The sequence below is a fragment of the Leptolyngbya sp. CCY15150 genome (genome assembly GCF_016888135.1).
Lineage (GTDB): Bacteria > Cyanobacteriota > Cyanobacteriia > RECH01 > RECH01 > RECH01.
On sequence record NZ_JACSWB010000147.1, the window covers coordinates 115343 to 172779 of the forward strand.

The window sequence follows — 57437 nt, forward strand, 5'->3', positions numbered from 1 at the left end:
CGGGCTGGCAGAATGTGCCTCTGGCGGATTGGCTAGAAGCGCGCACCGGACGACCGACAGTCTTGGCCAATGATGCCAACTGTGCCGGGCTGGGGGAAGCCTGGCTAGGGGCCGGGCAGGGTATTGCCAACTTGATTGTGCTCACCTTGGGCACGGGGGTGGGTGGCGCGGTGATTCTCAATGGTCAGCTTTTTGTCGGTCACCAAGGGGCGGCTGGGGAACTGGGATTGATTACCCTCAACCCCGATGGGCCGCCCTGCAACAGCGGTAATCGCGGCTCCTTGGAGCAATATGCTTCCGTCCAGGCCATTCGCCGCCGCACGGGGCTAGAACCCGATGAACTGGGCCGACGGGCGGCCGAGGGTGATGGGGAAGCGATCGCCTTTTGGCAAGCCTACGGGCGAGATCTGGGGGCAGGGTTAGCCAGTTTGCTCTATGTGCTGACGCCAGAAGCGGTGATTCTTGGCGGCGGCGTCAGTGCTAGCGCCCCTTTCTTTTTTCCCAGTATGCAGGCGGAGCTAGAGCAGCGGGTGTTGCCAAGTTCACGGCAGGGGCTACAGGTGTTGACGGCCCAGTTGGGTAATCAGGCGGGGATGGTGGGCGCGGCCCAGCTCGCCTGGCAATCACTACGATCAGCGTGAGGGATACCTGAAACCTTCTGGGCTGTTCGTCAGTCTCCTCTGTATCAGTTGCTGTATCAGGTGCTGGATCAGTGGGCTCATGGTTCATTCAGGGTTGCTGTCGAATAGGACGAGCCCGATCCACGTATGCGATTCCCCAAGCTGATCCCTCACGTTGATCCCCAACTGGATTCACCCATTCGATCCACCCATTCGATCCACTCGATCCACCGCCAGGGTGGTGTTAGTCTGGATGCGAGACCATAGGGGCGATCGCCCAACATGAGACTTCCATGGAGGATAGGTCTGCTCTCGATCACGCTGACCCATCTTACGGGGAGGCAAGACGGCGAGACAACTAGCTGCGTTTTATCCATGCTGAGGTACTGTTGAAAACAGCATGTGTCATGTTGAGGGGGGCCGTAGCTATGTCAAGACAGGTTCCCATTTGCTGAAATCATCACCTAAATCTCCGCTACCTTACCGTTGTCGTACTAACATCTGTTCGTCGATGATCAGTCATAGCATCTCCATACTGCCAAGTCGCTGCAGGATCCCAAGATTCTCCATAGAGCTGATGGTCTATCGCGACTGGGTTGGGTCAGGCTAAGATCGAGTCGCCTCGATCGCCTTACCTGTGTGTATCTACATCACATGTCTCTGTCCTACCGCTCCTGTTCACGTACCTTGTCAGATTTTTAACTTGGCTATGGGCTTCACTTCTTGGGTATTTCTGATGGTTGGCATTGGTGTCGGGCTGATCACACGCCCCCAGCTTTCGCGGTTGCTCGAACGTTCCCAATCTGACCAGCCTGAACAAGTGGAGATACACCGCTCGGATGTAGAGGCTAGTCATCCTGATGTGGTCATCCATCAAGCGGTGCAGGAGGCGCTGCTGGCCTACTATCTCGCTGCGGAGATGAACCAGTTCCGAGCTGGCTTTTTGGCGCGCACGTCCCATGAGCTGCGATCGCCCCTCAGTTCGATCATCAGTCTGCATCAACTCATTTTGACGGATTTGTGTGAAGACCACGACGAGGAACGCGACTGTGTCAATCAAGCCTATGGGGCAACTCAAAAGCTTTTGGCGTTGCTAGATAGCCTAATTTTGGTCTCAAAAACAGAGTACGGCACGGTTCAGCAGTCGCTGCAAAGTGTTCAGCTTGCAACCGTGCTGGATGAAGCCTATGCCTTAACCAACCTGCTGGCCAAGAACCGAAATTTGCGCCTCTCAGTGGATGCTGTGGATCCAGAGATCTGGGTACAGGCAGATCCTCGGCGACTACAGCAGGTTTTGGTGATGCTGATTGATATGCCCATCATGCTGATGGAGGAGGGAACCATCCATGTTTCCATTCACCCCCAACCGGATCAGCAGCAGGTGGAGATCTGGATTGACGACTATCGTCCGCCCAGTGCTTGGCGAGAACCCTTGGATTTTATGAATGCCAGCCCTCCGCCAGAACGCCTAATGCATCAGATTCTTCAGGGCATTCGCCACCAAACGCCGCTGCCCCTAAGCCCATCCCGATTCCAGCCTGGTAGCCCGCGTCTGCCCGTGTCGGTGGGCATGGCGCTGATGATGTGTCAAATTTTGCTCGACAGGATGAACGGACGGCTGGAGCTACTCGAAACACCGCTGGCGGATGCAGACCCAACGTCAACCCTTGAGTCTGCTGGGCGATCGCGCTTGGCCTGTTATCTGCCTATGGCCCTAGATACTCCCTAGCCATGGCAGGCACGACTAGCTTAACGTTCTGCTAGTCGGGGAAAAGGATGCTCGTTGGCGATCGGACGATGGTTAAACAGGGGGCGATCGCTGGTGCCGTTGGTGGTGCCATGGCTAGCTGCGGTGATCGATGTCGGGCGATCGTGGGACAGCACATCCACATTAAACCGATAGCCTACATTCCGTACGGTTTGAATGAGATTGGGCTGACGGGGATCAACCTCGATTTTCTTACGCAGGGAAAGGACATGGGTATCCACCGTGCGATGGTTATCGATGGCATCGGGCCAGGCCCGCCGCAGCAGTTCTGTCCGGCTCAGGGGCAGCCCCCCAGCTTGGGCCAAAACATAGAGTAAACTAAACTCTTGAGGGGTAAGCTCAATCGATTCTTCATTCAACCGCACGCGGCGATGAATTAAATCAATCTTTAGCTCTCCGTAGTTGAGGGAGTCAGGAGCAGAAACCATCCGGCTACGACGCGATAAGGCGTCTACCCGGGCCAAAAATTCCTGCATCCCAAAGGGCTTGGTTAGATAGTCATCTGCCCCTGCCCGTAACCCCGTCACAATATCTGATTCAGTCGTGCGGGCTGATAACATCAGGACGAATGCCTGCTGCTGACTCTGTAGCCATCGGCAAAATTCGAGCCCGTCACCGCCAGGCAGTTCAGAGTCCAGCACCACAAGGTTGGGTTGCCTAGTCTGAAATGTCTCGCGGGCTTGATGGAGATCCGCCGACTGGTAAACCCAGTACCCCGTTTGTTGCAGATGCCAACCGAGTAGCGATCGCAAATGGGGGTTTCCTTCAACAATCTGGATGCAAACAGCGCCCACGGTAAATACTTGTTTGAAGTTGCGTTCACAAGCGTAACAGAGCAGTTGTCATGGTTTTGTAACCGCTGTTACCCTCACCCTGCGGGGATCATATGCTAGGGCGATCGCTCCTTGGGTGAACCGGTTGAGTTGACGCGCTGGTGCAATCACGGCATACTCTGAAAGCCAGTGCGCTGTACTGGACTTGGATGCTGTGTCTTTTCTAGATCCCCGAGCCAGAATGGTTATCGATTGGTTTTATCCTTACCCGCCGCTGTTGTCTGGGCGGTTAATCAACCGTTACAAACGCTTCTTTGCCGACATCGAGCTGGATAGTGGTGAGGTGGTGACGGCCCATTGCCCCAATACGGGCCCGATGACCGGGGTTTATTTGCCGGGGAACCGGGTGCAGGTATCGAAAAGCGATAATCCTAAGCGCAAGCTGGCCTACACCTGGGAGTTGATTGAGGTGGAGGATACGGTGCCCACCTGGGTGGGAGTGAATACGGGGTTGCCCAATCGGGTGGTGCGATCGCTGTTGGACTATCGCGGCCTACCGGAACTAGGCGACTACACAGACATTCGCCCCGAGGTGCCCTACGGTATAGACGGCAAAAGCCGCATTGATTTTGTCCTGCAGCCGACGGAGGGCGATCGCCCCCTCTACATTGAGGTGAAAAACACCACCTGGGTGCAGGGGAGCCTGGCCCTGTTTCCCGACACGGTGACCACCCGCGGGCAAAAACATTTGCGGGAACTCATCCATATCGCCGAAACGGCTCGCCCCGTCATGCTCTATTTCATCAACCGAGGCGACTGCGATCGCTTTTCCCCCGGTGATGTGGCCGATCCCACCTACGGTCAGCTTCTACGAGAGGCGATCGCTGCCGGGGTAGAGGTTCTGCCCTGCCGCTTTGATGTGACACCAGCCGGGATCAGGTATCTGGGTCTAGCGACCCTGGAACTTTAGCGTACCAACGCACATCGTCTCAGACGCAGAACACTGCCTTGCCGGGAGGCTAGGGTTGGGAGATGCTACCGATAATTCACAAACTGGAGTTCAACCGGCAAGTCTTCCTGGCGGAGCCGCTGCATAACCAGTTGTAGGTCATCCTTGGATTTGGCCGAGACCCGGACTAAGTCGCCTTGCAGGGCGGCCTGCACTTTTTTGAACTCGTCGCGAATGATCTTCGACAGTTTTTTGCCCAGTTCTTTATCAATGCCTCGCTGCAGCTTGATCTCTTGCCGCACGCGATTACCGCTGGAGGATTCAACTGAGCCGTAGTCAAAAATTTTCAGCGATAGCCCCCGCTTCACGGCCTTAGTTTGCAGCACCATGTGAATCGACTGCAGGGTGAAGTCGCTGTCGGTGGTAATCGTGAGCAGATCTTCTCCTAGATCCATCTCGGTCTTCGTATCCTTGAGGTCATACCGGGTGCGAATTTCTCGCATGGCTTGGTCTACTGCATTGACCATTTCCTGGTGGTCAAAGTCGCTGACAATGTCAAAGGATAGATTGGAAGCCATAATCTCGCTGAGCTGTTCTCAATGCAACAAAGCCCCTGATGGTTCATCAGCAGGCCACAGGTTTATAGTACCGGAGAGGTTGTCCTCTGGCACCGAATGGTTATTAGACCGGATGATCTAGGTTCCTAGGCTGAGCAAGATAGAAGAACGAAGACAGAAGAACGAAAAGGAATTTCAGGACAAAAGGTTTCCTGCCTTAGCAACTAGACGGTTTACTCTTGCTTCAGAGTACTAGGCTGCGCAAGCTGATCACAAATAGGGTGATGATCCCCAAGTTGCCCACGCCAAACATCATCGATCGCGCCCAGGGTACATCCAAAATGTAAAAAATTGGATAGAGCGATCGCGCTGCCAGATAGGCGAGGGCGGCGATCGCTGCCAGGGAACTGGTCTGCTGCGTCACGTAGGCCATCAGGGCAGCAGCGGCGAAGATCATGAAGGACTCGAAGGCGTTTTGATGGGCCCAGGTTGCCCGCTGAGCGTAGGGAGGCAGTTGATCAAACTGGGCGCGGGGAGCCGATGAGTTGTAGCCAGCTTTCAAGCGCCCATAGCCCACCACAAAAAAGGGTAGATAGATCAACAAAGCAGCGATCGCTACGCTGTACAGCAAAATTGTGGGGGTTGAGACTGTCTCAACGAACGAAAGTGCCATGCTCTGATAGGTATAGGTCATGTTGCCCAAACTGTTGGGACTCTAGGGAATGGGTGGATAGTCCCCTAGAGTTCCTAGTCTAGGTAAAACAAGGTGACGAGCCGCCGCTGATCCTCTGCATCCTGGCAGGTTTTGAGCAGGGTGCGGCTATCGTGGAAGGCAAAACAAATGAGCTGCTGGCACCGAGAGATGATCTCCTCGTTGCAGATCGCGCTAGCCTCTGCTAGGGGCAAGTCATCATGGGCTGGGTTGGTGACGAGGTGCAGCACTTTTTCAAGCTGCTTGCGCGATTCCTTGGGCTGGCGATCGAGGCTTTGGGGCAAAATCACCGTCAACAAATTGGGATCGGCACGCATGGCCCCCCGGATGGCGGCAGAATTTGTCCCGGTTGCGCCGGAGGTGAGAAGTTGGTTGCCGCCCAACACCAGCGCGTAGCTCATGAGTTCAATGAGATACTGATGGGTCATGGGCACATGCCGCGAACCCAGTATCGCGATCCGCTTAGCTCCGGTCTGTTGGATCGTCGCAAGTTCTTGTAAAAACTCGTCTACCTTCGGCAGGTCTTGCGGTAGGTCTACTGATTGACTCAAAGACGTTAAACACGCTGAAACAACGCAGCTATTTTAGCAGGTGTTGCGGCCCGAAAGCAGGAAATGATCGGGGCGATCGCTCGAATCATCAGGCGATCGCATGCTTGAAGTACAGCCTGGCTATGGGCTATGGGCAGGACATGATCGGGGCGATCGCTCCCATCGTCAGGGTTCATGGGACGGGTGCGTCTCAGTATCGGCAGGCGGCGGTACCGGATCGTAGCCACCAGGATGGAGGGGATGACAGCGGGAGACGCGCCGCAGGGCCATCCAGCTCCCTCGTAGAGGCCCAAAGCGAGCGATCGCTTCCATGGCGTATTGGGAGCAGGTGGGCTGAAAGCGACAGACGGGAGGAAAGAGGGGAGAAATAATCAGGCGATAGAGGCGAACGAGCCCAATCAACAGGGACGTAGCGAGGGATTTCAGCATGAAGGATGGGAGGCGCACTATGACCAGTGTAGCTGTGCAGCAGGTGTTTATTTGGGCCGTTTATTGGGGCTGACGTTCTAAAATGTCGTGGATATATAGCTCCTGCACCAAAATCATGCCCACCAGGGCCAGGGGGGTAGCAACTAGCACCCCCAGCGGGCCAAACAGCAACCCCATGGCGACCACTGCGGTCAGCGTCAGTACCGGCGGCAAGTCGGCGGTCTTCATCTGCACGATTGGGGTGAGCACATTGCCCTCTACCTGCTGCACGATCAGGTAAAACACCGCCACGTACAGGGCCATCATGGGCCCTACGGTAAACCCCATGAGAATGGCGGGCACCGCCGACAGCAGTGCCCCTACCACCGGAATAAACTCAAATAGCCCAGTCAGCACCCCTAAGGCCAGGGCCAGGGGCACGCCCAGTAGGTGCAGGCCGACGCCGATGACTAGGGCGACCAGCACCATTGACACCAGTCGCCCCAGCAGCCACATTTTGAGACCGTTGATTACCTGGTCGATCACCTGGCGGGCACGGGGACGTCCCTGGAGAGGCACCAACTGCACCAGGCTAGACCGGTAGAGATGGGCATCGACGGACAAAAACAGGGCGGTGAAGAAAATAAAAAACAGGTTAGCCAAAATACCAAAACCTTCAGCAAAGGCTCCGGTCAATCTATTCAGAGTGTTTTGTATGCTGGGCAGGTTGCTGGTGTCGTTCAGGTCGTCGATTACTTCGGGGGGCATGTGATCGCTCCAAGGCCCCGAGGTGATAAAGTCTTGCAGCGAAACGAGGGCCGTCTCGACCTGCTCGACTAGATCGCCAAATTGCCCGATCACCGCCGGTACTAGCAGCACTAGGCTTAGCCCTAGCAGCACCAGTGCGATCGCCAGCACCACCCCCAGCGACCAGGGATGGGGGATGGGAGTCAAGCGTTGTACTTGTCCCGCTGCGAACCGCAGGGTGATCGCCAGCAGCACCCCTAAAAACAGCATGAGCAACACGTCGATTAAGACCCACAGCAGCAGTCCTAAGACTCCCAGTAGGGCCAGGGCCATGGTGATTAGTACTATTCGTTGCAGATCGGCACCGCTATTTTTGGCCATAGTGCCCCTAGGATTGCCCCTGAAGATTGGTTGTTGGTTGTTCCAATGCGCGGTTCATGTCCGCTTACTTCATAGAAAACTGTTGCGATCGCTCTGCCACCCCCCCTAGGAGAGAGGTGAGGCTAAATGCTTGCCAATCGTTACGTTCTCCTACGTACTAACCGATCATCTCCGTCGAACTTAGGTCAACCGGGGGAGCATGTTACTCAGATTCAGAGAACGGCTCGGTGACGCCTGTCCAATTAAAGTCATTGATTTGAAGCCCGAAGGAGCCCGTCTCACGGGTAGGGCTGTAGCGCAAAAAGATGGAATAGGTGCGTCGCTGATATTGCAGGAGAAGATCGGTATTGATTTCTTCTTGCTCGGTTAGGTTGTAGGAGGTTTGGAAGCCGATTAAGACCGGCCCAAAGAGCTGCATGACTAGTCCACCGGATAGCACTTGGCGATCGCGCAATTCGTCAAAGATAAAGGGCGACTTGGGGCCCTCCGGCGTGATGGAGTAGGTGAGGTTAAAGGCTAGATAGTCGAAGGCATCATCGGAGAGATGGCCTAGCTGCCCGCGCACGCCGATCGCGGCGGTGATCCCTGCCTGGGTATCTCCACTGCTGTAAAAGCCCGTAAAACCTTGGAGACGGGTGATGAGATCAAGCGAAGGAACGAGAGGTGTGGGTGTAAACCGCAGTCCTTCCTCTCGGGTCGCGGGTAGGGCCTCCCCTGTCCATAGGCGAAAGCTACGGGAGAGGGTGAAGCCAGCTTCATAGCGGGTGAGGGTGGCGCGGTTATTGGTGCGTGGGCGAGGAGGCAGAAGATCCTCTCGACGCTCTTCACGAATGTTGGCGTTAATGCGGTTGATGCTGGCTTGATAGGTGAGGTTGATCCCCGTATTGCCGAGTTGATAGGTCGGGGACGTGAGCAGTAGCCCGTAGCTCCACTGTACGTTTTGGGAGCCTAGACTACCGTTGAAGACGCGATCGCGGTAGGCAGACTGGAACGAGAGGGTATGGCGGTTAATAGACTGACTAATGCGAAGCTGAGCCCGGATGCGTTCGTCGTAGTCCTCTTCTTCAAAGTTGAGGCTGGTAAGTTCGACTTGCCCCGCTAGGCGAGTGGTGGGGCTAAGCTGCATGTCGAGCCGCCCCGTCACGCCGTAGAGCGATGAGTCTGATAGATCAAACCCTTGATCAAAAGCGCGCTGAATATAAAACTGCGGCGTAATCTGGACGCGAATCAGGGGCTCGTTGAGCACTTCGAAGGTGCGCTCGATAAAGACTCCGTCGCGATCGCGTTCATCAATACCGATGGAAATGGGCAGGGGGCTACTGCGCTCTTGGTCGTCAATAATGACGCGATCGCGGAGGAGCGGTAGGGAAAATCCTTGGTCGAAGACCATGCGCGGATTGCGGGCCCGAATTTCGCTGCGTGTGGGCGATAGGCGGGTAAAGGTCACCAGGTTGGAGCGAATCTCTAGTTCTGGAGGAGAGAAAGGATCGTTGGTGAGCCGCACGTTGGTGGCTGTCCAACCGCCGGGGTAAAACTCGATCTGCTCGGCTTCAAAGCGAACACGTTCAACGCCTCCACCCGTTTGTTGTCCTACTATGCTGCTGCCTTCACCGATCGACAAGCTGCTGGTGGAGTTGACGGTGAGGGGTAAGAAGTCTTCAGTGGTTTCTGATTCGGGATCCTCGGCGAGTAGGTCGCCATCAGCCGGTCGAGGGGTTGCCGGGGGATCGTCGGTGGGAGATGTTTGACCGCTGGCATTGAAGACGGTGCCTTCTCGGCGCACGAAGTTATACTCCATGCGATCGCCCTGGAGCAGTTGACCGGGTTCGATGTAGACTACGTTGCCATCGGCGACGGCTAGCCGATTGACCAAATTAACCCGCAGGCGATCGGCCTGCAGAATCGAATCTTGGTAACGCATTTCCACGTTGCCTTCGGCCACAAAAACCTGCTGGGTTTCATCAAAGTCTTGGCGGTCGGCGGTGAGTTCTACGATGTCTTGAGCTGGTTCAACCGGGATGGGAGCATCGCTGGGGATGGGGGGCTCGGTTGCTGGAGGCGGGGTGGACGGGTCGGGGATCACCAAGGTGGGGCGATCGCTGTCTTCGGGTGGAAGAACCTCGTCAAGCTCGTCGGTTACCTCCGGGTCTAGCCCAGGAGGCAATGTGGGTAGGGTGGGGCGATCGCTGTCTTCAAGCTCGGGAAGATCCTCCCGTTCAAACTCAAGATCTGGCGGCAGGCTTGGCAAGGGTGGACGATCATCGTCCGGTATCTCCGGTAGGTCTTCGTTGGGCAAGTCCTCAATCGCGTCGGGGATCGCGTTGGGGATCGCGTCGGGTTCGTGGGATGGCGTGGAAGGAAAGGGAGCAAAAATTGGATCGGGACGAGTCAGATCGGTTTCAGAGGCAGGCGCATCATCGTCCTCTGCTGTCTCTTGCTCTTCAGAAGAGGGCTGAGCTGTAGGTAATTGCGTAAGCTGTCGCTCTAGTTGCTCCAGCAATGCACTGGGCATGGGTAGAGTGCTGAGCCCATGGACGGGGCTATCCGGCGGCAGTTGATGAGAGGTCAACCCATCGAGTTCTGGCAGAGACGTTGGGGATGTAACCCTGTCTGGTTCAGGGGTGGCGGACGAGGGCATCGTCGCTAGATCGGAGGTTGATGTGCCGGATGGAGACGCTGTCCCTTGATCTATCCCTTGGCTTGGACTGACCGTGGCTGGTTGAGGCGTGAACGGCGCATCTGCATGGGGATAGTCCCATGTGCTTATGGATGGAGTTCCTAGCTCCTCCAAGGGCGTTAGGCTGACGGTCAGACCAGGATCCGCCTGCCAGGCTGACGGCTGTAGCTCTAACGGTGGCCCTAAAACCGATGGCGGCGCGGTTGGGGCGTTGGCGATCGCAGGTAGGTCAGGCGTTGTGCTGGCAGGAAGCCGCTCAGCCGTAACGATCAGCTCGGGTGGCGAAGGAGCAGGGATAATCGCTGGATCGATGGCATGGAGATAGGCATTGGCAACAGTCGCTGTCGGCGTTTGGCCCGAAGCCGAGTCTGATTCATTGGACTCTGGGGATTCTAAAACCCTGACAATGGGAGGCGGGGGAGGTGGCTCAACCAGATATGGCATAGACATCTTAAGGGCAAACTAAAGGGCAGCTCAACAAATCATCACAAGCTGCCCTTCTTCAACATCATCTCGTTCAATCAATTCATGAATTGACTAACGCTCTTATTCAAAATCCCGACGGTTAGGGTTCCGAGCCGGGTCATTTGAAAGAAACCCAAAGACAAACAGGGCGATGAAAAATCCGACTACGACGTAAACAGCGATTTTAAGGGTCAGCATGGGAATATCTCCAAACAGTTGCCGTCATCAAGCTTTATTATCATACGAAATGACGTGGCCTTTTGCCGAGAGTTTCCTGGGTAGCCCAAGTTGCCTCAGGGGCGCGATCGCTGCACATGTGTCTGAACCCAGTGCCAAAGGGATGTGGCCCGTTCTTCTAGCCACACCATACTTAGATCTAGCCATTCCAAGACTTGTTCGAGGGGATGCTTCACATAGCCCATGACCAGAGCATCGGTTTCGATCCAGTCGGGTTCTCCAGGATCAACGCCGCTAGGCTGGGAATAGATCAAGCTCTCGGCGGGGCTGTCGGGGCTAGCAGGCGCATCGGTGTGCAGCGACGCGGGTTGCTGGGTTTGCAGGGGGGCGGGAGAGGGCTGGGTTGGCTGAAGTGCTTGATAGGGCGTGATCCAGCCGGGGGCTATCCGGGCGGTCGGCGCTGTTGGCCCATGGGTTTCCCAGTCTTCATAGCGCAGACCCCACGATGCGGCTGGATCCGGGGTGGGGTTGGTGGGCACGAGGGCAGAGGTCTCGGGATTCCAGAAGGTGCGCAGGGTCTGCCAGGGCGATCGCTGGGGCCTAGGGATCCGGCGTTCTGGCAGGGCCTGGGCTTCTTGGAATAGATTGGCGGCGATCGCCACTGGCCCAGTCTGCATCCAGGCGATCGCTTGGTTCATCCAGCGCATGGGCGGCAGGACGCGATCGTCGGTCATGGGTAGAGCTAGACCCTGAGTCGGTGGGGCATAGATGCGCTGCTGGTGATAATAGTCGGCTAGGGCTAAGACCATGCGGTGCTGGAGGCGAGTCTGTTGCTCCGGCGTCAGGCAGTCCACCACGCTGTTTTCACTGCCAACGAGGACAAGGGCTTGGCTCGTCACCTGGCAGGCCAGACCTTGGATGACTTGGGTGGTCTCGCCCTGCTGCAGGTAGAGGCGACCGGCAGGTAGAGCCAGGGGCGCAGCGGGTTTGAATCGGGATATGAGCGATCGCAGCCAGTTTTGTAGGCGGGGCGGATGGGGTTCAGGAACGGCTGCAGGATCGGGGATCGCTTGGGCAGGGTCTGACGGCAGCTCTAGGTCATCCTCCCAGATGGCGGGCAGATCTAGCGACGGCAGCGATCGCAGGGTGGCTTGCAGGGGTGTGTCAGCGGTGGGCGGTGGGGACGAAGTTCCCAGTTGGGGTAAGACCCGCCGCACGGTTTGCCGCAGTTGTCGTCCTAAAACGCGGGTCGTTTGGGTAGCTACATAGAAGGGATAGAGCAGCACCTGCACCCCCCAAACCATGGCGACCGCACTTTTGCGCCAGTTTAGCTGCAGGTCGTCCCGCAGACGGCGGTAGTTTTGAGTTAATTGATTTAAAATGCGGCTTTGATAGGGCCCTGTGGTCATGGTGCGATCGTCCTATCGATGGAGGTGTGGTGCTCGAACCCATACACTGAAACAGAAGGCTGCGCGGCAAAGTTGCTAATCAGAAGTGGTGAAGAACCGTCCGCTAGCTGTAGCTCAATCCTATCTCGAATCTTGCCCAGACCCATGATTGATTCTGTTGCCGATGCGGTCACCTGTATGACCCAAGCGAGCGATCGCCTGCGCGGCCTCACCCAGGCTGTCATCCAATCCACCTGGCAGGCGGTCTACGTGCCCGACCTGACCCCACCCACCCAGTCGGCTCCCTGGGCGATCGCTCCTGTGAATGAGCGGGGGCATGTGGCCTGGGCGAAGGGGCAGCAGGTGCTGTGGCTACGGCAGGTGATCCGAGTGTCAACCGCTCTCGATGGCTATCCCCTGGCGGGATTGACGCTGCGGCTGTCGCTGCTGTGGTGGGCCGAGGTTGCCCAGATTTTTGTGGATGGTCGCTTGGTGCAGGAAGGGGACTTGTTTGACTGTGCCGTGCGGCTGATGCTCAGCGAGGCGGTGCAGCCAGGGCAGGACTTTGAGGTGGCGCTGCGGTTGGTGAGTCCGGGGCATGATGACGGAGCCTTGGTGACCTCCATTTGTCTGTACGAAAATCCCCAGGGTGGTCTGGAGCCGGTGCCGGAGCCGGGCTTTGTGGCGGATGAACTCACGGTAATGCTGCAGTACTATCAATATTTGGCTCCTGAGAAACTAGAGGCGATCGCCCATGTTGTCTATGACATACCTTGGGATGCCCGTACTCACCGAGCTGCCTTTGATCAAGCCTTGGCGGGATTGCGCGATCGCCTGCGCCCCTTGGGTGACCTGCTCAAGCAGCGGACAATCTCGGCCCTAGGCCATGCCCATTTGGATCTAGCCTGGCTCTGGCCAATTCCGGAAACCTGGGAAGTGGCAGAACGCACCTTCCAATCGGTGTTGGATCTGCAGGCAGCGTTCCCTGAACTGCTGTTTGGTCATTCCACCCCGGCTCTCTACGCCTGGCTGGAGGAGCATCGTCCCGAGATGTTCGCCCACATCCAGCAGCAGATTCAGCAGCAGCGCTGGGAGGTGATTGCTGGCCTGTGGGTGGAGCCGGAGCTGATGATTGTTCAAGGAGAATCAATCGTCCGGCAAGTGCTCTATGGTCAGCGCTACTGCCGCGATCGCTTTGGTGACTACAGTGCCGTGGCCTGGCTGCCCGACAGCTTTGGCTTTTGTGCCCAACTGCCGCAGATTTTTAGCCAAGGCGGCATTCGCTACTTTGCCACCCTGAAGCTGGACTGGAACGACACCACCCAATTTCCCCATCGTTTGTTCCAATGGCGATCGCCCGATGGTAGCCAGATGTTGAGTATGATGCTGCCGCCGATTGGTGTGGGTATTGATCCCATCAAAATGAGCCAGGTGGCTGGACATTGGGAACAGCAAACCCAGGTGCAGGAATCGCTGTGGCTGCCCGGCGTGGGCGACCATGGCGGTGGCCCCAGCCGCGACATGCTAGAGGTGGCACGGCGCTGGCAGCGATCGCCCTTTTTCCCAACCCTGACCTTTGATCGGGTGCATTCGGTGATGGATCGCCTGGCCGCATCCTCAACGTCTCTCCCCGTTTGGCAAGACGAGCTGTATTTAGAACTCCATCGCGGTTGCTACACCACCCACGCCGATCAGAAGTGGTACAATCGCCGCTGTGAAGAGGCTCTTTACCAAGCGGAACTGTGGTCGAGTCTGGCTACCCTAGTGACCGCCTGCGACTATCCGGCAGCGGACTTGGAAACGGCTTGGAAACAGGTCTTATTTAACCAATTCCACGATATCTTACCCGGCACTTCCATTCCTGAGGTGTTTGTTGATGTCAATCAGACCTGGCAAGCGGCCCTCGAAACCGGACAGGATCTTCGCGATCGCGCCCTAGAAGCGATCGCCCGCCGGATTGATGCAACGCCTCCTAGATCAGATGCTCGTCCGGTGCTGTTGGTGAATTCCTTATCTAAAGAGCAATCGGCGGTGGTGGCGTTATCCTTACCCGATGCGAATTGGATGGCCATAGATCACCAAGGTCAACCCCTACCGGCCCAGCGCAGCGGCACGATAGACGCTCCTAACCTTTTGGTTTCAGTCACGGTGCCCAGTGTGGGCTATTGCCTGGTGTGGCTGGTGCCGGAAACCTCGATGGCAGTACCAGGAACTAGCGATCGCCCAGACCACTGGTGTTTAGAGAATGACCATCTCCGGGTGCAGATTGATCCCGAAACCGGCAATATTGCTAGCCTCTATGATTGCCAGAGCGATCGCTCCGTGCTCAAGGCTCCCGGCAATCAGCTTCAAGCCTTTCGCGATCGCGGTCAATATTGGGATGCCTGGAACATCGCCCCCGACTATGCCGACCATCCCCTACCGCCCCCAACTCTAGTCTCCATCCAGTGGCAGGAGTGGGGCCCTCTGCGCCAACGGCTGCGGGTGGTGCGCCATCTGGGGCAGTCTACGATCACCCAGGACTATGTGCTAGATGCGCGATCGCCCCTTCTGCTTATTGAAACCCAGGTGGACTGGCAAGAAGAGCAGGTGGTCTTGAAAGCTGCCTTTCCTTTAGCGATCGCTGCTGATGTGGCGACCTATGATGCTCCCTTTGCAGCGATTGAGCGATCGACCCGACCCACAACGCCAGCGGAGCAGGCCAAGTGGGAAGTGCCGGCGCTGCATTGGGCAGATGTGACCCAGGCGCATGGGGACTACGGCGTCAGTCTGCTCAGCGATACGAAGCATGGCTACGATAGCCAGCCCAGCCAACTGCGCCTAACGTTGCTGAAGGCTCCCCTCTGGCCAGACCCTCAAGCCGATCGCGGTCATCACCAGTTTACCTACGCTATTTATCCTCATTGTGGCAGTTGGCAAGCTGCCCACACGGTTCACCATGGTAAGTATCTGAATCAACCCATCCAAGCGATCGCTCTCCCTGGAGTTGGAGATACGCCGACTCTGCCACCGGTGGGCAGCTTTTTGGAACTGCCCGATAATTTGATTCTGGCGTCCTTGAAGCGATCGGAGGACTCGCCGAACCATTGGATTATCCGTACCTATGAATGCCATGGACAACCTGCGCCGAGGGTTGATTGGGCAAATCTTGGTCTGCTCTCGGCCTATGTCGATCCTCAGTCGGTGCGGCCGGTTAATCTATTGGAGGAAGAGCAAGCCCTGGAGGTTCCCTCAGATCGTCCGTGGGCGATCGCGTCTGTAAACCTCCGCGCAATCTAAAAGATAGGCTAGACTTGATATGCCTAGCAGGCGATCGATCAACCTACGGATTCTGCATCTCATCCAATTTGATATACAGGACAACCCATGTCTACTAATGATTTTTTGTTGTTCATTGATGCAAATAAATACTTAGACTTGTATCGTATAGATCAAGGAAAAAAGCTGCTTGCACCCTTAGGAGAGCAGGTAGATTATATTTTCGTGACACAACAAATTGTTAATGAAGTCCAGCGTAACAAGATCCTAGTAGCAGCCGACTTCTTGAAGGAAAAGGTTAAGGAACTGAAGCTGAAGACTTTTAACTTGCCAGATCACTTGTCTGCGAGTATTGATCATCGCACGGAAATTCTCCATCAAATGAGCGAGATTTCTCAAAATATTAAGAAAGTAAATGCTGAGATAGATGCTTTGGTATTAAGCATCATGGAGCAAATCAGTCGCTCAGAAGATGAAGTATCAAAGGCACTCTCTCCAATTTTTGCTAATGCTATTCCTCATTCTTCTGAAGAATTACAAAGAGCGAGAGAACGTAGGGAGCTTGGCAATCCGCCAGGAAAAATTACTAATCCGATAGGTGATCAACTGACTTGGGAGCAGATTCTTACTCGTTTTAAAGGTAAAAAACGGCTATGGATTATTTCCAGAGATGGTGACTACGGCACTGTCTACGGTGGTCAAGGCTTCGTGAACCATTTTCTCTATAACGAACTATGTAGCATTACACCTGAACCTGAGGTCTATCTCTTTCAAGATATTGTTGAGGGCATCAGTCATTTTGTTGATACAACCAGGGTTAAGGCAGACAATCGCTTGACCCCTGAAGAAGTAGAAGAGATTGAGAGGGAAGAAAAGTCTTTGCCCAACCTGACTCAACTAAATAAAAATCTACTACAGGCAATTGAAAGTGTGAGACAGCTTAGCCATCTAAATGAAAGTGCGCTTAGCCAGCCAAATGGAAGTGTGCTTAGCCAGCTAAGCGAAAGTGTGAGACAGCTTAGCCAGCCACATAAAAGTGTGCTATGGGCAATCGAAAGTGTAAGACAGTTTAATCAGCCAAGTGAAAGCATGCAGCAGGCAATCGACAGTCTGATTAATCAGCCAAGTGAAAGTATACAGCAGGCAATCGACAGTCTGACTCAACAAAACGAAGGTTTGTTAAGAGTATTTAGTGAAGCTCAAAAAAATTCGAGCCAGATATATCAACCTTTAGAGAACACTCAGGAAGAATTAAAGGAAGAAAACGAAAAGCCTAGAATTTTTCCGCCATCATCCAGAGAAAGTGAGAACGGCGAAGAAGATTTGGGATGATTTCAGAACTAGGCAAAAAGTATTAAAAAGGCTTTAAAGCGCCTAATGCAAATCCGTTAAGATATGCTTTCATTTTTCATGCCTTAACCCAATAACACTGATTGATTAGGTAAACACGATAGAGGTCTTAAAACCGATGACGTTTAGCGATGTGGTCGAGGTAGTCAAAAGCCTTTCTACAGATGAAAAGCGTGAAATTCAGTTTTTATTGCAACAATATATCCGCGAGGAACGCCGTGATGAGATGTATGCTAACTTCAAGGCAACTCAAGTTGAACAGCAAAAAGGTGAGTTGAAGTTTTCCTCCAATATTAAGGAGTTGCAACAATTGATATTGGAGTGATTGTGGAAGTCAGTGTCGCCGGTTGGTTAATCTGTTGGAGGAAAAGCAAGTCTTGGATGTCTACTTAGCTTGTCCTTGGGCGATCGCTCCTCCCAACCTACACTCAATCTACGGGATAGGCTAGACTTGATGCACCTTGCAAGCGATCGCTCTGCCACAGGAGCTAAATCTGGACGCCTCGTACTTATGGAGGTGCGATCGCGGATTTGGCTTTAGATGGGCTGTACTGAGTTGGCTGAGACGAAGCTCTTAAGCCTTTATCACGTTAGATTTTGATATAGTTGTATACAGTTTAGCTTTTTGCAAGAGATTGGGGCTATGCGGTCAATTGAGCAACTGACTGAGAAACTATTGTCCTTGCCTAGCAAGTCAAGAGCACTCTTGGCAGACAAGTTGGTGGAAAGCTTAGAGTTAGATGCCGACTCAATCATTCAGGTAGTCTGGTTAATCGAAGCTAGGCTTCGAAGAGACGAGGTGCGAAATGGTTCTATTCAACCCATTTCAGGGGACGATGCTTTGGCGCAAGCTAGACGACGGATTGAGCCATGAGATATGTATTTTATCCTGCAAGGAGGAATAAAAATGCCGACTAATGCTTCGTTAGAGGAACGTCTTGCAGCAATAGAAGCTGCGATCGCTCAATTGCAGCAGCAAACTGAAATCTCTCAACAGGTGAACTGGCTGCAACAAATTACCGGGTCATTCAAGGATGAGCCTGCCTTTGAAGAGGTACTTGCCTATGGACGAGCAATCCGCCAAGGGAATGAGTCTCTACTGGCTGAGTACTAGAAATTAAGTCGAATCCAGGCATTTAGCGCTAGCATGTATTTACATCGTCAATACATATTGCCTACAATATAGGGCATGGATGTATATTTCGTGCTCAATGGCATTACCTTCGCTTGGAATGACGAGAAGGCTAGGGTTAATCCCCTAAAGCATAATGGAGTTACCTTCCAGCAAGCTGCGGAGGCTTTCTTCGATCCATTCCTTATGGTGGTTGATGCAAGTCGCAATGATGAAGCCCGCGATGCTGTCATTGGTTTGGACAGACGCTGGAATCTTTTATATGTCGTCTATATCGAGCGTGAAAACGACACCATTAGGATTATTTCGGCACGCAAAGCGACAAGCAAGGAACGTGAGTACTATGAAGGTTGATGCTTTGAAACAACGCTTGAATAGAGATCGGCCCATGACAGCGATTACGATTCGGATGCCAGACGATGTGATTGAAGATCTGAAGCGTCTAGCTCCACTATTGGGTTTTTCGGGGTATCAGCCATTGGCACGGGCCTACATTGGTCAAGGGCTGCGTGCCGACCTTGAGCGATTAGAGGGCGATACTGTCTCTGCGTTGATTGCCAGCTTGAAGCGCCATGGTGTGAGTGATGAAGTCCTTCAGGAAGCACTGGATGAGGCTACGCAGCGCTAGCTTAGAACTCAATGGTGCGGACGGAACCATCCATCTGTGGGAATTCGACTGAATTCGACTGCAGGCAACGATCTCTGCTCTACCATGCTCATCGGCTTATGGCAGATGTTTCGTGGCTAAATCAGGTATCCTATCGGTCACTAGTACTTTGATACAGAAGTAACCCGCCTATTTGCTAAGGCGGAAAACCTTGTGTGTCCTGGATTTTTTCGTTCTTCTGTTTTGCAGCACGAACCTAGGCGCTGGCGGGCAGTCGGTAGGTGACTTTGCTATCGTTAACTACGATGCTGCCTTGCTTTTCCAGATGTTTCATCAACAGATCTAAATCCCGAGGCGCTAGCTTTTTGGCAAATAAAGCGTGAATTGAATTGCTGAGGGTTGTCACCGTTCTAGGGCGAGAGTTCCCTCGTTTGGATAAGTCCTCAATGATCACCTTGATGCGTTCTTCGGTGCTATCAGGAGACTCTGGCGCTAGTGCTTTTGCCAAGGGAATATCTGTAATCGCTGGATGTCTCTGAATAAGGATTTGCTTGCTTTTCAGATGCTTGACCAATGGATCATATCCCGTATCCTTGGAAATAATATGGAAGTAGTGATCGGGGGATGCTTGGGAAAGTTGACCGATGTAGAAGGCAAGATGGAAGTCTAGAGAATTCGATCCGCAGTTTTCAATTTTGATGTAGCGACCGCGATCGCCCATCTGCTGTAAGGAATCGGCAAACTCAAAGGGTACTTTAGATTGATTGCAGCCAATAAACACCATCGCTCTAAAAATGGGGTCTTGGAGTGCATAAAGGTTGGGCGGTTGAACATTTTCGTAGTCAACCAGCACATGATTAATCTTCACTCGTACTTATCCTGTTGCTGACTATGATATCTCTAAAGGGGCTGGGTGCTTGGTGGTGCCAGTGCAGTGAGCAAGGTGTTGATGAACAGATAGGGGGCGTTGGTTCCGATACTTCACGGTCAACTGTTTAGGCTAGAAATCCTCATAGCCTTAGACTTCAGATGCGATCGCTCTATGGGGCATGGCGATGATCGGACTGTAGTTGCATGTATGACATAGAATGCCCAGTCTTGCCATTAAAATCACTCATGGTTTTAACTACGAGATCTGGGTTGCTTTTTCCAGACAACTAGGGAAATGTGATGGCGCGATCGCCCTATCATCCATTCTGAAAAGTGGCACAGAGAATCGGCAAGACAAGAATCTCCGCTGCATTCTGGAACTAACGCAATGAATCTATGAGTCGTTTCTCTCCCCAATTGTTCCATGCAAAACGCCTACATTACCCAAATTGGCAAATTCCTGCCCGGTGACCCCATTGGCAATGATCAAATGGAAGACTACCTTGGACGGGTGGGCGATCGCCCCTCGCGGGTGAAGTCGCGCATCCTCAAAAGCAATGGCATTCAGCAGCGATACTATGCCCTCGATCGCCAGCAGCAGCCCACGGCGACGAATAGCCAGATGGCGGCGGCGGCGGTGCGCGATCTGTTGCAGCGTGCAGACCTTGAGCCTCAAACCATTGACCTGCTAGCCTGCGGCACCACTTGGCCAGATCTGCTGGTGCCGGGTTTTGCCAGTATGGTGCATGGCGAACTGTCGGAACTGTCGCCCCTGGAGGCAGTATCCAATCAGGGGGTTTGCTGTGCGGGGGTGGCGTCGTTGAACTATGCTACGGCCCAGGTGCAGTTGGGGAAGCGTCAGAATGCGATCGCCGTGGCCTCGGAACTGGCGTCGCGGTTGTTTAAACACAGTCGCTTTGAGGCGGAGGATGCTATTCAAGCGGGGCAGTCGCTATCCTTTGATGTGGAATTTTTGCGCTGGATGTTATCCGATGGGGCGGGTGCTCTGTTGGTACAGAATCATCCGGCTGCTCAGGGAATAAGTTTATGCATTGATTGGATCGAGTCGGTATCCCATGCCAATGCTTATCCGGTCTGTATGTATGCTGGGGTGGATAGCCCAGATACGCTAAAGGGCTGGATGGATTATCCCTCCTATGAAGCGGCGGCTAGGCAAGGGGTGATCAATCTACGGCAAAATATTCGCTTGCTGGATCAGGTCATTCGTTTAGGCATTGAGGGCTGGCTGCGCTTGATTGAACGGGGGCGGGTGCGTCCAGAGGAGATCGATTGGCTCCTCTGTCACTATTCATCCCACTTTTTCCGGGGTCAGATTGTAGACTTGTTAACCAAAGCCGGCTGTATGATTCCGGAGGAAAAGTGGTTTACTAATCTCTATACCCGAGGAAATACGGGGTGTGCCTCTATTTACCTGATGCTGGAGGAACTCTTCCAGTCGGGTAAGCTCCAGCCGGGGCAAACCATCTTTTGCTTTGTGCCCGAAAGCGGCCGGTTTACCACCGCCTACATGAAGCTGACGGTGGTGGAAGGGGCGGTGCGGGCGGTGAGTCTACCCACGGCTGCTGCACCGGTTCAGGTGCCTGCAGAAGCTGTAGATGCTTCGACCGTTTCGGCGGATCTTCTGCGACGTCTAGCGCTGGTGTGGCTGGAGTTTGAGCGCCAGTTGCGATCGCTCCCCATGATTCGCCGCCTGCATCGCGGGGAGTTCACCTTGGATGACTACAAGGCCCTGCTGCGCAATCTGCGTCCTCAGGTTGTGGAAGGAGCTCGGTGGATTGCTCGGGCGGCATCGAATATGACCGATTTTCGGCTGCGGTCTACATTTATTGGCCATGCCCAGGATGAACATCGAGATTTCCAGATGCTGGAGCGCAATTATGTATCTGTCGGGGGTGACTTAGAGGAGATTGTCAACGCTGAAAAGAATCTTGGTTCCGAGGCGCTATCGGCCTTTATTTTCCATCAAGCCTCCCGCGAGAATCCTGTGGACTTGGTGGGCAGTATGTTTATGATCGAGGGGCTGGGCAATCAGTTGGCGGGGCAATGGGCCACCTTGATCCAGCAAACCCTGGGATTGACCAAAGAGCAGGTTTCTTTCCTGGCCTATCACAGTGCCAATGATGAATCCCACATTGCTAAACTTGATGCCATTCTCAATGCCGAATGGATGACCGCAGCGATCGCTGATCGGATTGTGAAAACTGCCCAAGTCACGGCTCGTTTGTATGTGCTGCAATTGGAGGAAATTCGCTAATGGTGTGGATACCTGAACAACGCGATCGCCGCGATCCTAGCACCTGGGATACGCTTTATCTTGACCAAGCAATTCCGGTGGATCCCGTCGCTAAGTCCTACATGGTGAAGGATCTCAAAAGCTGGTCGCGAAATTATTTACTGATTCCAATCAAGGTCATGGCTAATGTGGGGCTGGCCTGCATTATGACCCTGAAGCGACTGTTACCCTTTCAGTTTCGCGCCTATGGGTTTATGCATAAAATGGCGGCTTGGTTTTTGCAAACCTTTGTGACACCAGAAGCCTGTTATTTAATTGTGCGCCATCTATGTATCGGATCCAATATTGTCAATTTCCTCATTGATAATGGCCCTGATCCCACCATAGAGCGATCGCCCCTCTATCCCCGTACGGTGGCAGATCTGGCAGATCAGGCATTCCTAGAACATGATCTGATTTTGTATAACTTCGTGCTGGATTACCATGAAGCCCAAACTCGTAATCCTGATTGGTTAGACCAAGTTCGCCGGCGCGGACTCGATTTCAGCAGCGTTCAGCCCGTACATCTAGATATAGACGTGAGCCAACGAGGCTGGCTGCAGGTGCTGGATTTGGAATGTGCGGTGGAGTTGTTTAAGATTATTTATTCGTTTTGTCTCACCAGCGCTGAGTTCGAACGGGCAGTGATTTCCCTGCAGTTTGATGAAAACTTTGGGCTATACGTCAGCAAAATCACCGGCGATTATGACTGGAACCACGTCGTGCGCAATCGCCATCCCCTTGCGCCCAACAGTCCTTTTGCCGCAGCCCGCAATTTGATGATCCACGGCATCACCTCCGAATATCTTTACCGATATCTGGAGCTAAGTGCTGAGAGCGATCGCGCCTCCCGTCTGTCCGTGGAGATGTCTACACAGACCCAGCCAACATGAAGTTCGATAACTAACGCTGGTTCCAGGCCTGTTCTGCATCCGCGATCGCCTGTTCAACGGTCTTCTGGTCAAGCATCGCAGCCTGCAGATTCTCGTAGACAATTTTCTGCAGTACCTTGATGTCTTCAAGGGGGGGCAGCAACACCTCCGCCTCGCCCATTTGGCTAGCGCTCACCACCCGCGCCTGATCGGCTGGGGCTGCATCATCAGCGATTTGGGTAAAATACTCGTCTTCCAAGGCGGCTATTGTGGAAGGCAGCACGTTGGCTTCTTTAGCAAAGGCGAGTTGATTAGCGTCGTTGGTGACGTAGAGGGCAAACTTCACGGCAGCTTCGGGGCTGTCGGTGCTGCGGGGGACGACTAAGTTCATCACGGCAACATTCTTAGCGCCAGTGGTGCCGGTAATCTGAGGTGTGGCGATGGAGGTGGCAGCGATCGCGGGAGCATTGGTGGCGATCGTCGAGAGAAATTGGGGCCCGGTAGATAGCAAGGCTACTTCCCCGGATTGGTAAAGTTCAATGGCGCGACGATGTCCTTGGGTCAGGGCTTCACGGGGCAGGAGGCCGTCTTTATAGAGGGTGACCCAATAGTCAAAGGCGGCAAGCCCTGCAGGTGTATTGAAGGCCGCTTGCCCTTGCTCATCGACTAATTGCACGCCCATTTTCACAAAAGATTGCAGCACTTCGGCAGAGTCTTCTGGCACAAAGGAGACGAAAAAGGCGTACTTACCGGTGCGTTCCCGTATTTGGGCAGCAGCGGCAGCGAGTTCCTCAAAGGTGCTGGGCGGGGTGGTGATGCCAGCCTCGTCTAGAATGGCCGTATTGCTAATGGTGATACTGGTGGCTAGGTACCAAGGCAGGGCAAAGCTTTGACCATTGAGGCTATTGGCTTGCCAAATCTTGGATAGATACTGTTGCTGCACCTCAGCAGGCACCTGCTCGTTCAAATCTAGCCAGGCATTGCGACCGGCTAACTGCAGGGCAAAGTCGGGGTTGAGGTTGACTACGTCTGGGGCTGTACCGGCGGATACGGCCGTGAGGATTTTGCTCTGCATGTCTGACCAAGGCACATCCACCCAACGCACGGCCAGGTCGGGATTGTCGGACTCAAATTCGGCGATCAAGGTATTGAAATAGTCTGTGAAGTCGGGCTGGAGCTGCATCGTCCAAAACTCAATTTCTTGGCGACCATCAGCGGATTGCCCAGACGGCGTGCCGCTACAGCCAAGCAATGCACTGAGCAGGATGCCTAGGACTGCAAATAGGCTGAACCGTTTCCAACTCTTCCACCGTTTCATATGCGATCGCTCTTGTTCTGGACGTGTAATTCTGGACGTGGGACGTAAATGTCATGAATGCAGCCTAAATTATCGCACCTCGTTTCAGCGATCGCCCTCCGCTGATTGGATTCGATGCCACATTTGCGTAAAGTAATGTAAAGATGCAACTGTGTTCACATTAAGAGCGATCGCCTCTGTTCATCCTTGGGAGCTTTCTATGGATAACCCCATTTTGCCTTCGACTGCCTTTCTGACTGTCTTACTAGCGATCGGCCTACTGTTTTTCATCCGCGCTTCCACCAAAGACCGGATTGAGGTGAGTCAACTGCTGGCTGACCAGCCCCAAGAGACCTTGCTGGAATCGCTTCAGAGCTATTTCAGCGATCGCGCCTATGTGATCACGGCGGTGGATGCGGAGACGGAGCAAGTCACCTATGAAGGTTTTGTCAGTCCCAGCATTTTTCTGGCTGTATTTCTGACGCTCTTGGCAGCAGTCGGGTTTCTTTGCTTGGCTCTAGTGTTGGCTATGCTGGTGCCAGCGACGGCTGGTTGGGCGATCGGTTTAGTGGCTCTGGCACCCTTGGCGGGGGTGTTCTATTGGAAAAAGTCGGCGCGTCCGGAAACGGTGTACCTGAAGGTGGAAACCGTCGCGCTAGACGATCCATCCTCCCCAGACCCCCGCAGTTTGGTCACTGTCACCGGGCATCGGGATGAGCTGGCTGAGTTGCAGCGATCGCTGAAGCTGAAGCTGGTGGAGTCCGACTGAGAGCTGGGATGAAAGGGTATTGTCCGGACGTGACCCTCGTTCCTACACATTGACCAACACAACGTTGATGACTAGTCCAGCAGAATGATCCGCACTGAACCGCCGATGGGAATTTGCTTCTGACCGATGGGGATGATGGCAAGACTGTTGGTCTGCGCCAAGTTGATCAAGTTACCGGAGCTATGGCTGCCGCCCGCCAGGTTAAATTCATAGGCTCCATTCAGGTAGTAGGTGGAGCCCCAGAGATAGGTTTCCCGCTTGCCATCCGACTTGAGCAGTTGACTAGGGTGCCCCATAACAAAGGTGGGACGCCAATCCGTTGTGATGCCCGATAGCTTGCGTAGGGCCGGCTGCACAAAGCGCCAGACGCTCACCAGCGCTGACACTGGATTGCCCGGTAGCCCAAAATATAGATGCGATCGCCCCTCTCGTTCCAAGGTGGCAACGGTTAGGGGTTTACCAGGTTTGACGGCCACAGCGCGAATGTGGAGGGTGCCGCCCAGGTCTGCCAAAATCCGATCAACATAGTCATAATCTCCCACGGAAACGCCGCCGGAGGAGAGCACCATATCGCTCTGGGCAACCGCTTGGGCGATCGCTGCCTTGAGCTGATCAGGATCATCAGGCACAATGCCCAAACAAATCGCCTCTGCGCCGGTGCGCTGCACCAAGGCGGCTAGGGCATATTGGTTGGAATCTACAATCTGACCCGGCTGCAAGGGTTGTTCTGGGGAGACCAGCTCGTTGCCGGTGGACAAAATTGCCACCCGCGGCCGCCGATACACCTGCACCTGAGGGCATTGGGCCGCCGCCAGTACGGCAATATCTGCCGCTCCTAAACGCGTGCCGGCCCGCAGTAAGGTTTGCCCGGCTTTGTAGTACGCGCCCTGCCGCCGCACGAAGTCGCCTCGTTTGGGAGGTTCCATGATAAAGATGCGATCGCCCTCGCGCTGGGTATGCTCTTGCATAATCACGGTATCGGCCCCCTCGGGGAGCATGCCGCCGGTGAAAATCCTGGCTGCTTGCCCTGCGCCCACGGATTGCTGGGGGAGGTAGCCTGCGGGAATTTCTTCGGTAATGGTTAGGGACACGGGCTTGCCCGCGCCCTCTGTCTTGGTATCCATGAACCGTACGGCATACCCATCCATGGCCGAATTGTCCCAGTGGGGAAAGTCAAGGGAACTAACGACATCCTCCGCCAAAATGCGCCCATCGGCAGCCAGCAGCGACACAGATTCGCTGTCCTGCTTAGCATCGAGGGGGGTCATTAAGTCAAGAATTTTGGCTTCGGCTTGGTTAACGGGCATCAGCATGGAAATGGGTCGCTCCTCGTGAGGGTAGAACGTGGGGTTGGAATGTTGGTTTGGAATGTGAGGTTGGGATGTGAGGTTGGGACTGGCGAGACAAGCGTTGGCAGGCTTAGACCCTAGGTCGGGCGATGCTCCCGCTTGAATAGATGGAGGCTCGCCCGTAGGATGAGAAGGCATCCATCTCCGAGGAACCCCTCAGGGTCATCGGAGATGGTCAAAGAGCTGGTGATCTCGCGAATTGTGGAGAAAGAGTGCTAGGAATTGCACAGAACCGCCATCGTATGAAATAATTGAAATTTGTGTCTGTAATTATTCTCGTCTCGTAATCTCGTTGTCGCAAAACTATGGCTGCTAAAGGCGCTCGTCTCATTATTACGCTGGAATGTACGGAATGTCGCACCAACCCCGACAAGCGATCATCCGGCGTCTCTCGCTACACCACCTCCAAGAATCGGCGGAACACCACTGCCCGCTTGGAACTGAAGAAATATTGTCCGCACTGTAACAAGCATACGGTTCATAAAGAAACCAAGTAATGCTGGGTCAGCGGCTGACCTATTTTGAACTGATATTTTCTGTGTTGATTGATTGGACTGAGTAATCGTATACCCATGGCATATTATCGTCGTCGCGTTTCTCCCATTAACCCTAAAGATCCCATTGACTACAAAGATGTAGATCTGCTCCGTAAGTTTGTCACCGAGCGGGGCAAAATTCTGCCTCGTCGGATCACTGGCCTCACCGCCAAGCAGCAGCGTCAGCTCACCCGCTCGATTAAGCAAGCGCGCATTCTGGCTCTTTTGCCGTTCATCAACCGCGAAGGCTAGGTTAGAGCTAGGCTATGGGGCAATATTGCCCTGTGCTCTAAGGTTAGGAGTCCGGTGAGGTGTACTCTAGGTAAGTCGGCAGCCGTTGCGCAGCCTCCTTGTTGTTTCTTCATCACGCTTGATGCAGTCAATATCGGTCAATCAGCAATCCCTCGGCAACCTCACCTATGGATAAGGGCACTCTAGTTGAGTTTCGAGTCAGTGGCGATCGCCGTCTTGGGGTGGTTGACCACGCTGAAGGCAAAAAATGGGTGGTTGTCGATGATCGAGGGCTATCCCATACGCTGCATACTCGCCAAGTGACCTATGAGGTTACCGGGCAGACCTATAAAGCTGACCAACTGGAAGCATTTTGGGCCGGCATCCAATCCTACCTAGATCCCTCTAGCTTAGAAGTCGCCTGGGAGTTGCTCGTGGAGGATGGGGAAACAGTCGATCCATCGGAGATGGCCCTGCTGCTTTTTTCTGACCAAACTCCTGAGCTATGCTACGCGGCTCACTGCTTGCTGTCCGATGACAAGCTGTACTTTAAGCAAAAGGGCGATCGCTACGAGCCACGCTCCGCTAGCCAAGTGGCAGAACTCAAGCATCAGTTCACCATGGCCAGCCAGCGGGCCCAAGAGCGAGAGTCATTTTATGCAAGGATTCAGCAAGCCCTGCAGGGTGAGCCGGTAGAATGGCAAAAGAGCGATCGCCCTCGGATAGAAAGTCTAGAGCGATTTGCAACCCTAGGGGATGAAGCGATTCACCCAACTGCGGCCTTGGAGATACTAGCAGGGGTGGGCTACGCCGAAACGGCTGAAGCGGCATTTCAACTTTTGGTTGATCTGCAGCTTTGGGATCCGCACGAAAACCTTTTTGTGCGGCGCAGTCAGCTCCCCACGCAGTTTCCTAGCAAGGTTGTCGAAATGGCTCATAGCCGTCTGCTATCTCCCCCGCCCGATACGGATCCGGATCGACTCGATCTGACTCATCTAAAGACCTACACCGTTGATGATGAAAGTACGAGTGAGATTGACGATGGTCTGAGCCTAGAAACGTTAGATACTGGCATTCAGCGTCTTTGGGTTCACATTGCCGATCCCACCCGCTGGCTGTCCTTAGGCGATGATATTGACTTAGAAGCCCGCCGTCGCTGCACCACGGTCTATCTGCCGACGGGGATGGTGCCCATGTTTCCCTCGGAGCTAGCCACCGGGCCCATGAGCTTGGTGCAGGGCGAAATTTGTAATGCCCTAAGTTTCGGCGTGATTTTGGATGAAACGGGTGAGGTGATGGACTACACCATTGCCCCCAGTCTTGTGCGTCCCACCTATCGCCTCACCTACGATGATGTGGATGAGATGTTGGAACTAGGGGTGAAGGCTGAAGCTGAGCTAGAAGCGATCGCCCGTTGGGCAGATGTCCGTCAGGCTTGGCGCACATCCCAAGGTGCTATCTGCATTCGTATGCCAGAGTCATCCATCAAGGTGCAGGAAGACGAAATTATCATTCAAGTACTGGATGATTCCCTGGCCCGTCGCTTGGTGGCTGAGATGATGATTTTGGCGGGGGAGGTGGCTGGCCGCTATGGTCAAGCCCATGGACTGCCCCTACCGTTTCGTGGGCAGCCCCAGCCTGAACTGCCTTCCGATGATGAGTTGATGCAGTTGCCGCCGGGATTGGTGCGGGAATGTGCCGTGCGGCGCTGTATGCCCCGCAGTGAAACAAGTATCTCGCCCATCCGCCACGCCAGCCTAGGTTTGGATACCTACACCCAGGTCACCTCTCCAATTCGTCGCTACACAGACCTGATTGCCCACTTCCAGATTAAGGCCCACCTACGGGGCGACACACCTCCGATTGCGGCGAAGGAACTGGAAGATATGCTGCTGTCGGTGAGTTCCACCGCCTACGAGTCTACGCTGGTGGAGCGGCAAACCAATCGCTATTGGGGGCTAGAATACCTGCGTCGTCATCCGAATCAGTCTTGGTCGGCGCTGATCCTGCGATGGCTGCGGGAGCAGGACAATTTAGGGCTGATCCTCATTGAAGATTTAGGTTTAGAGTTGGCGATGCGCTTTAAGCGAGAGGTGGAGCTGGGGGATCATGTGGAAGTGAAGGCAAGCTATGTCGATCCTCGTAAAGACATCATCCAGTTTGTGGAGCTGCTGTCTGACCCCGCAACGGTGGCATCCTAGCAGGGGCCCTCTATCGTTGATGGCTGGTGAGTAAATCACGTAGATGCTAGATACTGCCAGCATTTAAGCTGGATTCGTTACCCGCACACCTGGTTTGCCTTGGTAAACTAGAGGTTAAAACTGTAGGGGCGGGTGACGGATCTCTAGAGATCCATCAAGGATCGCTAAAGGATCGCTGCTGAACTTAGCGACTGTAGGGGTTGGGTAACAGCCAGCCGTTCCCAAACGATACGTTGAGCCGTCACGCACCGTCTGAGATCGTCCACTGCTGTATGACTGAATAAAATTCATGACGCTTGCAGAAAGTTTCTTAGGGCTCCATTCATCCATGTTGCTTGGGGTTTTTCCCCTCGATAGCATCCTGTCAACCCAAGGCATCATGGTGATGCTGCTGGTTGCCTATGCCGGAGCGATGTGGGTGTTTTTAACCAGTGCTCCCAAGGTATACACCGTGATGGTGTCGGATTTGGAGTTGGCCAAGCTGTTCTATGAGGGGATGCTAGACCTGCCGGCTGCCGATGTGCCCCTCCAGTATTACTACAATTATGAACAAACTCTAGGGGCTGCCACCGATCCGCTCTACCTCTCAACGGCGAATCTCACCTCTCCAGCCACCACCCTCAACAACACAGAGGGGCTATGGTATCAGCTTAAGAAAAATACCCAGCTTCATATCATCTCGGGAGCGAGCTTGGGGCATAAAAATCGCCAGCGCCATGTGTGTTTTGACCATGACTGTCTAGAACAGTTGCTGCTGCGGGTGCAAACCCGTCGGCTCAAACATAAAATTCGCCGCGATGAACCGCTGAACTTCTTGGTGAAGGATTATGACGGTCGGGTGATTGAAATGGCAGAAATTGCCCGCTAAGGCCTAGGGCCGGCAAAGGAATTGGTGCCACTGGCGATGTTGCGCTGTCACGACATTGGGAAGCTCCCCTAATAGGCGATCGCCAACGTTTGTTGCAACCAGAGGCGATGCGCAGCCACGATCTTACACATTTTCCGATCTGTGCCGGTGCAGGCTTGTCTTGAGGGCAAGACGGACGATGGCGAGCACGGGGTAATGGGCCCTCTTGCCGATCGCCCCTGGAGTGATCGGCCCTTGGGTAGAGATCATTGAGCTAGATGGCGCTGTATGGTGAGTCATCGGCAATCTAACGCGAACACATGAAAGGACTTCGGGATAAAACAGCCTTGGTGACGGGAGCCTCGTCGGGCATTGGGCAGGCGATCGCCATTCGTCTAGCAGAGGAGGGCTGCAACATAGCGATCAACTACCGCAGCAGCCCAGGTGGAGCCCAAGATACCCTTGACGAGGCCATGAAGCAGGCCTGTGATGATGTAGAAAAGTGCGGTGTGCGAGCCCTGCTGGTGCAGGGGGATGTCTCCAAAGAGGCTGATGTGGTGGCCGTGGTAGACCAGGTGGTTAAACACTTTGGGCAGCTCGACATCCTTGTCAACAATGCAGGGGTGCAAACCGAAAGTCCTTCCCATGATCTAGATGTAGACAGCTTCGACTGGGTGCTGAATGTCAACCTGCGGGGTGCTTTTCTATGTGCCCGCGAAACCATCAAGCACCTGCTTCACCACCAGCGCCCTGGCTCTATCATCAATGTTTCTAGCGTTCATGAAGTGATTCCTCGACCCCACTATCTCAGCTATTCCATCAGTAAAGGGGGCATGGGCAATCTCACCAAAACCCTAGCCCTAGAATATGCAAACCAGAACATTCGGATTAATGGCATTGGCCCCGGAGCGACTGCAACTCCCATTAACGATGATTGGACGGAGGATGCAGACAAACGAGCCGTTGTAGAGAGTCATATTCCCATGGGTCGCGCGGGCACGCCAGAAGAGATGGCGGCAGCGGTGGCCTTTATGGCTTCTGATGAAGCTGCTTACATGACCGGACAAACGCTGTATATCGATGGAGGGCTGACGCTATACGCAGATTTCCAGGAAGCGTGGTCAGCCTAGGGGCAGATGCAAGCATGACTGAATGTTGATCTGAAACGGGGCATAGTCCACGGCGCGTTCATCGTTGTCGGGCTCACGGTTCCCGTATATGTAGCAGGAGTCAGATGGGCTAGGACATCTAGAGATTAGGATAGGCTGAACCCGCGAGGCGAGTTTAGTTTCATACGATATCTCATGCCGCGATGTCTCGTCGCCGGGGTGCTGTAATGCTAGGCAGGAACCTGGATTCGTTGGCTACCGGAGAGCCCAAAGGCGGCATGAACCGCTTGCAGAGCCTGGACGCCTTCCTCTTCAGAAACTAGGCAGCTAATCTTGATTTCTGACGTGGCGATCATCTGGATATTAATATCCTGCTTGGCCAGCGCTTGAAACATTTTGGCAGCCACGCCAGGACGGTGAACCATGCCCATGCCCACCACACTCACCTTGGCGATCGCTGGATCAACAAGCACTTCTCCATAGCCTAGCTCCGCCTGATCGGCCCGCAGAACCTGTTGAGCCATCTCGGCATCGGCTTGAGTGACGGTGAAGGCGATGTCGCGGGTGGTCGTCCCGTCTAGAAGACGACATCGCTGGGACTGAATGATCATGTCTACACTAACGCCATGGGTGGCCAAGCGCGTGAAAATTTGGGCGGCCATGCCGGGGCGATCGGGGACAGAGCGCACGGCTAAGCGGGCCTGGTTGCGATCGAGGGCAGCCCCGCGTACCGGGGGAAAATCCGCTTCAGGGACGGGGGTGGAGGAATGGGAGGCTAGGGTCGAACTGGCGATATGGAAGGCATCACAGAGGGCTTCCACGGCGCGATCGCAGTCGTCTCGGGCGATCGCACAGCTCACCTTTACTTCCGAGGTGGAAATCATTTGAATGTTCACTCCTGCCTTGGCTAAGGTGGTGAACATCTGCGCCGCCACACCGGGGCGGCCAATCATGCCGGCTCCGGCAATACTCACCTTCGCCATCTGGGCTTGTACCATCACCTCGGCTTCATCTAAGGCAGCGTCATGACTGCGGAGGGAGGGAGCGATCGCTTCGGCCACCGCTTCAGCTTGATTCAGGGACGACTGGGTGACGGTAAAGGCAATATCGTTGGTGTTGCCCTCATGGATAGACTGAATGACTAGGTCAACATCCAAATCCTGCAGGGCAATTTCTCCAAAGAGGCGGGCGGCAATGCCTGGATGATCGGGCACGCGCAGTAAGGCAACCTTGGCTTGGTTGGTATCGAGTTCTACGGCATCGACAGGATGGGCGATTTCTAAGCCCTCTAGCGATCGCCCTTCGTTGAACGGTGAGACAACCCTGGTGCCCGGTTCATCCGTCCAGCTAGAGCGCACCACCAGCATGACCCCATAGTTCCGGGCAATTTCCACGGCCCGAGGATGCAAGACCTTGGCTCCGAGGCTGGCCAGCTCTAGCATTTCATCGCAGGTGATTTCATCCATGAGCTGAGCATCGGGCACCAAGCGCGGATCGGTGGTCAAAATGCCCGGCACGTCGGTATAGATCTCGCAAACATCGGCCCGCAGCGCGGCGGCCAGGGCAACAGCGGAGGTGTCGGATCCGCCCCGCCCTAAGGTAGTAATTTCTAAATCTGTGCTGTTGCTGATGCCTTGAAAGCCGGCAACCACAACGACCTTACCGTCAAGCAAGCAGCGCTCGACCCGCTCTGGGTCAATGTTGAGAATGCGGGCTCGGGTATGCTCTGCCTCGGTGACAATGCCCACCTGCGCCCCTGTGAGAGAAATGGCCGGCTGCCCCAATTCCTGAAGCGCCATGCTCAAGAGGGCGATCGAGACCTGCTCGCCTGTGGAGAGCAGCATATCCATTTCGCGGCGGCTGGGTTGGGCAGAAATATCGTGGGCGAGTTTCACCAATCCATCGGTGGTTTTGCCCATGGCAGAGACCACCACCACCACCGAATGCCCTTGGGCAACGGTTTTCTGGACACGTTTGGCAACCGCTTGGATCCGTTCGACCGTTCCAACGGATGTCCCACCATATTTCTGCACAATCAGCGACATAGCCTTGCTCACCCCATCCACAATCCAAGACCACAATCCAAGAAAAAAAGCATTGAAGGACAAAATCTCCCCCAATGCTAGACAGGAGTTGGGCCAAATTCAAGACATTTGATTCATGACCGTAACCTGCAAACGACGATCCATCATGAATCGTTGGATTGCTTACTCGCTGTCTGAATGTAAAGAATTAATAAGAAGACGGTGGGTACTAGCACGAATAGAATCGTTGCAATGAACCCAAGATCATTAGTTTCCATTCAATCTAGCCTCTCTAAAGCACAGCTTATTTTATAGACCTAGGGTTAAGAATATCATTCCACCTGATCAGAAGTGACCTTGCTCAGCCAGTTTTCTATTAGTTTCCTAGATGTTTTTTGATGAGTTGCCGAAAACGTCGGTAAAAGCTGGGCATGGAGATGCCACACCCAGCATGATCAACGGCTAGGGCTTGGTGCGGATGCTCACGTCACCATTGACCAAGGTTTGGCAGGCTAGGCGATAGCTATCGGGTTTGCGCTTCAGCTTGCGCTTTTCGGCTTCGGTGCGGGGGGAGAGATTATCCATGCCGTCCACAACTTCTACAATGCAGGTGCCACATTGCCCATAGCCGCCGCAGTTCAACAGCTTGCCGGTAAATTTATAGAGATCGATATTATTTTCGAGGGTCTTGAGTCTCAAATTTGCGCCATCCGCGACAATTGCTTCCTGTTGTTCGTTGACAAACGTAATGGTAGCCATAAATCAAATGCTTCCTCTAGAGTAGTCGCCTCAAGCGATTTTATGCTTAAGGAGGGGGGTGATGAATACCCGCTCAATGTAGTGCCTCATCTGGCTTCATATTTTGCCACACTTTCGTGGGAGGCTCGGGGGCGATCGCCCTCTTGGGGGCTAATCATCACACCGGTGTGGAAGCCCTGCTCATCGACGGATCCTCGCGGCTATGGGGGTGGTGCCCTAGGGAGCCTGTAACAATTGTCTTGTTTGTGCTGACTATGACGACGGCTGCCATCCTATTCATGCTCAAATTAAGATGAGACATCTATCACGATCCGTCGCAGTTTTTTCCCAGGGCCGCAGGCTTAGGGGGCGACGGGATCATCGGGTTTCGTTTCAGGGCCATCTTCAAGACATCTGCCTCTGTCTCTACCTATGACTACAACTCAGCAGCGGATTTCGGTCTGGAGTGGGCGCAGTCTAGGTCTGATCCTAGCGCTGGCGATCGCCTACTGGGGAGCGGGTCAGTTGGTTTTTCGGTTTATCTCCCTACCGGGTGGTATTACGCCGGTTTGGCCCTCGTCGGGCATTGGGCTAGCGGCGGTGTTTCTCTTTGGCTGGCGGGTGGCACCGGGGATTGCCTTGGGCGTGATCATGCTCCTCACTCACACCCAGGATGTCAGTCCGCTGGTGATTCTGGTGCAGGGGGCGATCGCTCTGGGATCATCCCTAGAGGCTGGTTTTGCCGCTCAGGTGATGCGGCGGCTGATTCCTTCCCAAACTCCCCTAACGCGATCGCGGGACGCGTTTCGGTTTGTGGTGATTGTCTTTGCAGCTCCGGTGATCGGGGCCACCATGGGTACGGCCAGCAGTTGCTTGGCTGGATTGAACCCTTGGTCTGATTTTTTGGCGATTTGGGGAAGTTGGTGGATCTCCAATGCCTTCGGGATGTTGATTGTGGCTCCCACCTTAATCAGTTGGTATGTCCAGTTTCCCCGCGATCGCCAGTTGGCCAACCTACCGCCGCTAAGAACCGATCGCCTGCTGGAAGGATTTGCCATGCTGATGATGGCGGCGGCGGTGAGCTACATCGTGTTCCAGTTTTCTTTGCCCGTGGAATACGTGCTGATCCCCATTTTGATTTGGACGACATTTCGCTTAGGACTGGCGATCGCCACGGGGTTGGTGATCATCATTTCTGGGATTGCGATCGCGGGCACGGCGAATGGTCTCGGCCCCTTTGTGCAAGCGTTGCGACCCCAGTGGCTGTCGCTGCTCTTGCTCCAGGCCTTCATCGGTGTGGTCACCTTGACGGTGTTGGTGTTGTCGGCGGTGATTGCGGAGCGCCAAGCGGCTAACTACCAACGTATCCAGGCTAATCAGTCTTTGGCCGCGATGGCGGAGGATCTGAAGATTGCGAACCAGGCGCTAGCGCAGGCGAATGGTGTGTTGGAACATCGGGTGGAAGAGCGTACCCAAGATTTATATTTTTCAGAAGACAAGTTTGCCAAGGTGTTTGGTGCCAGCCCCAACCCAATTATCATCAGTCGGCTCATGGATGGCGTAATTTTAGACGTCAACGCCAGTTTTCTAGCTCTATCGGGCTATGAGCGCGCTCAAATTGTGGGGTGCAGCGCCTTAGATCTGGGCATCTGGGTTGATCCTGAGCTGCGATCGCGCTTGGTGGAGCAGCTTCAGCAGTGGGGAGCCACCCGTGACTATGAAGCCGAATTTCGCATTGCCTCTGGTGCGGTGCGCTATGGGCTGCTGTCGGCAGAAATTATTACCCTAGATGGGCAAAGCTGTTTGCTCACCTTGGTGAATGATATTACCGAGCGCAAACAGGCCGAGCTAGACCTGCGGCTAGAGCAGGAAAAATCAGAACGTCTGCTGTTGAATATTCTGCCCCAGTCCATTGCCGATCGCCTGAAGCAAAACCCGTCCAACAATCGCATCTCTGGAGCGGCGATCGCTGAGCACTACGACGAGGTGACGATCCTGTTTGCCGATATCGTCGGCTTTACCCAACTATCGTCCCATCTACCGCCGATGGAGTTGGTGAACCTGCTCAACAGTATCTTTTCGACGTTCGACCAGCTTGCAGAACAGTTGGGGCTCGAAAAAATCAAAACTATTGGCGATGCCTATATGGTGGCGGCGGGGCTGCCCAATCCTCGGTCTGACCATGCGGAAGCGATCGCCGATATGGCCTTGGAAATGACGGCTGCCATGCAGCGCTTTGAGCAAGACCTGCAGTTTGACCTCAAGCTACGGATTGGCATCAACAGCGGCATTGTGGTCGCCGGTGTGATTGGGCAAAAGAAGTTTATTTATGACCTTTGGGGCGATGCGGTCAACATTGCCAGCCGCATGGAGTCGTTGGGAGAACCCGGCGGCATTCAAGTCACCCAAGCGACCCGCGATCGCCTCGCCCCTCTCTATGACCTGCGTGACCGGGGCGCGATCGCTGTGAAAGGCAAGGGCACTATGGAAACCTATTGGCTGGTGGGTCGAAAAGCGATCGCCCCGGCGACGGTCTAGTATCAAATCCGGTGAGACCTACGATTCATTCAGGGCTTGAGCAGTACCCGCATGTCTGTCGCCCCCTTGGTAAGGGGGCGGCGAAGCGGGGGATCGAGAGCAGGATGTTGCAGCCATGACCCTTCAACCGAATTTGATACTAGCGACGACTGGGGATCATAGAACCGCTACTCGCCTTCCACCTGGGCGCGGTATTCTTCCACAGACATGGCTTCATCCAAGTCTTCTGGGTTGTCGAGTTTCACCTTGATCAGCCAACCATCGCCGTAGGGATCATCGGCAATTTGCTCGGGAGCCTCCAGCATGGCTTCATTGCGCTCAATCACTGTGCCGGAAATCGGTGAATGTAGGTCTTCCACAGCCTTGACCGACTCAATGGTGCCAAAGGTTTCTCCTTTTTCAACGGCGCTGTCCACATCTGGGAGTTCTAAAAAGACAATGTCGCCCATTTGATCAACAGCAAAGGCGGTGATGCCAATGGTGATCAGGTCATCGTCAACCCGCGCATATTCATGGGTGTCCAGATATTTCAAATCTTCGGGATAGTCCAGCGCCATACCTGTCCTCTCTATGTTTGCGTTGCCGTTCAAATTACACCACAATCTGCCCGTCACTGGGACGGTTGAGATTACCTTTGTTTCAACCCTCAGGAGTTTATACAGCAGACTCCATCCTCTCCCGGCATGGTGTCTCCACCGGATCGTCACCCAAGGCCTGAAAGATGTCGGATAACACCACATTGGAAAAGAGAAACCCCTCAGGATCGCTCAGCCGCACCCGTGGTGATGGTGGATGCCCCTTGTCTTGGTGGCTGTGGTGTTCCGACTCTAGCACAGGTGCCCATTCGATCCATCCTGTGTCCGTATAAGTCGTGAGCAATTGCCAGAGATGCTGCACCAATCCTAGACCAAAGACATCCGCCATTGCCTTGAACTCCAAGCCTTCTGCCAGCCGCAGCCCTAGCATCACAGTTTCCAGAAAGGTATCTTGAATCGGATCAATGGGCACATCCAACGGCCCTGGGCGGTTAGGTAAATTCTTAACCCAGTCAAAGTAGGCGGCGCGGGTGCGAGGACGGGTGTAGCGCTGCTGGTGGATATAGCTGGCGGCTCCCATGCCAAAGCCGTAGTAGGGTTGATTGCGCCAATATACGCCATTGTGTTGGCACCGGTAGCCTAGCTGGGCATAGTTAGAAATTTCGTAATGCTCAAAGCCCGCTGCCGTTAGCCGCTGCTGAGCTAGGCGATAGAGATCGGCGGTCACCTGATCGCTGGGTAGGGGCGACTCACCCGGCTGATACCAACGGCTAAAGGCGGTCTGCGGTTCGACAATCAGGTCGTAGATCGAAAGATGGGTGGGGGCGAGGGCGATCGCCCTCTGGAGAGACTCCTCCCAGGTTTCCGGCGTTTGGTGGGGCAGCCCTGAGATTAGATCAAGGCTGATGTTGGTGAACCCGGCCTGGCGCAGGCTGTCTATGGCTCGGTCAATATCGGCTGGCGTATGGGTGCGGCCGCAGGCCTGCAGCACGTCAAGCTGGAAGGCCTGCGCGCCTAGGCTGACTCGATTGATCCCCACGGCTTGGTAGCCCCTAGCTTTGGCTAGATCGACGGTGTCGGGATCCATTTCTATAGAGATTTCCGCACCGGCTGCTATGCCAAACTGCTGATCCAAAGCGGTTAAAATCTGCTGAACCTGGCCTGGCTCTAGCAAGGAGGGGGTGCCGCCACCGAAGAAAATGCTGGTGAGGGGGCGATCGCCTGGGGTGTGGGCAATTTCCTGGCAGAGGGGATCCAGGTAGGCCGCGATCGCTCCAAAGCCAGTGTCGGAGCCAGTCTGCCGGGCTAAGGGAGGGCGATCGCCTACAATGGATACAGGAAAATCGCAGTAGTAGCAGCGTCGCCGACAAAAGGGAATATGCACGTAGGCCGCCGTTGGATCTGCCCCATCAGATGGGCTGGATAGGCCAACGTTTAAGCGATCGCCAGTCTTTTGCATTCGTACGTCAGTGTGGTAATCCAACAAACGGTTTTGACCCTGAGAGATATAATGAACCTGTAAATGGCAGCCCTATTGCGCACCTGACCATTTACCCTAACATCCGCGACCTTGGGCAGCCAGGACTGTTTTTGGAACTCCTAGAGCGATCGCCCTTCTGAGGTTTAACCTCCCCTATCTGCTGTCTCTGCTCTCCTAGCCCCGCTACAGCTTAGTCGGCACATTCATGACTATGGATTGCCCTAGAGTCTCCTATCCATACATTGTCATATATCATCCCATCGACTAGATTCTAGTCTGCTTCTTACTATGATTGATGCTGTCATTATCCTATCGTTCATTCTAGCTGGGGTCGGGATCGGGTTTTATAGCGTTGATCTTCTACCCGACACGGCCCTGCAGCAAGTCACGAACCTAGAAGGGTTGAGCTTTGTCATTGCTGCCTTCGGTGCAATCATTGGCTTTGCCATTGGTTTGGTCACCCAAACAGGATACCGCCGCATTGAGCGCCAAATCCGCGAAATGCCCGTGGATATGCTCATTAGCCGATCCCTGGGGCTCGTGTTAGGGCTGTTGGTGGCCAACTTAATGCTGGCACCCTTGTTTCTGCTGCCCATTCCCACTGACTTCGCCTTCATTAAACCCCTCACGGCTGTCTTGGCGAGCGTCATGTTTGCCTTCTCAGGGGTCAACCTTGCAGATGCCCATGGGCGCACATTACTGCGGTTGATTAATCCCCAAAGTGTTGAAAGCATGTTGGTGGCTGAAGGCACCCTCAAGCCTGCAACCACCAAGGTTTTAGACACCAGTTGCATCATTGATGGACGGATTGAAGACTTGCTCAGCACGAGTTTTCTAGAAGGGCAACTGCTTGTACCGCAGTTTGTTTTATTGGAGCTGCAGCAGGTTGCCGATTCGTCGAATGATCAAAAACGGGTACGCGGTAGACGGGGCCTGGATATTCTCAACCGCATTCAAGCCAACTACCCAGAGCGGATTGTCATTCATCCTGCAGACTATGACGATGTGGCCACGGTGGATGCTAAGTTGGTGCGCCTGGCCCAGGAAATTAACGGCACCCTGCTGACCAACGACTACAACCTGAATAAAGTAGCGAGTCTGCAAAAGGTTGAGGTGCTCAACATCAATGACCTGGCTCAGGCGATGCGTCCTAACTATCTGCCTGGCGACTACATCGACATTAAGATTCTCAAGCGTGGTAAGGAACCAGAGCAGGGCGTGGGATATCTCAATGATGGCACTATGGTCGTTGTGGAAGAAGGCAGCGAGTACGTGGGTGATGAACTAACGGTGGTGGTAACCGGTGCGCTGCAAACCTCGGCCGGCCGCATGATCTTCGCCCGTCCTGAGGCCTCGGTGATCGCTTAGGATAAAACGCTTGAACCCGCTAACCAGTGGCAAAACACGTCCGGTGGAAGAAGCCCGCACCGTATGCTTGCCTCGGTGTCGTACGTCACTCATGAACGCTGCTGTCGGGCATGGTGGCCCCGGTCAAGATGGCATCGGTGAGGTTGGTGCTGCTCAGTTCTGCCCGCACGAAACTGGCATCGGTGAGGTCTGTATTGGTCAAGTCAGCTCGGGCCAAGTAGGCATCGGTTAAGTTAGCATCCCGTAGCGTTGAGCCTCGCAGGTTAGCACGGCTGAGATCGGCGCGGCTGAGTTTAGCCGCATTCAAGTTGACCTTAGCCATGTGGGCCCGGACAAGTTGGGTGTCGGGCATTAGGGCTCCGCGGGCATCGGCTCCGGCCATGTCCACATCGGTGAGGATGGCGCGCTCCAGCTTGGTATTGATCAAGGTGGCTCCGCGCAGGATGGCACTGCTCAGGTTCGCTTCGGTGAGGAAGGCTCCCTTGAGGTTGGCTCCGGCCAAATCGGTTTCCCGTAGATCGGCACCCCGTAGGGTGGCTTCGCTTAAATCAGCTCCCCGAAGGTCAACCCGGGCCAGGTCTGCGCCGGTGAGATTGGCTCCTCGTAGGTCTGCTCCCCGAAGATTGGCTCCCCGCAGGTTGGCGCTATAGTGACGGTTTTCTTCCCGTAGGTTGGCACCGCGCAAGCAAGCACCGCTGAGGTTGGCACCGCTGAGGTTGGCATTGCGCAAATCTGCGTCAATTAAATTGGCGTTGAGAAGATTGGCCAAGGTCAGGTCAGCACTCCGCAAGTCTGCTCCTTGCAGCAGAGCCCCGTGGAGATCAGCGTCATGAAGATTTGCGCCGACGAAATCGGCTTGGCTGAGGTTGGCTCCACTTAAATCAGCACCAGTTAGGTTGCTGCTGGTGAATTTAGCTCGGTTGAGGTAGGCGAAGATCAACAGGGCACTGTGGAGATCAGCGCGGGAGAACTGAATGCCAATGAGGTCTGCCCCACTCAAATTCTGCCCGCTGAGGTTCTCGCCGTTAAAGTTTGTTTCGCCTGCTGTGTAGCGAGTAATGAGGTCTTGTCTGTTCATAGGATGTGAGACGGGTCAGGAGGTTGGGCAATGGGTCGGGAGGATGTCACTCCCAGCTATCGTCTTGTATGAGGGTCTCGACATAGGAGGTTGGGCTAGCCCGTAGACCGGTGACGTCGGCTTCGTTGGTATTGACCCCGGTGATTTCATGGGAGGGCGAGCTCATGCGTAAACCGGTGGCATCGGCTTCGTTAGCATTGACTTCGGTGACCTCGCTTTCGTAGAGCCCCACTTGTTTCAGAGCGGCGGCACTGTCGGGGAAGCGATCGTAGATGGGTTTAATGGCGCGCAAGATGGCGCTGGCGGTCTGGGTATAGTGTTGCCCATCGGATTGCTGGCTGGCCATGCCTCGCAACCGTTGGTCGATTTGCTCGAAGGATGGGTAGGACATGATTAATTCTTTGAGGAGGTTGCCCAGTTCCTGCGATCGCACCATCTGGATCCCTTGACTCAGATCGGCAATGGGTTCGCGTAGGCAAAAGAAAATCAGTAGCTTGGCCCGCAGGGGGTTGGTGTATTTCATCACCTCCAACCGTAGGTCAAACAGGGCATCGAGGATCTGAGAGGTATCGATGGCCTGGGCTGGTGTTGCTGTATCGGCTTGGGCTGGGGTGGGGAAGACAATGTGGGTAACCGGCGGGGGCGATCGCTTGGGATCTGGCGACGCCGGTTCGACCATCCGGGTGGTTGGCTGGTGGTCTGTATAAAGAGGTTGAAAGGCTTCTAGGATAATGTGCAGCACCCGTTGGTAGACGGCTTGGCGATTGAGGGTGTGGACAATGCTGCTGAGAATGGTCGTGAGGCTGTCGAGATTTGGGGCCAGGCTATGTAAATGTTCTACCAGGTACAGCAGGGAAAACTGGTTGAGCAAGGAGAGGTCATTTTGCCAGGAATTTTTGCAGGCGCAGAACAGTAGTTTTTTGACCCGCAGGGCATCATCGCTCTGCTCCAAGCTCTGCACGACGGCGTGATACTGAGAGCGGCTGGACGCTGGTTCCTGGGGCTGCTCAATCAGATATAGCTCATTAAAATGTTTTATGATGGCGTTGGCCACCAAGGTATATTCCGCCTGCTTGTTCAGCGTGCCGACAATTTTATAAAGATGCGATCGCAGATGCTCTAAGGTTGGGGCGATCGTCCATAATTGCTCAACCAACTGACGGAGCGATGCCTGATTTAAGCGTTGAGGACTGGTTTCCCATGCACCTGTGCAGGCATATACCATCAGCTTTTTAATTCGAGCAGGATCGGGTTCACGCTGTAGCCCTTTCACTGCGTCGTCAATTACTGATAACACAATCATGCTAAAGCCTAGCTGAAGGAATCGAGTGGTGGATAGGCGAACAGAGTAGGCGATCGCCATGTCACTCTGTCCTAGAGTTCCCCATCCCGTAGCTAGGGCAACAGGATCGAGGCAACTGGGCGGTAACCTGACGATGTACCTGGTGTGGAAGACCTGGCAAGCAACTACCGATTGAGCCCACCCGATTCCTTAAATCATCGCATTGCGGCTGCCCCGGTGCCTACAATCGATACGTAGGGTTGCGTAAAGTATCGTTGCGCAGCCTCTTGAGCCATATCGGGGGTGATCGATGCAATGTGCTGCTGAAACTGTTGATCAAACTCAATCCCTAGCCCTAGGGTTTCATACCAGCCAAAAATTTGCGCAAGTTGGGCATTGGTTTGCTTGCCAAGGGCATACTGCCCCAGCAGCTTGTTTTTGGCGGACTGCAGTTCTTCGTCTGATAAGCGGCACTGCATCAGTCGCGTCACTTCTTGCTGTAGACCATCGAGGGCCGTAGCCGTGTTGACGGGGGCTGTGCCGAGATACACCACAAACTGAGATTGGTTTAAACGGGTGGGATAGAAGGCCGAGACTTCGTAGGCAAGTCCGCGTTTTTCCCGTAGTTCAACAAAGAGGCGACTGGATAGACCATTACCCAGGTAGGTATTGAGAACTTTGAGGGCTAGGTAGTCGGTAGAATGCACGGAGGGGGTGAGATGACCCACCATGACGATGGTTTGTTGCGTTTCTTCCGGGATGATAGATGTCTCACCCATGGGCACCAGTTTGGGCACATCTGGGTGGGTGAGCGGTAGAACATCGTCGTGGTCGTGGGGTAGATGCCAGTCGCCGAAATATTTATCGACAAGGGCGATCGCATCATCTGGGGCAATGCGCCCGGTAATGCTCACCACAATATTATCAGGACGGAAGTACGTGTGGTGGTAGTTCTGTAAGTGCTCACGGCTGAGGTTGGCAACGGTGGCTTCGGTTCCCAGAATGGGGTTGGCGTAGGGATGCCCTGGATACATCATCTGCCGCAGTTGTCGCTGGGCGACGGCGAAGGGTTGTTCCTGCATGGATCGCAACCCCTGCAGGGCCAGGCGACGTTCTAGCTCTACTTCGGCTTCAGGAAAACTGGGCGATCGCAGCAGTTCTGAGCCTAGGGCTAGTACTTCTGGAAAGTCGTGGGAAACGGTCTTAAAGCTCAGCAAGCAATAGTCGGCGGTGGCATCGGTGCCGAGGCTAGCGCCCACAGACTCCACTCGGTCAGCAATTTCGTGGGCAGAGAAGCGATCGGTGCCCTTGGTCAACACGGCGGACAGTAGGTGAGAGACGCCGGATTCTTGGGGTGATTCGCATACGCCGCCTGCCCGAATAAAAATACGGCAAGCAATGATATCTGCCGCTGGATTTTCGACCGCCAGAACCACCATGCGGTTACCGAGTACCGCCCGATTCACCGTGCGGGTATGGAGCGTATGGGCAAATTGTTGCGTAATTGACATAAATTTACTCGGCAAACAGGAAGGAGGCAGGTAGCTAACGGCTACCAGTGGGCTAAGAGTAACCGTTGGCTACCAGTGGGCAGTATGCCATATCTCGAACCCTAAGGATTCGCTGGCGGGGGAGTTGTGGTCAACGATAGAGAATCCCCAGTCTCATGTCTAAGGAATGGCTGGGACGGTGGTTGGTGGGCAGTCAACTGAGCGTTGCGGTGAACCAGGCGATCGCTTCGTTCTACCCTATAAAGAGACCGGATGGTTGTGTCCAGCATGGCAGACACCGGTGTTGGTCTAGACTTCAGTCTGGCAGCAGTACCACGGAGGCGTAGCGATAGGGCGAGAGGTACTGTCCGGCTAGATATTGCAGGTCATGGGGGGTGAGCTGCTTGACTTGGTCAGGATAGGTGACCGAGAGGGTGGCATCGGCAATGGTGTGGTAGTACCCGTAGAGACCAGCCAACTGGCTGGCGGTTTCTGTGGAGAAGGCGTAGTCGTTGCACATCAGCCGTTTACACCGATTTAGCTCTAGGGGTGTAATGGGCATAGATGCTAGTTCTGAGAGGCGATCGCCCAGGGTTGCTTCTACGCGTTCCACCTGATCTGGATCCAGCCAGGCGGTGATGGTGAATAAACTCGAATCATGCTGCAGTGAAAAACTGCTGTCGATGTCTTGCACCCATTGGCGTTCTTCCCGCAGTTCGCGCACCAGCCGTGACGATTGGCTGCCTGCCAGCAATGCCGCCAGCAAGTCTAGCCCATAGCTGCTTTGCAGTTGATCGACACCGGGGCCCACCCAGGCCATCATCAGCCGAGCTTGCTCTAGGCGCGGTAGAGCCAGGCGCTGGCGATATACAGACTCCATGGGTGGATCGGCCTGGATAGTGGGAGCGGCGACGAGCGATCGCTCTGGAAAGGTCTGGAAGGCGGCATAGACCTGGTCGAGGGCTTCTGCTTGGGATAGGTTACCCACGATCACCACGGTCATGTTCTCGGGCTGGTAGTAGGCACGATGGAACTGGCGCATGTCTTGGGGCGATCGCGCCATTAGTTCATCGACATCGCCCAAAATTGGTCGCCCGTAGGGATGTTGGGGATAGGCTGCCGCCAGCAGCGTCTGGAAGCCGATCCAATCTGGATCATCGTAGGCTTGGCGAATTTCTTCTAGCACCACCTGCCGCTCCATCTCAAACTCGCCCTGGGGAATGGTGGCATGGAGTAAAAGGTCGGCTAGGAGGGGGAGTGCCTCGGGCAGGTGCTCTGCGGTGGTATTGATGAAAAAGTGAGCATAGTCATGGCTGGTGGCGGCGTTGGTGATGCCCCCGCAGCGCTCGATGATGGCATCAAACTGTCCTGGCTGGATGCGATCGGTGCCCTTGAAGATCATGTGCTCTAGGAAGTGGGCCATGCCAAACCAAGGTGTGGGTTCAGCGATCGCCCCGGCCCGCACCCATACATCGACCGTGACAACAGATGAAGCGGGCAGGTCTTGATGGATAACGGTGAGCCCGTTGGGTAGTTGATAGATTAAACCGGGAAATGGATGGGAAGTTGATGGTGGAATCGTGACTTGCAACTGAGCCCCTATACTGACGCATTCAACGGTTTATCTATACTAGCGCTTCTTGTTCCTTTGGCTTGGCGTCGTTGTTAAAGGTTGCTAAAGCTATGGGGGATGGCTGGTCATCCACCGATGGGGGTGAGGGAAATCTAGGGATAATCTTCTATGAGGTTGTGATGATCTCTTGTCTATCCTGTTCCAACTTTCTGGGTGAACATCGTACCGTAGAAATAGAAATCCTAGAACTAAAGGCGATCGCCCCTTGGCTTGATCCATGCCTAATTTGTCCACCTTACATCCAGCTCGCACTCTATGGCCGTTCCATCCCTAACTCCTCTCCCTGTCCATCGCTCTCGGATTCGTTCATCGATTCAAGCGCTGCAGCCCCAGCTAGTAGACTGGCGGCGTACCCTACACCAGCAGCCTGAACTGGCGTTTCATGAACGGCACACCGCTCAGGTGATTGCCCAGCAGCTTCAGGCTTGGGGGATCGAGCATCAGACGGAAGTTGCCCAAACGGGGATTTTGGCGGTCATCCAAGGCGATCGCCCCGGGCCGGTATTGGCCATTCGCGCCGATATGGATGCCCTGCCCATTCAGGAAGCCAATGAGGTGCCCTACCGCTCCCAGCGAGATGGGCTGATGCATGCCTGTGGCCATGATGGCCACGTGGCGATCGCTCTGGGAACGGCGTTTTACCTGGCCCAGCACCGGGCCCAGTTGGCCGGCACCGTGAAGATCTTGTTTCAACCGGCGGAGGAGGGCCCCGGCGGAGCCAAGCCGATGATTGAGGCCGGGGCGCTAGAAAACCCGCGTCCTGATGCGATTATTGGCTTGCACTTGTGGAATAATTTGCCCCTGGGAACGGTGGGGGTGCGCAGCGGTGCCCTGATGGCGGCGGTGGAATTGTTTGACTGCATGATTCAAGGGCGGGGTGGCCATGGAGCCATGCCCCACCAAACGGTGGATGCACTTGTGGTGGGTGCCCAGGTGGTGAATGCTCTGCAGACGATCGTGGCCCGCAACCTCGATCCCCTCACCTCCGGGGTGGTGACGGTGGGTAGCTTCCATGCGGGTAAAGCCCACAACGTCATTGCCCATCGAGCTGAACTGAGCGGTACGGTGCGCTACTTTGATCCGGCTCTGGATGGCTTTTTTGGCAAACGGATCGATGATGTGATTGCTGGGGTCTGCCAAAGCCATGGCGCGACCTATGATCTGAACTATTGGCAGCTCTACCCAGCGGTGATCAACGATGGGGCGATCGCTGACCTAGTGCGATCGGTTGCAGAACAGGTGGTGGAACCGGGGCTGGGGGTGGTGCCCAACTGCCAGACCATGGGCGGTGAAGATATGTCCTTTTTCCTACAGCAGGTGCCCGGCTGCTACTTCTTTTTGGGATCGGCAAATCCTAGCCTAGATCTGGCCTATCCTCACCACCATCCCCGCTTTGACTTCGACGAAACGGCCCTGAGTATGGGCGTTGAAATCTTTATCCGTTGCGTGGAACGCTTCTGCTCTTCTGCCTTGGGGTAGGATGATTCTAGGCTACTTATGGGCCTACGATATTTTGATTATTCTCCTGGGCGATCGCCCCTCGTTCTTCATATGTGAGCCATGCTGAATCCAGATCCCGAAATTCGTCGGTTGCTCGATCTCATGCCAGCCTCTGGGCGCATGGTTACCAAACTGGTCAGCCGCCCGGAGCAGTCAGCGGTGGTGGATGTGACCTTTCCTCTGCCTTGGCACCGCACCCGTCCGATCAACGTGAATTTTGATCTATGGGGACAGCTTTCTCGTCCCCAGCGCGATCTTATGCTGTTGCGTACCGTCGCTTGGCTGACGTCCATTCGCTGGTTCCAGCCCAGCATCTACCAAGGACTCGTGCTGGCGGGCGCAGTGGGTACGTTGATCGAACTGAGCCAGGGAGATGCGATCGGTGCGGTGACGGCCGGAGGCTTGACTGCCCTGGCCGGCACGCAAATTTGGCGCGGGAGTCGCAGCCCCCAGTTGGAGCTGGAGGCGGATGAAGCGGCCCTGCGGGTGGCCCAGCGTCGGGGCTATACGGAACCAGAGGCCGCCCGCCATTTGGTGGATGCTATTGAGGTGGTGGCGGCTATCGAACGCCGTCCAGGGTTGGATTTTACCGAGCTGCTGCGCTGCCAAAATCTGCGGGCGATCGCTGGTAGTTCGTCCATGGGCGTTCCTGACCCCATGCGGCGATCGCTCAACCGTTAACCGGCTCTAGGTGAACCGACTCTAGATCCTTAGCGTGATCAAGAAAGTGAACCTGAAGATCCCGCCAGACCTGATCGATCAGATCCGGTGCATCGCTGTCAAACCAATGAATTCGCTGATCGGCCCGAAACCAGGTGCGCTGCCGTTTGGCAAACTGACGGGTGTGTAGCGCAATCAGTTGCTCAGCTTCTGGGAGAGAGGTGGTTCCTGCGAGGTAGTCTTTGATGTCTTGATAGCCCAGGGTGCTGAGCAACGGTAGATCCCTGCCGTAGCGATCGCATAGACCTGCCACTTCCTCTACCAAGCCCTGCTCCAGCATCTGGGCCGTGCGTTGCTCAATGCGCTGCTGGAGGCGATCGCTGTCGGCGAGGCAATCCAGGCCAATCTGATAAATAGGATAGGTGGGCGGCTGCTCGCCCTGCTGGGATGAGAGGGGAATGCCCGTGGTGTAGAACACTTCCAGGGCGCGGATGGTGCGGGTTTTATCATGGGCATGGATGCGTTGGCCAGCGATCGCGTCCACTTGGCGCAACATCGCATAACATTGAGATTGGCCAAGGGCTTGGAGTTGCGATCGCAACTCAGGATTGGGAGCCACTCGGGGAATGAGGAGGCCATTAACAATGGCTTTGATGTACAGTCCCGAGCCGCCCACCAGCAAGGGAACTCTTGCCCATCCACGGGTGGAGCGATGGATCTGGTCAATCACGGTGGTCGCCCGCTCTTGGTAGCCCGCCAAGGTCAGGGTCTCGGTGGGGTCGCAGATATCCAGCAGATGGTGGGGCACCTGCATCTGATCTGCCTTGGATGGTTTCGCGGTTCCAATGTCCAATTCCCGGTAAACCTGCCGCGAGTCGGCATTGATGATGCAGCTCTGCAGCCGCTGGGCCAGCTCTACCGCCAACCCCGATTTGCCCGTCGCGGTTGGGCCACACACTACAATTAACATATCAGTACAAATGTATTAATTAACCCCATGGGTCGATACAATAGGGTTGGAACACCAGGGTTGAGGCACTCGGTTGGGAACCATGATCGTCGTCGCTAAGGGCGATCGCTGCCTCTCCCGTCAACCCCCTTCAGGTAAGCCTTTAACCACCCCCACAGTAAAACTTATCTGAAATCCATCTAAAATCGCCCTCAAGCCTTTTGTGTTAGAATTTAGGTGTTTTTTGATATTCAGAAGTCTTTAGCGGCTTCAGGTCAGTATAGGAGCGCTTCATTCATGGCTGAAAACTATGGTGCTGATCAGATTCAGGTTCTTGAAGGGTTAGAGCCTGTTCGTAAGCGTCCAGGAATGTATATCGGCACCACCGGCCCTCGCGGACTGCACCATCTAGTGTACGAGGTGGTGGATAATTCTGTCGATGAAGCCCTCGCTGGCCACTGCCAGAAGATTCAAGTGACGCTGAAAGCGGATGGCTCGGTGGTGGTGGTGGACGACGGGCGTGGTATTCCTACCGACATCCATCCCTCAACCGGCCGATCGGCCTTGGAAACGGTGATGACGGTTCTCCACGCCGGCGGTAAATTTGGCGGTGGTGGCTACAAGGTTTCTGGTGGTCTGCACGGGGTAGGTATTTCCGTGGTCAATGCCCTGTCGGAATGGGTAGAAGTGACCGTCTGGCGCGAGAAGAAGGTGCATACCCAGCGGTTTGAACGCGGCTTGCCCATTGGGGAGTTGGCGATCGCCCCCTGTCCCGACCATCGTACCGGTACCGCGGTGCAGTTTAAGCCCGATACCCAAATCTTTGCCACAGGGATTGAGTTTGACTACAACACCCTGTCGGGTCGGCTGCGGGAATTGGCCTACCTCAATGCTGGGGTAGAAATTGTCTTCACCGATGAACGTCTAGAGCTGATCAAGCGGGATGTGCCGCGCTGCGATGTGTTCCACTATGCCGGGGGCATTAAGGAGTACGTCGCCTACATCAACAACGATAAGCAGCCGATTCACGAAGAGATTATTTTTGTCTCAGGTGAACGCAACAATGTGCAGGTGGAAGTGGCGCTGCAATGGTGCTCGGATGCCTACACCGACAACCTGCTAGGCTTTGCCAACAATATTCGCACCATTGATGGCGGGACGCACCTAGAGGGTTTGAAAACGGTGCTCACCCGCACCATGAACTCGATCGCCCGTAAGCGCAACAAGCTAAAAGAGAGCGACTCCAACTTGGGAGGTGAAAACATCCGCGAGGGGCTCACCGGCGTCATTTCTGTGAAGGTGCCTGACCCTGAGTTTGAAGGGCAAACCAAGACCAAGCTGGGCAACATGGAAGTCCGGGGAATTGTCGATTCCTTGGTGAATGAAACCCTGACGGAATATCTAGAGTTTCGTCCGGCTGTGGCGGATGCCATTCTCGAAAAAGCGATTCAGGCCTTCAATGCGGCGGAAGCAGCTCGTCGGGCTCGTGAACTGGTGCGCCGGAAGTCGGTATTAGAATCATCGACCCTGCCAGGGAAGCTGGCAGACTGTAGCTCTCGGGATCCTAGCGAGTCGGAAATCTTCATCGTTGAGGGAGATTCTGCGGGCGGCTCGGCAAAACAGGGGCGCGATCGCCAGTTTCAAGCCATTCTGCCGTTGCGCGGTAAAATCATCAACATCGAAAAAACCGATGATGCCAAGATCTATAAAAATACGGAAGTACAAGCGTTAATCACGGCGCTAGGTCTAGGTATTAAGGGGGATGAATTCGACTCCGCCCAACTGCGCTACCACCGCATCATCATCATGACGGACGCGGATGTAGACGGTGCCCACATTCGCACCCTGCTGCTCACCTTCTTCTACCGCTATCAGCGGGCCATGGTGGATCAGGGGTTTGTGTACATTGCCTGTCCGCCGCTCTACAAGATTGAACGGGGACGCAACCACTACTATTGCTACAGCGATCGCGAACGCAATCAAATTATTAGTGGCTTCCCAGACAATGCCAAGTACGATATCCAGCGTTTTAAGGGCTTGGGTGAAATGATGCCGGAGCAGTTGTGGAGTACCACGATGAATCCCGACACCCGCACCCTCAAGCGCGTGGAAATTGAGGATGCTGCCGAAGCCGATCGCATCTTTACGGTGCTAATGGGCGATCGCGTAGCCCCTCGCCGGGAGTTCATTGAAACCTATGGCTCTAGGCTCGACCTAACGGATTTGGATATTTAACTATCCAGCGATCTTGCTGGCTATAGCTGGTGGATCCATAAGCGATCGCGTTTCTGTGGAACCTGTCTATCCTAGGAACGCGATCGCTCTCAGTTAGTGATGAGCGGCAGAATATCTCGACCGCAATATCTCGACCGCAAGATTGGGAAGCCTACTATCTACCTTCTAGAGAAAGATTGGCAGGATGTCCCAGACGATCTTAGACAGAATTAAAGCGGGGATGGTCTCGTAGGGTACTGGGCTCAAATTCATGCACCCAGCGCACAAAGGATTGGGATACGCCGCGCAGATCGTTTTGGCGAACCAGCAGGGCGATGTAATTGGCTTTTTGCTTCACCACGATGGCAAAGTAGCCGCTGCCATGGATGATGGCGTGGCTAAAGCCCTCCAGCCGCAGCGATGACATCAGCAGCGATCGCAGCCCTAGGGCCTGGAAGATGGTTTGAACCCAGCCAATATCACCACTTTCTGGGGTAGTAAAATACTCTTTCGGCAGCCCGCTGGGGTCAAAAATAGCGGCACCGATCACCGAGTCTGCGTAGGTGTCAGGCGGGGATGTACCTGGGCTCATAGGGGGTAAGGACATAGTCAACGGGTCATCAGAATTCAGCAACATGGTAGGGTCACCCATATCAGCCAGTTATGTACACTAGAGAAATCATGTGCTTGTCAAACGATACCCGACGCGACACTGATCGCTCTTCTCGAAATACGACCTACCCATATCGACGATGAAGCCGAGTTGCTTCTCCATGGCTAGTACTGAGTCGCACAATCTAGTCCTATTGTCTCGTATTTCGATCGGAGTTGTAATCTTTCCATCGGCTAGCTATGGCTAACCTGCGCGTCACATCGTTCAAAAAAACGTGTGTAGAGCGCTGTAGCTGTCGCCGTCAGGGTAACGAAATCATCCTAGAAATCTCTGCGACGTGATTATAAATGAATGGCGCAATCTGACTGATCCACTAACGGCGGAGTCCAGATCTTACCGATTACACCCTCATTGATGTCCTTGTAGATGGCTCGCTTCGTCGCCATCACTCACCAAAAAGCTATCTCCCTGACTCTACTAGTCTAGGCAGGGGCGATCGCCTCCGACGACCGTGAAAATGCTTGGTCTAGCATAATGCTCTATAAATCTTTCATAAATATGCTCTGTGGCTCTATATTCATGGCTGCCTAGGCAAGATTATGGCTGCTGCTGCCAATACAAATAGGCGCTGTAGGCCAGGGTGACTACGCCAGTGACGATCGCCATCTCATTCACCTGAAACTGTGGATGATGCAGGGGATAGTTGGGCTGATCGTCGTAGCCTACTCCCAGGCGAAACATGGTGCCGGGAGCATGTTCTAGGTATAGGGCAAAATCTTCTGCCCCCAGGGATGGTTCATCTAAGCGTTGGATGCGATCGCTGCCCCAGGCCTCCTGAGCGGCAAGTTCAACCACTTGCGTGAGAGATGGGTCATTTTGCACCGACGGCACCCCGCGCCGATAGTTGACGGTGTAGCGCGCTCCATACATTTGGCAGACACCATCGACAATGGACTCTACCCACCCCGGCAACTCGGCACTGGTTTCAGGATGGAGCGATCGCACCGTACCCACCAGCCGCACTTGATCGGCGATGACATTGGGAGCCCGACCGCCGCTGATTTGCCCAATGGTTAACACCACAGGTCGGAGGGGATTATGGGTGCGGCTAATGGCCTGCTGCAGCGTGGTGACTACCTGGGCCGCAATCCAAATGGCGTCGATCGCCTCATGGGGACGAGCGCCATGGCCAGACTCTCCCAAAATGACAATTTCTAAATCATCCGCCGCCGCCGTCAGCGCTCCATAGCGAATCCCAACGCAGCCGCCCAAGATTGATGGAAAGGTATGCACCCCAAGAATGGCGCTCACATGATGCATGGCACCATCCCGGATCATCCAAGAGGCTCCCTGGGCCGTTTCCTCGGCGGGTTGAAACAAGAAGCGCACGCGTCCGGGTAGCGGATCAATCTGGGAAAGCACCATGGCAGTGCCCAGCCCTACCGTGGTGTGAACATCATGACCGCAGGCGTGCATCATGCCTTTAAATCGCGATGTATAGGCTACATTGGTGCGCTCTTGAATGGGCAGGGCATCCATATCGGTGCGAATGGCTAGGAGGCGATCGTCTTGCCCTAGTCCCTCTAGTTCACCAATCACCCCGGTTTTGCCCACTAGTTCTTGAACGGAGAGCCCGCAGGATGACAAGACCCCGGCCACGTAGGCCGCTGTTTGATATTCCTGTCCGCTCAGCTCCGGATGGGCATGGATGTGGCGACGAATTTCAATTAACCGAGGAGCCAGTGTTTCTGCAATTTCTTTGATGCGACTTAACATGAATACCCTTCACTCGTTCACCAGATGTAGCATTTTTCCCGCGATCGCCTCGTTCACAGCGCTCAGTCTTAACGCAGGATGTTTCTAGTATTCCATTCGCGTTGGAGTTGTGCCATTCAGGGCGATCGCTGCTGCCGACATGGGCGCAATGTAGGGATAGAGAGATCCGCTAGGTATAGACAGCCCAGATACAGATGAACCTATGCGAATCCTAGGCCTAGTGCCATCATAGAGAAAGACTGCATGGGGCATGTATCCCGGCTGACATGCGATCGCCTACTCATGTTTCCATCCACCCTGCGTTGGCTGCCGTCAAGTTATGACCTATCCTCTCTCCGCAGCTAAGCTTCAGTGCTACGATCGCTGCCCTAAATCTTACTATTTTCGCTATGAACGAAAGCTTCCGGGGACGGCCTTCTTTGGTTCGGCTGCGTTGGGAACATCGCTCCATCAAGCCTTGGCGCAAATTTATCGAGATTGGCACTATCAAGACGCTCTGCCGGCCCTAGAGTGGATTGAGCATTGTTGGAACCAGCAGAGCAATGGCCTGAGCAGTAAGCAACTGGAAGAGGGACGGGGAATTCTGCGGCGGTACTACCATGAGTTCATTATGGCGGAAGCAGCCATGCGTCGGCCGCTGGCGGTGGAGGGGCGCATTCAGGGAACGCTGCAGGTGGAGAATCTGGAATTTTCGCTGTCGGGGCGCTATGACCGGATTGACTACCTGGATGATGGGCTAGAGCTGATTGACTACAAGTCCACCAAAGATGTCAATCTGAGCGAATCGGATGAACTTGACCTACAGATTGGACTGTATTACCTAGCCCTAGAGCAACATTATCAGCGGAGTTTGAAGCAACTGAGCCTCATTTACCTGCGCACGGGCGATAAGGTGAGTTTTGAGGTGACGCCCTTTCACCGAGAGCGGGTGACGGCCTTGATCAGTGAGCTGGCGCTAGAACTGCGTCACGATCGCCGCTGGCAGCCGTTTGCCGGAGAACAATGCGATCGCTGTGCCTATGCCAAATATTGCTCCGCTGCCTGCGCCTGCCCCGAACCTTTGCCCGATACGGCTAAGCCCGAACCCCAACTCCAGCTTGTGCTAGGGCTCTAGGACTCAATCTAGACGGTGATCATTTGGGAGTTCTACGGTATCTCGACTGTAGGTTAAGCTGACGGTAGACTTGGATGGCGCGCAAGGCTTCAGGATTAACGCAATATCACGATAACCATCATGCAGACTTGGCAGTGGACAACCTGGGGCGATCGCCGTTATCTCACCTGTAGCCTGTTGGCCCCATGGCGGCATGGATTTTTTACGCAACAGTTTTGGCCCCAGCTCCCCCAGGATCTGGTGCAGGTGTTTCATCCCCATGCCCAGGTGAACCGGGTGAAGCAGGTGCATGGCAACCGGGTGCTGACCCCGAGCGAACTCCAACAGCCGCTCGGGGATGGGCAAGATGATACCCTACATGCTGCTGATGGTTTGGTTTCTGATGGTGATACGCAGTCTCTCTGGGTCTGTAGTGCTGATTGTGTGCCGGTGTTGATCGGCGATCGCCACACGGGACAGGTGGCGGCCATTCATGCCGGTTGGCGCGGTACGGCGGCGCGGATTGTGCCCCAAGCGATCGCCCGCCTGCAGTCTCAGGGTAGCTGTCTAGCAGATTTGCAGGTGGCTATGGGGCCAGCGATCGCTGGCGAGGTGTATCAAGTGTCTAAAACCGTGGCGGCGGAACTGGGTGAAAGCTTGACGGATCGGCCCAAGGAAGATTCAGCCACCGCATCCCCCGAGTCGATCGAGAGCGTACTCCAGAAACTACAGAACTTACCCAATCCGCCTATTTACCCCGATGAGCATCCGGAGCGGGTGCGGATTGATGTGCGGCGCATTAACCAACTGCAGTTAGAGCATCTGGGCTTGGAGCCTCAGCAGGTGGCGATCGCTCCCCACTGCACCTATCAAAGCCCCCAAGACTTCTTTTCCTACCGCCGCACGAAGCAAAAGCAGGTGCAATGGTCGGGGATTCTTAGCGCCTCTACGTAGATCTGCTGGCCCTATGCCCGGTTTGGGGGAGCGATCGTAGACATGCACGCTCAAAGCCGCTCAAGACAGTGGTGCGTTACGGCTTCGCCTAACAGCTCCCTACAAGGCGGTTGATGGAGATTTGAGATCTACCGCATGGCTAGGACAGCAATTTTAGGGAGGGTGCCATGTCGTCTAGAGCCTCATCAAAGGGCGCATCATGGTCTAAGGTTTCACGGTGAGCAAAGGGGGATGGTCGGGCTCCATCGTCTCCCTGGTGTTGCTGAAGATGATTGAGGGTATCGATGAAGTCTTGGATACCTTGAAACTGACGATATACGGAGGCAAACCGAATATAGGCAACCTCGTTAAAACGCTGCAACCGTTGTAGAACTAGGTCTCCAATTTCAGTGCTTAAGACTTCGCGGGCAGCTTGCAGTTGCAGTTCTGACTCTAGTTCATCGACGAAATTCTCGATCTGTTCAGCCGAGACGCCAGTTTTCTCGCAGGCATGAACAATCCCCCGCAAGACTTTGGAACGGTCAAAGGATTCGCGATCGCCATCTCGCTTGACGACCGTAATGGGGACAAATTCAATGCGTTCATAGGTGGTGAAGCGACGACCACAGCGTAAGCACTCCCGACGGCGGCGCACGCTTTGCCCCGACTCCGCTGCGCGGGACTCTAGCACGCGATTATTTGTAAACTGGCAAAAGGGACACCGCATAGTGAAGGCCTTAGATCAAGGTCAATGAGGTCGGCGGGCGATCGCCTAGGAGCAACCCTATCAGCAGACGGTCAGCCGAGAGTTATGTCGGAGCTATGGTCGCAAACTTAACCCATTTCTGCAACTTGACTACCGAATACAAACCCTGACGAATCACCTCCCTTAAGAATACATCCAAGCTACAAAAAGACTCAAATCTAGCCCTTGCCCACTGCAGCTAGTGCTGATTAGCTCAGGGATGTAGCAAATCTAGATGGTGTACTGTTTCTGATCGACTTGGGTTGATCGGTGTGGGTACGGCAGTAACAATACTTAACACCTACAGACCTGTTGCTGATTGCTGAACTAGCAGACGCCTCAAATCTGTCCTACAAAAAAAGAGCCGCACCGGTGTGCAACTCTTGTAGACATGATGATTCATGTTGGACTAGGAGGCACAACGTTTTGTCAACTCTGTGCCAGGGTCTAGCCTAGTCTTTGGTAATACGAGGGGGTTCACGAAAGGCGATCGCAAAGAAAATTGTGCCGAGCGCCCCAATTAAAACCAGAATGTAAGCAACACTTTCCATGGCTTGACCTTCTTACTACATCTATCTTTAGTCTACAAACAAATGCAAGAAAGACCCAACCTGAAAGCCATCGACTGGCGATCGCCCTCGGTTGAGTCCTCTTCACATGCTTAGATTGCTTCTTTCCGACGGGTAGATTTGTCACCCACCTTCTGGTAGAAGCCCCATTCCACTTGCTCTTCCGAGAGCTCAGGGTCAACCCCAGCAAACACATCCCGGAACAGAGTCCGAGAGCCATGCCAGATATGACCGAAGAAGAACAGTAGCGCAAAGACAGCATGACCGTAGGTAAACCAGCCACGGGTGCTGGTACGGAAGACCCCGTCAGAGTTCAGGGTTTCCCGATCAAAGTCAAAGGGCTCACCCAACTGGGCTTTACGCGCATAGCGTTTCACCGTTGCTGGATCGTCAAAGGTTTGACCGTTCAATTCCCCTCCCAAGAAGGAGACGGTTACGCCGGTTTGCTCGAAGCTATACTTCGACTCTGCCCGACGGAAAGGAATATCAGCCCGAATGACACCATCTTGGTCAATCAAGACCACTGGGAAGGTTTCAAAGAAGTTAGGCAGGCGGCGCACAGAAAGCACACGACCTTCGCCATCGGTGAACGTCGGGTGACCCAGCCAGGTTTGGGCAATTCCGTCGCCCTTATCCATCGCTCCAGTACGGAACAAACCACCCTTTGCAGGGCTGTTACCCACGTAGTCATAGAAGGCTAGCTTCTCTGGAATTTGAGCCCAGGCTTGCTCTTCAGTTTGCCCAGCCGCAACGCCTGCCTGAACGCGACGCTCAATTTCTTGCTGGAAGTATCCGCCATCCCACTGATAGCGAGTTGGCCCATAGAGTTCAATGGGAGTAGCTGCACTGCCATACCACATGGTTCCTGCAACCACGAAGGCGGCAAAGAACACGGCGGCAATACTGCTCGACAATACAGTTTCGATGTTCCCCATCCGCAAGGCCTTAAACAGACGCTCGGGAGGACGCACAGCAATATGAAAGAGTCCAGCGATAATTCCGACTACTCCGGCGGCAATGTGATGGGCCACAATGCCCCCTGGGTTGAATGGATCAAACCCTTCGGGGCCCCAAGCCGGAGCCACAGGCTGAATGCTGCCCGTCACCCCGTAGGGATCGGACACCCACATTCCAGGGCCAAAGAGACCCGTGAGGTGGAATGCACCAAAGCCAAAGCACAGTAGACCAGAAAGGAATAGATGAATCCCAAACATTTTAGGTAAGTCTAGTGCTGCTTCGCCCGTCCGAGGGTCTCTAAACAGCTCTAGATCCCAAAATACCCAGTGCCAACAGGCAGCTAGGAATAGCAGACCAGAAAGAATGA

The 57437-nt window shown here is 54.5% G+C and carries 53 protein-coding genes (2 of these 53 running past the window's edge); 25 read left to right on the top strand and 28 right to left on the bottom strand.

Annotation, left to right across the window (positions count from 1 at the left end):
• Together JUJ53_RS06055 and JUJ53_RS06060 are read left to right on the top strand one after the other, a co-directional pair.
• Positions 1-641 carry the 3' portion of an ROK family protein gene (locus JUJ53_RS06055; protein ID WP_343327899.1) on the top strand. The gene continues 268 nt to the left of window position 1, outside the view, so only the last 641 of its 909 coding nucleotides appear in the window; its start codon lies off the left edge, out of view; the stop codon is at positions 639-641.
• Between the two features lie 688 nt (positions 642-1329).
• Entirely contained in the window at positions 1330-2349 is a 1020-nt protein-coding gene (locus JUJ53_RS06060; RefSeq protein WP_204151090.1) for a HAMP domain-containing sensor histidine kinase, read from the top strand.
• Positions 2350-2369: 20 nt separating this feature from the next.
• Here JUJ53_RS06060 and JUJ53_RS06065 read toward each other — a convergent pair whose 3' ends face one another.
• Positions 2370-3182: a response regulator transcription factor gene (locus tag JUJ53_RS06065; protein WP_204151091.1), complete on the bottom strand. Its 813-nt coding sequence runs from the start codon at positions 3180-3182 to the stop codon at positions 2370-2372.
• Between the two features lie 220 nt (positions 3183-3402).
• Between JUJ53_RS06065 and sfsA the strand changes: the two genes are divergently transcribed.
• Positions 3403-4131, top strand: coding sequence for a DNA/RNA nuclease SfsA (gene sfsA, locus JUJ53_RS06070; RefSeq protein ID WP_204151092.1), 729 nt, complete (start codon positions 3403-3405; stop codon positions 4129-4131).
• A 65-nt stretch (positions 4132-4196) separates the two neighbouring features.
• Here sfsA and JUJ53_RS06075 read toward each other — a convergent pair whose 3' ends face one another.
• From JUJ53_RS06075 to JUJ53_RS06115, 9 genes are all read right to left on the bottom strand, one after another.
• Positions 4197-4688: a YajQ family cyclic di-GMP-binding protein gene (locus JUJ53_RS06075; RefSeq protein WP_204151093.1), complete on the bottom strand. Its 492-nt coding sequence runs from the start codon at positions 4686-4688 to the stop codon at positions 4197-4199.
• 223 nt (positions 4689-4911) lie between these two features.
• Positions 4912-5340: an MAPEG family protein gene (locus tag JUJ53_RS06080; RefSeq protein ID WP_204151094.1), complete on the bottom strand. Its 429-nt coding sequence runs from the start codon at positions 5338-5340 to the stop codon at positions 4912-4914.
• 74 nt (positions 5341-5414) lie between these two features.
• Positions 5415-5930 carry a DNA recombination-mediator protein A gene (locus JUJ53_RS06085; protein WP_204151095.1) on the bottom strand — a complete coding sequence of 172 codons (516 nt, stop codon included), beginning with the start codon at positions 5928-5930 and terminating at the stop codon, positions 5415-5417.
• A 5-nt stretch (positions 5931-5935) separates the two neighbouring features.
• Positions 5936-6106, bottom strand: a complete 171-nt coding sequence (locus JUJ53_RS06090; RefSeq protein ID WP_204151096.1) for a hypothetical protein — start codon at positions 6104-6106, stop codon at positions 5936-5938.
• Positions 6096-6359, bottom strand: coding sequence for a membrane protein insertion efficiency factor YidD (gene yidD / locus JUJ53_RS06095; RefSeq protein WP_204151097.1), 264 nt, complete (start codon positions 6357-6359; stop codon positions 6096-6098). Before yidD ends, JUJ53_RS06090 begins: the two co-directional genes overlap by 11 nt.
• 60 nt (positions 6360-6419) lie before the next feature.
• Positions 6420-7418: an AI-2E family transporter gene (locus tag JUJ53_RS06100; protein ID WP_204151098.1), complete on the bottom strand. Its 999-nt coding sequence runs from the start codon at positions 7416-7418 to the stop codon at positions 6420-6422.
• A 250-nt stretch (positions 7419-7668) separates the two neighbouring features.
• Positions 7669-10587, bottom strand: a complete 2919-nt coding sequence (locus JUJ53_RS06105) for a DUF3769 domain-containing protein (protein WP_204151099.1) — start codon at positions 10585-10587, stop codon at positions 7669-7671.
• Between the two features lie 102 nt (positions 10588-10689).
• On the bottom strand, positions 10690-10806 hold the full coding sequence (locus JUJ53_RS06110) for a photosystem II reaction center protein I (RefSeq protein WP_204151100.1): 117 nt from the start codon (positions 10804-10806) through the stop codon (positions 10690-10692).
• 95 nt (positions 10807-10901) lie between these two features.
• On the bottom strand, positions 10902-12194 hold the full coding sequence (locus JUJ53_RS06115) for a hypothetical protein (RefSeq protein WP_204151101.1): 1293 nt from the start codon (positions 12192-12194) through the stop codon (positions 10902-10904).
• A gap of 144 nt (positions 12195-12338) precedes the next feature.
• Between JUJ53_RS06115 and JUJ53_RS06120 the strand changes: the two genes are divergently transcribed.
• From JUJ53_RS06120 to JUJ53_RS06150, 7 genes are all read left to right on the top strand, one after another.
• A complete protein-coding gene (locus JUJ53_RS06120) occupies positions 12339-15452 on the top strand; it encodes an alpha-mannosidase (RefSeq protein ID WP_204151102.1) in 3114 nt (1037 codons plus the stop codon).
• 87 nt (positions 15453-15539) lie between these two features.
• Complete coding sequence (locus tag JUJ53_RS06125; RefSeq protein WP_204151103.1) at positions 15540-16763, top strand: PIN-like domain-containing protein; 1224 nt, start codon at positions 15540-15542, stop codon at positions 16761-16763.
• A 136-nt stretch (positions 16764-16899) separates the two neighbouring features.
• Positions 16900-17106, top strand: a complete 207-nt coding sequence (locus JUJ53_RS06130; RefSeq protein WP_204151104.1) for a hypothetical protein — start codon at positions 16900-16902, stop codon at positions 17104-17106.
• A gap of 318 nt (positions 17107-17424) precedes the next feature.
• Complete coding sequence (locus tag JUJ53_RS06135; RefSeq protein WP_204151105.1) at positions 17425-17655, top strand: addiction module protein; 231 nt, start codon at positions 17425-17427, stop codon at positions 17653-17655.
• A 33-nt stretch (positions 17656-17688) separates the two neighbouring features.
• Positions 17689-17895, top strand: a complete 207-nt coding sequence (locus JUJ53_RS06140; RefSeq protein ID WP_204151106.1) for a hypothetical protein — start codon at positions 17689-17691, stop codon at positions 17893-17895.
• A gap of 75 nt (positions 17896-17970) precedes the next feature.
• The gene (locus tag JUJ53_RS06145; RefSeq protein WP_204151107.1) at positions 17971-18267 is read left to right on the top strand and encodes a BrnT family toxin; all 297 of its coding nucleotides are present in this window, start codon (positions 17971-17973) and stop codon (positions 18265-18267) included.
• Positions 18257-18541: a hypothetical protein gene (locus tag JUJ53_RS06150; RefSeq protein ID WP_204151108.1), complete on the top strand. Its 285-nt coding sequence runs from the start codon at positions 18257-18259 to the stop codon at positions 18539-18541. Before JUJ53_RS06145 ends, JUJ53_RS06150 begins: the two co-directional genes overlap by 11 nt.
• Before the next feature lie 235 nt (positions 18542-18776).
• Here JUJ53_RS06150 and JUJ53_RS06155 read toward each other — a convergent pair whose 3' ends face one another.
• A complete protein-coding gene (locus JUJ53_RS06155; RefSeq protein ID WP_204151109.1) occupies positions 18777-19388 on the bottom strand; it encodes a PIN domain-containing protein in 612 nt (203 codons plus the stop codon).
• 426 nt (positions 19389-19814) lie between these two features.
• Between JUJ53_RS06155 and JUJ53_RS06160 the strand changes: the two genes are divergently transcribed.
• Positions 19815-21665, top strand: coding sequence for a StlD/DarB family beta-ketosynthase (locus tag JUJ53_RS06160; protein ID WP_204151110.1), 1851 nt, complete (start codon positions 19815-19817; stop codon positions 21663-21665).
• A complete protein-coding gene (locus tag JUJ53_RS06165) occupies positions 21665-22576 on the top strand; it encodes a hypothetical protein (RefSeq protein WP_204151111.1) in 912 nt (303 codons plus the stop codon). The genes JUJ53_RS06160 and JUJ53_RS06165 overlap by 1 nt, the downstream gene beginning before the upstream one ends.
• 10 nt (positions 22577-22586) lie before the next feature.
• Here the strand turns inward: JUJ53_RS06165 and JUJ53_RS06170 are convergent, their stop codons facing one another.
• A complete protein-coding gene (locus JUJ53_RS06170) occupies positions 22587-23873 on the bottom strand; it encodes a sugar ABC transporter substrate-binding protein (protein ID WP_204151112.1) in 1287 nt (428 codons plus the stop codon).
• A 199-nt stretch (positions 23874-24072) separates the two neighbouring features.
• Here JUJ53_RS06170 and JUJ53_RS06175 point away from each other — a divergent pair, with 199 nt between their 5' ends.
• Positions 24073-24621, top strand: coding sequence for a cofactor assembly of complex C subunit B (locus JUJ53_RS06175; protein ID WP_204151229.1), 549 nt, complete (start codon positions 24073-24075; stop codon positions 24619-24621).
• A 71-nt stretch (positions 24622-24692) separates the two neighbouring features.
• Here JUJ53_RS06175 and glp read toward each other — a convergent pair whose 3' ends face one another.
• On the bottom strand, positions 24693-25931 hold the full coding sequence (gene glp / locus JUJ53_RS06180; protein ID WP_239124836.1) for a gephyrin-like molybdotransferase Glp: 1239 nt from the start codon (positions 25929-25931) through the stop codon (positions 24693-24695).
• A gap of 344 nt (positions 25932-26275) precedes the next feature.
• Here glp and rpmG point away from each other — a divergent pair, with 344 nt between their 5' ends.
• The 5 genes from rpmG (at position 26276) to JUJ53_RS06205 (ending at position 30915) form a co-directional block, all read left to right on the top strand.
• On the top strand, positions 26276-26467 hold the full coding sequence (gene rpmG, locus JUJ53_RS06185) for a 50S ribosomal protein L33 (protein ID WP_204151113.1): 192 nt from the start codon (positions 26276-26278) through the stop codon (positions 26465-26467).
• Positions 26468-26542: 75 nt separating this feature from the next.
• Positions 26543-26758, top strand: coding sequence for a 30S ribosomal protein S18 (gene rpsR / locus JUJ53_RS06190; RefSeq protein WP_204151114.1), 216 nt, complete (start codon positions 26543-26545; stop codon positions 26756-26758).
• A 167-nt stretch (positions 26759-26925) separates the two neighbouring features.
• Positions 26926-28938 (top strand): ribonuclease R family protein, encoded by a 2013-nt coding sequence (locus JUJ53_RS06195; protein ID WP_204151115.1) that lies wholly within the window; start codon positions 26926-26928, stop codon positions 28936-28938.
• Positions 28939-29227: 289 nt separating this feature from the next.
• Positions 29228-29806, top strand: a complete 579-nt coding sequence (locus tag JUJ53_RS06200) for a glyoxalase-like domain protein (RefSeq protein ID WP_204151116.1) — start codon at positions 29228-29230, stop codon at positions 29804-29806.
• A gap of 299 nt (positions 29807-30105) precedes the next feature.
• Entirely contained in the window at positions 30106-30915 is an 810-nt protein-coding gene (locus JUJ53_RS06205) for a glucose 1-dehydrogenase (protein ID WP_204151117.1), read from the top strand.
• Between the two features lie 209 nt (positions 30916-31124).
• Here the strand turns inward: JUJ53_RS06205 and JUJ53_RS06210 are convergent, their stop codons facing one another.
• The 3 genes from JUJ53_RS06210 to JUJ53_RS06220 all read right to left on the bottom strand — a co-directional run bounded on the left by JUJ53_RS06210 (position 31125) and on the right by JUJ53_RS06220 (position 33677).
• Positions 31125-32939 (bottom strand): aspartate kinase, encoded by a 1815-nt coding sequence (locus tag JUJ53_RS06210; protein ID WP_204151231.1) that lies wholly within the window; start codon positions 32937-32939, stop codon positions 31125-31127.
• 143 nt (positions 32940-33082) lie between these two features.
• Positions 33083-33196, bottom strand: a complete 114-nt coding sequence (gene psbM, locus JUJ53_RS06215) for a photosystem II reaction center protein PsbM (protein ID WP_204151118.1) — start codon at positions 33194-33196, stop codon at positions 33083-33085.
• Positions 33197-33380: 184 nt separating this feature from the next.
• The gene (locus JUJ53_RS06220; RefSeq protein WP_204151119.1) at positions 33381-33677 is read right to left on the bottom strand and encodes a 2Fe-2S iron-sulfur cluster-binding protein; all 297 of its coding nucleotides are present in this window, start codon (positions 33675-33677) and stop codon (positions 33381-33383) included.
• A gap of 411 nt (positions 33678-34088) precedes the next feature.
• Between JUJ53_RS06220 and JUJ53_RS25445 the strand changes: the two genes are divergently transcribed.
• A complete protein-coding gene (locus JUJ53_RS25445) occupies positions 34089-36194 on the top strand; it encodes an adenylate/guanylate cyclase domain-containing protein (protein WP_204151120.1) in 2106 nt (701 codons plus the stop codon).
• 167 nt (positions 36195-36361) lie between these two features.
• Here the strand turns inward: JUJ53_RS25445 and gcvH are convergent, their stop codons facing one another.
• A complete protein-coding gene (gene gcvH / locus JUJ53_RS06230) occupies positions 36362-36751 on the bottom strand; it encodes a glycine cleavage system protein GcvH (RefSeq protein ID WP_204151121.1) in 390 nt (129 codons plus the stop codon).
• 97 nt (positions 36752-36848) lie between these two features.
• The gene (gene hemW, locus JUJ53_RS06235; protein WP_204151122.1) at positions 36849-38189 is read right to left on the bottom strand and encodes a radical SAM family heme chaperone HemW; all 1341 of its coding nucleotides are present in this window, start codon (positions 38187-38189) and stop codon (positions 36849-36851) included.
• A 309-nt stretch (positions 38190-38498) separates the two neighbouring features.
• Here hemW and JUJ53_RS06240 point away from each other — a divergent pair, with 309 nt between their 5' ends.
• Complete coding sequence (locus JUJ53_RS06240) at positions 38499-39578, top strand: PIN/TRAM domain-containing protein (protein WP_204151123.1); 1080 nt, start codon at positions 38499-38501, stop codon at positions 39576-39578.
• Positions 39579-39663: 85 nt separating this feature from the next.
• Here the strand turns inward: JUJ53_RS06240 and JUJ53_RS06245 are convergent, their stop codons facing one another.
• From JUJ53_RS06245 to JUJ53_RS06260, 4 genes are all read right to left on the bottom strand, one after another.
• On the bottom strand, positions 39664-40656 hold the full coding sequence (locus JUJ53_RS06245; RefSeq protein ID WP_204151124.1) for a pentapeptide repeat-containing protein: 993 nt from the start codon (positions 40654-40656) through the stop codon (positions 39664-39666).
• Between the two features lie 46 nt (positions 40657-40702).
• On the bottom strand, positions 40703-42019 hold the full coding sequence (locus JUJ53_RS06250; protein WP_204151125.1) for a hypothetical protein: 1317 nt from the start codon (positions 42017-42019) through the stop codon (positions 40703-40705).
• A gap of 134 nt (positions 42020-42153) precedes the next feature.
• Positions 42154-43449, bottom strand: a complete 1296-nt coding sequence (locus tag JUJ53_RS06255; RefSeq protein WP_204151126.1) for a pitrilysin family protein — start codon at positions 43447-43449, stop codon at positions 42154-42156.
• A gap of 295 nt (positions 43450-43744) precedes the next feature.
• Positions 43745-45019 (bottom strand): pitrilysin family protein, encoded by a 1275-nt coding sequence (locus JUJ53_RS06260; RefSeq protein ID WP_239124815.1) that lies wholly within the window; start codon positions 45017-45019, stop codon positions 43745-43747.
• A gap of 297 nt (positions 45020-45316) precedes the next feature.
• On the opposite strand from JUJ53_RS06260, the gene JUJ53_RS06265 reads away from it, so the two are divergent.
• Positions 45317-46540 (top strand): M20 family metallopeptidase, encoded by a 1224-nt coding sequence (locus tag JUJ53_RS06265; RefSeq protein ID WP_204151127.1) that lies wholly within the window; start codon positions 45317-45319, stop codon positions 46538-46540.
• An 84-nt stretch (positions 46541-46624) separates the two neighbouring features.
• The gene (locus JUJ53_RS06270) at positions 46625-47242 is read left to right on the top strand and encodes a DUF3318 domain-containing protein (protein ID WP_343327901.1); all 618 of its coding nucleotides are present in this window, start codon (positions 46625-46627) and stop codon (positions 47240-47242) included.
• Here the strand turns inward: JUJ53_RS06270 and miaA are convergent.
• The gene (gene miaA, locus JUJ53_RS06275) at positions 47232-48191 is read right to left on the bottom strand and encodes a tRNA (adenosine(37)-N6)-dimethylallyltransferase MiaA (RefSeq protein ID WP_204151129.1); all 960 of its coding nucleotides are present in this window, start codon (positions 48189-48191) and stop codon (positions 47232-47234) included. The genes JUJ53_RS06270 and miaA overlap by 11 nt on opposite strands.
• A gap of 276 nt (positions 48192-48467) precedes the next feature.
• On the opposite strand from miaA, the gene gyrB reads away from it, so the two are divergent.
• Entirely contained in the window at positions 48468-50405 is a 1938-nt protein-coding gene (gyrB, locus tag JUJ53_RS06280; protein WP_204151130.1) for a DNA topoisomerase (ATP-hydrolyzing) subunit B, read from the top strand.
• A gap of 199 nt (positions 50406-50604) precedes the next feature.
• Here gyrB and JUJ53_RS06285 read toward each other — a convergent pair whose 3' ends face one another.
• Positions 50605-50991, bottom strand: coding sequence for a hypothetical protein (locus JUJ53_RS06285; protein ID WP_239124816.1), 387 nt, complete (start codon positions 50989-50991; stop codon positions 50605-50607).
• A gap of 603 nt (positions 50992-51594) precedes the next feature.
• Positions 51595-52773, bottom strand: coding sequence for a M20 family metallopeptidase (locus JUJ53_RS06290; RefSeq protein WP_204151131.1), 1179 nt, complete (start codon positions 52771-52773; stop codon positions 51595-51597).
• Positions 52774-53092: 319 nt separating this feature from the next.
• On the opposite strand from JUJ53_RS06290, the gene JUJ53_RS06295 reads away from it, so the two are divergent.
• Positions 53093-53887, top strand: a complete 795-nt coding sequence (locus JUJ53_RS06295; RefSeq protein ID WP_204151132.1) for a PD-(D/E)XK nuclease family protein — start codon at positions 53093-53095, stop codon at positions 53885-53887.
• 120 nt (positions 53888-54007) lie between these two features.
• Positions 54008-54820, top strand: a complete 813-nt coding sequence (gene pgeF, locus JUJ53_RS06300) for a peptidoglycan editing factor PgeF (protein ID WP_204151133.1) — start codon at positions 54008-54010, stop codon at positions 54818-54820.
• 139 nt (positions 54821-54959) lie between these two features.
• Here pgeF and nrdR read toward each other — a convergent pair whose 3' ends face one another.
• From nrdR to psbB, 3 genes are all read right to left on the bottom strand, one after another.
• Positions 54960-55526 carry a transcriptional regulator NrdR gene (gene nrdR, locus JUJ53_RS06305; protein WP_204151134.1) on the bottom strand — a complete coding sequence of 189 codons (567 nt, stop codon included), beginning with the start codon at positions 55524-55526 and terminating at the stop codon, positions 54960-54962.
• Between the two features lie 470 nt (positions 55527-55996).
• Complete coding sequence (locus JUJ53_RS06310; protein WP_204151135.1) at positions 55997-56095, bottom strand: photosystem II reaction center protein T; 99 nt, start codon at positions 56093-56095, stop codon at positions 55997-55999.
• Between the two features lie 110 nt (positions 56096-56205).
• Positions 56206-57437, bottom strand: partial view of a photosystem II chlorophyll-binding protein CP47 gene (gene psbB, locus JUJ53_RS06315; RefSeq protein ID WP_204151136.1) — the 3' portion only. Its footprint extends 301 nt past the window's final position; only the last 1232 of its 1533 coding nucleotides appear in the window; its start codon lies off the right edge, out of view; it ends in the stop codon at positions 56206-56208.

What these genes read in the sequence shown, in the direction of transcription:
- JUJ53_RS06285 (WP_239124816.1), bottom strand. Translation starts at nt 50,991, where the DNA reads ATGTCCTTACCCCCTATGAGCCCAGGTACATCCCCGCCTGACACCTAC.
- JUJ53_RS06075 (WP_204151093.1), bottom strand. Translation starts at nt 4,688, where the DNA reads ATGGCTTCCAATCTATCCTTTGACATTGTCAGCGACTTTGACCACCAG.
- JUJ53_RS06250 (WP_204151125.1), bottom strand. Translation starts at nt 42,019, where the DNA reads ATGGCGATCGCCTACTCTGTTCGCCTATCCACCACTCGATTCCTTCAG.
- JUJ53_RS06245 (WP_204151124.1), bottom strand. Translation starts at nt 40,656, where the DNA reads ATGAACAGACAAGACCTCATTACTCGCTACACAGCAGGCGAAACAAAC.
- JUJ53_RS06170 (WP_204151112.1), bottom strand. Translation starts at nt 23,873, where the DNA reads ATGAAACGGTGGAAGAGTTGGAAACGGTTCAGCCTATTTGCAGTCCTA.
- JUJ53_RS06265 (WP_204151127.1), top strand. Translation starts at nt 45,317, where the DNA reads ATGGCCGTTCCATCCCTAACTCCTCTCCCTGTCCATCGCTCTCGGATT.
- JUJ53_RS06100 (WP_204151098.1), bottom strand. Translation starts at nt 7,418, where the DNA reads ATGGCCCTGGCCCTACTGGGAGTCTTAGGACTGCTGCTGTGGGTCTTA.
- JUJ53_RS06145 (WP_204151107.1), top strand. Translation starts at nt 17,971, where the DNA reads ATGGATGTATATTTCGTGCTCAATGGCATTACCTTCGCTTGGAATGAC.
- JUJ53_RS06310 (WP_204151135.1), bottom strand. Translation starts at nt 56,095, where the DNA reads ATGGAAAGTGTTGCTTACATTCTGGTTTTAATTGGGGCGCTCGGCACA.
- JUJ53_RS06205 (WP_204151117.1), top strand. Translation starts at nt 30,106, where the DNA reads ATGAAAGGACTTCGGGATAAAACAGCCTTGGTGACGGGAGCCTCGTCG.
- JUJ53_RS06125 (WP_204151103.1), top strand. Translation starts at nt 15,540, where the DNA reads ATGTCTACTAATGATTTTTTGTTGTTCATTGATGCAAATAAATACTTA.
- gcvH (WP_204151121.1), bottom strand. Translation starts at nt 36,751, where the DNA reads ATGGCGCTGGACTATCCCGAAGATTTGAAATATCTGGACACCCATGAA.
- hemW (WP_204151122.1), bottom strand. Translation starts at nt 38,189, where the DNA reads ATGCAAAAGACTGGCGATCGCTTAAACGTTGGCCTATCCAGCCCATCT.
- JUJ53_RS06175 (WP_204151229.1), top strand. Translation starts at nt 24,073, where the DNA reads ATGGATAACCCCATTTTGCCTTCGACTGCCTTTCTGACTGTCTTACTA.
- JUJ53_RS06295 (WP_204151132.1), top strand. Translation starts at nt 53,093, where the DNA reads ATGACCTATCCTCTCTCCGCAGCTAAGCTTCAGTGCTACGATCGCTGC.
- rpsR (WP_204151114.1), top strand. Translation starts at nt 26,543, where the DNA reads ATGGCATATTATCGTCGTCGCGTTTCTCCCATTAACCCTAAAGATCCC.
- JUJ53_RS06200 (WP_204151116.1), top strand. Translation starts at nt 29,228, where the DNA reads ATGACGCTTGCAGAAAGTTTCTTAGGGCTCCATTCATCCATGTTGCTT.
- psbM (WP_204151118.1), bottom strand. Translation starts at nt 33,196, where the DNA reads ATGGAAACTAATGATCTTGGGTTCATTGCAACGATTCTATTCGTGCTA.
- JUJ53_RS06165 (WP_204151111.1), top strand. Translation starts at nt 21,665, where the DNA reads ATGGTGTGGATACCTGAACAACGCGATCGCCGCGATCCTAGCACCTGG.
- nrdR (WP_204151134.1), bottom strand. Translation starts at nt 55,526, where the DNA reads ATGCGGTGTCCCTTTTGCCAGTTTACAAATAATCGCGTGCTAGAGTCC.
- JUJ53_RS06135 (WP_204151105.1), top strand. Translation starts at nt 17,425, where the DNA reads ATGCGGTCAATTGAGCAACTGACTGAGAAACTATTGTCCTTGCCTAGC.
- JUJ53_RS06160 (WP_204151110.1), top strand. Translation starts at nt 19,815, where the DNA reads ATGCAAAACGCCTACATTACCCAAATTGGCAAATTCCTGCCCGGTGAC.
- JUJ53_RS06130 (WP_204151104.1), top strand. Translation starts at nt 16,900, where the DNA reads ATGACGTTTAGCGATGTGGTCGAGGTAGTCAAAAGCCTTTCTACAGAT.
- JUJ53_RS06140 (WP_204151106.1), top strand. Translation starts at nt 17,689, where the DNA reads ATGCCGACTAATGCTTCGTTAGAGGAACGTCTTGCAGCAATAGAAGCT.
- rpmG (WP_204151113.1), top strand. Translation starts at nt 26,276, where the DNA reads ATGGCTGCTAAAGGCGCTCGTCTCATTATTACGCTGGAATGTACGGAA.
- JUJ53_RS06290 (WP_204151131.1), bottom strand. Translation starts at nt 52,773, where the DNA reads ATGTTAAGTCGCATCAAAGAAATTGCAGAAACACTGGCTCCTCGGTTA.
- JUJ53_RS06255 (WP_204151126.1), bottom strand. Translation starts at nt 43,449, where the DNA reads ATGTCAATTACGCAACAATTTGCCCATACGCTCCATACCCGCACGGTG.
- JUJ53_RS06060 (WP_204151090.1), top strand. Translation starts at nt 1,330, where the DNA reads ATGGGCTTCACTTCTTGGGTATTTCTGATGGTTGGCATTGGTGTCGGG.
- JUJ53_RS06210 (WP_204151231.1), bottom strand. Translation starts at nt 32,939, where the DNA reads ATGTCGCTGATTGTGCAGAAATATGGTGGGACATCCGTTGGAACGGTC.
- JUJ53_RS06105 (WP_204151099.1), bottom strand. Translation starts at nt 10,587, where the DNA reads ATGCCATATCTGGTTGAGCCACCTCCCCCGCCTCCCATTGTCAGGGTT.
- yidD (WP_204151097.1), bottom strand. Translation starts at nt 6,359, where the DNA reads ATGCTGAAATCCCTCGCTACGTCCCTGTTGATTGGGCTCGTTCGCCTC.
- sfsA (WP_204151092.1), top strand. Translation starts at nt 3,403, where the DNA reads ATGGTTATCGATTGGTTTTATCCTTACCCGCCGCTGTTGTCTGGGCGG.
- JUJ53_RS06220 (WP_204151119.1), bottom strand. Translation starts at nt 33,677, where the DNA reads ATGGCTACCATTACGTTTGTCAACGAACAACAGGAAGCAATTGTCGCG.
- JUJ53_RS06240 (WP_204151123.1), top strand. Translation starts at nt 38,499, where the DNA reads ATGATTGATGCTGTCATTATCCTATCGTTCATTCTAGCTGGGGTCGGG.
- JUJ53_RS06195 (WP_204151115.1), top strand. Translation starts at nt 26,926, where the DNA reads ATGGATAAGGGCACTCTAGTTGAGTTTCGAGTCAGTGGCGATCGCCGT.
- JUJ53_RS25445 (WP_204151120.1), top strand. Translation starts at nt 34,089, where the DNA reads ATGACTACAACTCAGCAGCGGATTTCGGTCTGGAGTGGGCGCAGTCTA.
- gyrB (WP_204151130.1), top strand. Translation starts at nt 48,468, where the DNA reads ATGGCTGAAAACTATGGTGCTGATCAGATTCAGGTTCTTGAAGGGTTA.
- JUJ53_RS06110 (WP_204151100.1), bottom strand. Translation starts at nt 10,806, where the DNA reads ATGCTGACCCTTAAAATCGCTGTTTACGTCGTAGTCGGATTTTTCATC.
- JUJ53_RS06150 (WP_204151108.1), top strand. Translation starts at nt 18,257, where the DNA reads ATGAAGGTTGATGCTTTGAAACAACGCTTGAATAGAGATCGGCCCATG.
- JUJ53_RS06090 (WP_204151096.1), bottom strand. Translation starts at nt 6,106, where the DNA reads ATGAACCCTGACGATGGGAGCGATCGCCCCGATCATGTCCTGCCCATA.
- pgeF (WP_204151133.1), top strand. Translation starts at nt 54,008, where the DNA reads ATGCAGACTTGGCAGTGGACAACCTGGGGCGATCGCCGTTATCTCACC.
- JUJ53_RS06115 (WP_204151101.1), bottom strand. Translation starts at nt 12,194, where the DNA reads ATGACCACAGGGCCCTATCAAAGCCGCATTTTAAATCAATTAACTCAA.
- JUJ53_RS06120 (WP_204151102.1), top strand. Translation starts at nt 12,339, where the DNA reads ATGATTGATTCTGTTGCCGATGCGGTCACCTGTATGACCCAAGCGAGC.
- miaA (WP_204151129.1), bottom strand. Translation starts at nt 48,191, where the DNA reads ATGTTAATTGTAGTGTGTGGCCCAACCGCGACGGGCAAATCGGGGTTG.
- JUJ53_RS06080 (WP_204151094.1), bottom strand. Translation starts at nt 5,340, where the DNA reads ATGGCACTTTCGTTCGTTGAGACAGTCTCAACCCCCACAATTTTGCTG.